Source organism: Alcanivorax sp. (assembly GCF_002726155.1).
Lineage (GTDB): Bacteria > Pseudomonadota > Gammaproteobacteria > Pseudomonadales > Alcanivoracaceae > Alcanivorax.
On sequence record NZ_PBSH01000047.1, the window covers coordinates 1 to 55,862 of the forward strand.

Here is a 55,862-nt window from a genome sequence, read left to right on the forward strand (position 1 = left end):
AAACTTCGCCAGTGTCTCTCCCAGAATCTGGTGGAGAGGAGAAGTATTACAGCTTCGAGCGACGAAACCTGTCCAGTGTTGTGGCAACTGTTGCAGCAATTGCTGCCCCTGTTGCAATCCGGTCAGGCGAGAAAAACAGCAAGCGCCTGTGCCGGTCATACGAGCGTTACCCGTATGTTGCTTGAGCCAGTCCAGCGTTTTTCCGATTTCCGGAAAATGCCGGGTTGCTACCGCTTCACAGTCGTTGTGAAAGTCGCGGGTCAGCACCGCCTCAAGCGAGGCCGGTAATTTACTGATGGGTGTATCCCTTGTCAATTGCCGGTCGCCGAAAATTCGAGCAGTTGATACATGAATTCCGGGATGAACGACCAAAAAAGCATCATTTGGCAGTGTGACAGGGGAAATTCGTTCGCCGACCCCTTCTGCCCAGGCGCTGTGCCCCAGCACAAAGACGGGCACATCGGCGCCCAGCGCCAGGCCGATATCGGCCAGCTCAGGCAGTGTAAGGCCCAGTTCCCAGAGTTCATTCAGGCCCAGCAGGGCGGTGGCGGCGTCGGAGGACCCGCCACCGACGCCGCCACCCATTGGCAGGCGCTTGGTCAATGCGATCGCCGCGCCCTTGTTGCTACCGGTGTGCGCCTGTAGTGCTCTGGCGGCTTGCAGAATCAGGTTGCTGTCATCCGTCGGGAGAGCGTCCGGGTTGCTTTCCGGATGGCATTGCAGCGACAGGGTGTCTGCCGGGGCGAATGACAGGGTGTCTCCATGGTCGAGCAGGGCGAACACGGTCTGCAGTTGATGGTAGCCATCCTCACGGCGACCAGTGATGTGCAGAAACAGATTGAGCTTCGCCGGGGCTGGCAGTGTCAGTGCCGGGGCGGGTGTTGGTCGGGTCACTGTGTGCGGCTGCCTGGCTGCCAGTCCTTGATCAGCAAGGTAAAGCGGTTGCTGTTCTGTTGGGCCTTGATCCGGTAGGGCAAGGTGATGCCGGCGATGGGTTCGTAGCGATCAAAGGTGAGTGACCAGCCCAGTTGTTCCAGTGAGATCAGGCGTTGCTGATCATCATACTCGGCGTCAGCCGGGGCGCCGGGCCAGGGCAGGCCACGGGCCCAGTACTGCAGGGCGGACACGGGTAGCCAAAAGCCGGTGAGGTGCCAGGCCAGTTCGCCGGGGCTGCGGGCCTGGTGGGTTTCCTTGGCGGTGATCAGTTCCGCGCGGCCACTATCCCAATGGAGGTCTGCGCTGCCAAAGCCCAGTGGCCCGGAAAAATGAATGTCGCCCCGTTGAGGTTGTTGGCGCCAGTCAAAGGTGGCGCTGCCGCCGTCGTTGGCGGTGCGGTAGCCCAGTTTGCCGCTCATCTGCCACTGCTGGATCTGGCCGGGGTGTTCGAATTGGGCGGTGGTGGTCGGGCGTAGCTGGCAGGCACTCAATGCCAGGGCAATCAGCGCCAGGCCAATAATGCGGGTAAGGCTCAGGGTCACAGGCGGGCTCCGAGTTTTTCCATGACTTCACGGATGTGGGGGGCGTCCGGGTCGCTTTCCAGTGCATCGCGCCAGACCTGGCGGGCCTGGTTCTGAGCGCCCAGAACCCACAGGACTTCGCCATAGTGAGCCGCGACTTCTGGGTCGGGGAATTTTTCATAGGCCCGCCGCAGGTAGTCCCGGGCGGCTTCCGGCTCGCCGCGCTGGTAGAGCACCCAGCCCATGGAATCGAGAATGGCCGGGTCGTCGGGGCGCAGTTCCAGTGCCCGGGATACGTATTGATAGGCTTCGTCCAGACGGTCGGTGCGGTTACCCAGGGTGTAGCCCAGGGCATTGAGAGCGCTGGCATCGTCCGGGTTCAGTGTGATGATGCGCTTGAGATCTTTTTCCAGGCGCGCCATGTCGCCTACCTTTTCAGCGGTCATGGCCCGGCTGTAGAGCAGCTCGGTATTGTCCGGCTGGTCGCGCAATGCATCGCTGATCAGGGCGATGGCGCCTTGCGGATCGCCGTTGTTGCTGCGCATTTCCGCTTCGGTGATGGTCAGGCTGTTCTGCAGTTCCGGTTGCTGCTGGGCCAGGTTGCGCATCAGGGCGTGGGCCTGGCTGGTGTTGCCTTGCTGGTAGAGCAGGCGTGCGGCTTGAACCCGCGCACGTATGGCCTGTGGGCCGCCGACTTTCAGGTAATGGTCGATGGCGCTGTCGGTGTCCATTTTCTGCTCGGCGGCCTGAGCCAGGTACAGATGAATATCGTCGGGGCGATAGTTCTGTGCGAGCAGGACGTTCAGTTGGGTCTGGGCGGCATCGCTGGCGCCGGCCTCCAGGGCAAGAAGGGCCAGCGAGAAGCGCAGGTCCAGATCCTGCGGGTTTTGCTCTGCCATGATGGCGAGTTGCTCGCCAGCTTCTTCCAGTTGACCGGTGGCCAGCAGCATGCGCACGTAGGCGATGCGGGGGCGGCGCGCTTGCGGGTATTTGCGGACCAGCTTTTTCAGGTGGCGAAGGGCTTTTTGGGGCTCGCCGGTTTCGTAGAGCAGCTGCGCCTTGAGGAGCAGGGCATCTTCATGGCGGGGCATTAATTTGAGCGTGCGCTCGGTGGCGTCCAGGGCTGGTTCGGGCTGTTTTTCGTGTTCAAGCCACAGGGCGCGGGCGTACCAGAGTGGTGCCTGATCCGGATAGCGATCGGTGAGCTGGGCCAGGGCCTCGACCAGTTGCAGGTTGCCTTGCTCGTCCAGGCCGCGAGCCTGGTTGACCAGACGGCCCAGGGCGTCTTCGCCATGGGCGCTCAGTAACTGGTCCAGATGCCGGGTGGCCGCCGAGGTGTTGCCCAGGCGAATCTCCGAGAGGATGGCCACTTGCAGGGCGTCTTCGCTGTCTGGTGTGGTTTCCAGCCAGAGTTCGCTCATGGCCAGGGCTTGCTGAGGATCTTCCAGATAGTGGGCCAGCTGGGCCGCCTGGCTAATGACAGCCGGGTCGCGAGTGCTTTCTGCCGCCTGACTGTAGTAGCCGAGGGTGACGCCCAGGGATTGACGCTGGGCTGCTACTTCTGCCACGAGCAGGTCGGACAGGGTCTCGCTGTCATAATTCGGGGCGCTGGCCACCGGCACCGAGGGTTCCGGGGTCGGCTCAGGAGCTGGGGTCTGGCTGGCGCAGCCGTGGATCAGGAGTGCGCTGCAGAGCGGCAGAATCGCGTAACGGATCATTAAGGTCGGTATGCCTGTTTTCTGTTTAGGCTATCATGGCACAGCGCTTGGCCATTGCCCAAACCGTGAAGTGGTGTGCGCCACCATACCGGTTTGCTTTCCGGGCCGACATTGTTTTGGCAGGCGCTTTCGCGCAAAATGCCACACCCTTGCGCCCGGGCATTTTCCGGGGTTTTGGGCTGGCCACGATCGCGCGCTGCCACTGGCGCGCACAGGAATGTATGAATCTAGTCGCTGTTGGCGTCAATCACACCACCGCGGATGTGGAGCTACGCGAACGTCTGGCGTTTTCAACGCAGCAGGCGGAAGCGGCGCTGGCCAGCTTGCGTGAGATGCCCGGTGTGCGGGAGGCTGCCTTGCTGTCTACCTGTAATCGCACCGAGCTGTATTGCCTCACCGACGACGTTTCCCCGAATTTTACCCAATGGCTGGCCTCGAGCCGTAACCTGTCCGCTGAGCGGCTGTCCACGGTGCTGTATCAGCACTCCGGGGAGCAGGCGCTGGAGCATATGATGCGGGTGGCGGGCGGCCTGGATTCGCTGGTGCTGGGCGAGCCCCAGATCCTGGGGCAGATGCGTGAGGCTTATGCCCGTGCCCACGAAGCGGGCCTGCTCAATGGCGAACTGTCGCGCCTGTTCCAGGAAGTTTTTTCGGTGGCCAAACGCATTCGCACGGAAACCGGCATTGGCGCCAACCCGGTATCGGTGGCCTACGCGGCCGTGTCGTTTGCCCGCCACATCTTTGCGGACCTGAAAAAAAGCCGGGCGTTATTGATCGGTGCCGGTGAAATGATTGAGCTGGTGGCGCGTCACCTGGGCGAGCAGCAGGTGCAGGAAATTACCATTGCCAACCGCACCCAGGAGCGCGCGGGCGAGCTGGCGGCGGCCGTGGGTGGCCGGGGCATTAGCCTGGAAGAATTGCCGGTGGCGCTGGAAAGTGCCGATATCCTGATTTCCTGTACTGCTGCACCGTTGCCGATTCTGGGCAAAGGCATGGTCGAGCGGGCCCTGAAAAAACGTCGCCACCGGCCCATGTTCATGGTGGATATTGCCGTGCCACGGGATATCGAACCGGAGGTGGGCGAGCTGGACGACGTTTACCTGTACACCGTGGATCACTTGCAGGAAGCCATTCAGGAAAACGTTCGTGCCCGTCAGCAGGCGGCCCAGGAAGCCTCGGAATTGATCCGTGATGCCATCGTGCGTCATCGCCGCCAGCGCCGTGAGCAGGATGCCGTCAAGGTGTTGCGCGACTACCGTGAGCAACGCACCAACATGGCGGAGAGCGAACTGGAAAAAGCCCTTCAGCAGTTACGCAATGGTGGAGATGCGGAACAGGTGCTGCGCAAGTTCCAGCATTCGCTGGTTAACAAGTGGCTGCATACGCCCAGTGTGACCTTGCGAAAAATGGCGGCAGATGGTCGCGCCGAAGCCCTGTTGCTGGCCCGCGAGTTGCTGCTCGAAAATCCGGGTTCCTCGTCCGAAGAAAACGAATAGCCCACCCGAATACACCCCTGAATAAAGCACGGTGCTTTAGAGGATTCTATGAAAGCGTCATTGCAAGGCAAGCTGGACAAGCTCGCAGACCGGTTCGAAGAGCTGGCGGGATTGCTGTCTGACCCGGATGTGATCGGCAATCAGAACCAGTTTCGTGATTTGTCCCGGGAGTACGCGGAAATCGATCCGGTGGTGAAATGCTATCAGGAGTATCAGCAGGCGGCGGACAATCTGGATGCGGCCAAGGCCATGCAGGACGATAGTGATCCGGATATGCGCGAAATGGGCGCGGAAGAAGCCCGTGATGCCCAGGCGCGCATGGAGGAGCTTGCTGAAGAGCTGCAGAAACTGATGCTGCCGAAAGACCCTCGCGACGGCGCCAACGTGTTCCTCGAAGTCCGCGCCGGCACCGGTGGCGACGAAGCGGCCATTTTTGCCGGCGACCTGTTCCGCATGTATTCCAAGTATGCGGATCAACGCGGCTGGAAAGTGGAAATGGTCAGCGCCAGTGAGGGCGAGCACGGTGGCTACAAGGAAGTGATTGCGCGGGTGATCGGTGAGGGCGTCTATTCGCGCATGAAATTTGAATCCGGTGCCCACCGGGTGCAACGTGTGCCGGCCACGGAATCCCAGGGGCGGATCCATACCTCTGCCTGCACGGTGGCGATCATGGCGGAAGCCGAGCAACTGGGGGATATCACCATTCGCAACGAAGACCTGCGTATCGATACCTATCGCTCCTCCGGCGCCGGTGGCCAGCACGTTAACACCACCGATTCTGCCGTGCGTATTACGCACCTGCCCACCGGCGTGGTGGTGGAGTGTCAGGATGAGCGCAGCCAGCACAAGAACAAGGCCCGTGCAATGAGCCTGCTCAGCGCCAAACTCTATGATGCCCAGCAGAACGCAGCCCACGCGGAGCAGGCGGCGGAGCGTAAATCCCTGGTGGGCTCTGGTGATCGCTCCGAGCGCATCCGTACCTACAACTACCCGCAGGGCCGGGTGTCCGACCACCGCATCAACCTGACCCTGTATCGCCTGGGCGAAATGATGGAGGGGGACATGGATGAACTGCTGGGTGCCTTGCTGGCGGAATATCAGGCCGATCAATTGGCCGCGTTGGGCGAGAACTGATCGCCATGCGCATTGACGCGGCCCTGCGCGATGCGCGTCGTCGGTTGAGCGACTCGCCCAGCGCTGCACTGGACGCGGATCTCCTGCTTTGTCATGTGCTGGGGAAAGCACGCAGCTACCTGTTCACTTGGCCGGAACGGGAGCTGGATGCCCGGCAGCAATCGCGTTTTTCTTCCTTGTTGGCTCGCCGTATTCAGGGTGAACCAGTGGCGCACTTAATCGGCGAGCGGGAGTTTTTTGGTCACGCTTTTCGGGTGACTGCCGATACCCTGATTCCTCGTCCGGATACGGAAATACTGGTGGAAAAAGCGTTATCGCTGAATTTGCCGGCACAGGCGCGCGTTGTGGATTTGGGTACGGGAACAGGGGCTATCGGGGTGTCTCTGGCGCTGGCGCAGCCGGATTGGCATGTCACGCTGGTGGACCTCAGCGAGGCGGCCTTACAGGTGGCGGGGGATAACGCGCGCCGGCTGGGCGCTGCGGTGACCTGCCTGCCGGGTAGCTGGTTGTCGCCCTGCTCAGGGCCGTTTGAGCTAATCGTTAGCAACCCCCCTTATATCGAAGAAAATGACCATCACCTGGATGAAGGCGATGTGCGTTTCGAGCCGCGCTCGGCGCTGGTCGCGCCCAATAACGGGCTGGCGGATCTGGCTGCAATTGTGCAGCAGGCAACAGGCAAATTGGTTGCTGGCGGCTGGCTGTTGCTGGAGCATGGGTTTGAGCAGGGAGAGGCCGTGCGTACCTTGTTGGCGCAGGCCGGCTTCGTGCAGGTCGGTACGGCACAGGATCTGGGTGGCAACGACCGGGTCACCTTTGGGCAGCACCCGGTGTAGGCGAAAGCCGGCTTGCGATCATTCCGGGTTCTGCCGCCACTTTTGTAGACCGGCTTTGCGTGTCAGCGTGAAGCGTGTTGTATGCAGCGAGTCTTTCCATGTTTAACGACGAGCAACTCAATCGCTACAGCCGCCAATTAATGGTGGATGAACTGGATCTGGACGGGCAGGAGGCGCTGGCAGCCGCCCGGGTATTGATCGTCGGTTGTGGTGGCCTGGCCAATCCGGCGGCGTTATATCTTGCGGGCGCTGGTGTCGGGCAGCTGGTGCTGGCGGATGACGACCGGGTGGAACTGAGCAACCTGCACCGGCAGGTGGCGTTTCGCGGTGACCAGGTCCGCCAACCCAAAGCCGAGGCGCTACGTGATCAGCTGCAACTATTGAACGCGGATGTGGACGTGCGCTCGGTGGTGGTGCGCGTGGATGATGCCTGGCTGGACGACGCCGTCGCAGAGGCGACTCTGGTGCTCGATTGCACTGATAACTTCGTCACTCGACAGGCCATCAACCGTGCCTGTGTGGCCCATGCCAGACCGCTGGTCAGTGGCGCGGCTATTCGTATGGATGGCCAGTTGGCGGTGTTTGATTTGCGCGCAGCGGACAGCCCCTGCTACGCCTGTGTGTACGGTGGCGGCACGGACGGTGACCTGGCCTGTAGTGAGGCGGGGATTCTCGGGCCGGTGGTCGGTGTGGTGGGAACCTTGCAGGCTCTGGCTGCCATAAGAACGCTGTCCGGTGCCGCGGTGGCATCGGTGCTGCATTTGTTTGACGGCCGGACGCTGGGTTGGCGTCAGGTGGCGATTCCCCGCGACCCTCAATGCCCGGTTTGCGCGGCGCGTCAGTTGCGGGACTGATTGTCCGTGGCAGCGGGCGTGTCCTGCATGCCTTCGGCCATGATCGGCGGGTCCTCCGCCATGACGCCAATCAGAACCAGAACAATGACCACAATCAGAAACGCCCATCCGATGAGATGTTTCATGGTGAGCCGCCCTCCCTGGGGGTTGCTGAGGTTGCGCTTTCGGGCCTGGAGGCGAACGTCGCCGGATTAGGCCGACAATTCCACCACCTGACCATTCAATGATTTTACCTGCCGGGCCATGTCTGTCAGCAGGCTGTGGATCATGCCCGGGTTGGTCCGGATCAGGTTCTTGAACTGGTGCTTGGGAACCTTGACCACCGAGCAGCGTGATTTTGCCCGCACCGTGGCGCTGCGTGGTGAATGCGTGAGCAGGGCGATGGCGCCGAGCACTTCCCCTTCGCTGACATGACCGACGACCACATTATCCACCAGCACATCCGCTTCACCTTCGAACAGGCTGAAGACATAGTCGGCGGGTTCGCCCTGGTGAATGATGATGTTGCCGGGCTCAAAATAGGCGAAGCCCGGTGTGGTGTGGTGCTCTTCGGGAACATGGGCAGCGAGAAGCCGTGTCAGCATGCCTTGCTGGGTGGTAAGAATCCGGGTCCACAGCCGTGCCATCTGGTCATCGGCGAGAACCGCATCCACCAGTTCGACAGTGGGGTAGGCCCCGAGCAGCACGGAGCTTTCCGCGTAGTAGGTAATTTCATCGTTGCCGGCGTCGGGCAGAATCAGATCGCCTTCGTCCCAAGTGAACAGCTTGCGGTCCTGACAACGCATGCCCAGCATGCCGCCTTTCACCACATAGGTGGTGTCGCGACACATGCCGAATTTCAAGGCATCGTCCGTGGGAGCCAGGGGCAGGGTTTGTGGCTGCAGCGGTAGCTGACCGATCAGTTCGTTGACGAGACGTTTGTACAGGCGGGTCAGGGCGGAAAAGCCGCCGCTGGCTTCGGCTACAGAAATCATGCGCTGCCTCAATAATGGTCGGTTTCTGCATTGAGTATGCCGCAAGATCCCGAGAGGAAACAGGACTCGCTTGGCAGATCGATGAGGAGGGAAAGACACCGGGGCAAGGCGCCCCGGTGCGTGCGAATCGGTTCAGTAATCCCGTTCGCGAGGGCCGAATGTTGGCGCTTCTTTTTTCATGTTGGCCTGCATGGCGCGGCGCTGGTTTTTGCTGCGCAGCATTTTGAATTGCAGTTTGCTTTCTACGTCGAAAGCCTGGGCTTCCGGCACGTTCCAGCTTTGCTGAAACAGGGCCTTGCTGGCGCTGATGGCATCCGGTGAGCGGGTCTTGATCGCCTGTGCCAGTTTTTCAGCTTCTTCCAGGGGATTGGTCGCCACGCGGGTGACCAGGTTCATGGTTTTGGCTTCGTCACCGGTGAACAAACGCCCGGTCATGGTCAGTTCCTTGGCCACGTCCATGGGTACCAGCTCACGCAGGGTCACGGTGCCTGTCATGTCGGGAATCATCCCCCACTTGATTTCCATGATGGACATTTCGCAGTCCGGAGTGGTGATGCGAAAATCCGCTGCCAGCGCAATCTGCATGCCGCCGCCGTAGCAGTAGCCGTGCAGCACGGCGATCACCGGGATGGGCAGTTCGCGCCAGCACCAGCACACTTCCTGAAAAAGATTGGTTTTCTTGATGCCGTATTTGGTGAAACTGCGCAGCAGTTTTACCGGCTGCTTCATGACGGTGCCGAAATCCAGCCCGGCACAGAATGCCTTGCCGTCGCCCTGAAGAATAACGGCGCGTAATTCACGGTCCTTGCGAATCAGGCGGGCGGTTTCCACCAGCCCTTCCATCATCGGGAAATCCAGGCCGTTATATTTATCGGGTCGGCTCAGGGTGACGTAGGCAATGCCGTCTTTCTTTTCCAATTTTACCCGGTCATGGATCAGGCTCATTGCAGTTTCTCCTGCAACAGTTTGTTCAGTTGTTGTGGGTTGGCTTTGCCCTGTGTGGCCTTCATGGCCTGGCCCACAAAGAAGCCGATTTTTTTCTTTTTCTTGGCGTCGTCAGAGTTACGGTAATCGTCCACTTGAGCGGCGTTGTTGGCGATGATGTCATCGACAATTTTTTCCAGTTCGCCGGTGTCGCTCATCTGTTTGAGGCCCTTGGCTTCAATGATGTCGTCCGGGTTGCCTTCGCCGGCCCAGCAGGCTTCGAATACCTGTTTGGCGATTTTCGAACTGATGGTGCCGTCTTTCAGTCGAGCAATCAGCTGGCCCAGCTGTTCGGCACTAACCGGGCTGCCGGCAATATCTTTTTCTTCGGCGTTCAGCTTGGCGGCGAGTTCACCCATGACCCAGTTGGCGGCCAGCTTGGCGTCACCGCCGGCTTTGGCGGCTGCTTCGAAGAACGCGGCAGTGGCGATGGAGCCGGACAACAGGTCTGCATCGTACTCTGACAGCTGATAGTCGTTGATGAAGCGTGCCTTGCGAGAATCCGGCAACTCGGGCATGGCAGCTTTCAGTTCTTCGATGTCGGCATCGGTAATCGCGACGGGCAACAGGTCCGGGCAGGGGAAGTAACGGTAGTCGTTGGCGTCTTCCTTGCTGCGCATGGAGCGGGCGGTGTGCGTGTCGCCATTGTACAGGCGGGTTTCCTGAACGATTTCGCCGCCATCTTCCAGAACGTCAATCTGCCGTTCTACTTCCAGCGCGATGGCCTTTTCCATGAAGCGGAAAGAGTTGAGGTTTTTGGTTTCGGTGCGGGTGCCCAGTGGCTCGCCGGGTTTGCGAACGGAAATGTTCACATCGAAGCGCATGTTGCCCTGGGACATGTCGCCATCGCAGATGCCGATGGAGGTGACGATGGCGTGCAACTTGCGGGCAAAGGTCACGGCTTCTTCGGCGTTGGCCATGTCTGGTTCACTGACCACTTCGATCAGCGGCGTGCCGGCCCGGTTCAGGTCGATGCCGGTCATGCCATGGAAGTCTTCGTGCAGGGATTTTCCTGCGTCTTCTTCCAGATGTGCGTGGTGGATGCGCACATTTTTCTTTTCACCGCTTTCCAGCTGAATTTCCACGACGCCAGCACCGACAATGGGCTCGGCTAGCTGAGTAGTTTGATACCCTTTCGGAAGATCTGGATAAAAATAGTTTTTCCGTTCAAAAACACTGTGACGGCAGATGTCGGCATTGATGGCCAGGCCGAACAAGGCAGCCTTGCGTACCGCTTCCCGGTTCACCACGGGCAAGGTGCCAGGCAAGCCCAGATCAACCAGTGATGCCTGGGTGTTCGGTTCTGCGCCGGTGGACAGCTTGCTGCCAGAGAACAGTTTGCTGGCGGTGTTGAGCTGGACGTGCACTTCCAGACCGATAACCACTTCCCAACTCATTGTGCACCTCCAAACGCTGGCGCTTGCTTGTGCCAGTCCGTGGCCTGCTGATATTTGTGGGCCACGTTGAGAATCTGCCCCTCACGGAAATAATTGCCGATGATCTGGGTGCCGGTGGGCAGGCCGTTGATAAAGCCGGTGGGCATGGACAGCGCGGGCAGGCCGGCCAGGTTGACGCCAATGGTGAAAACGTCGGCCATATACATGCTGACCGGATCGTCCTTTTTTGCGCCGAGCTTGAAAGCGGTTTCCGGGGCCGTGGGGCCCATCAGTACGTCCACTTTTTCAAAGGCGCGGGCGAAGTCGTCGCGGATCAGGCGACGCACTTGCTGGGCGCGGCGGTAGTAGGCGTCGTAGTAACCGGCGGACAAGGCGTAGGCGCCGACCAGGATGCGGCGTTTTACTTCGTCGCCAAATCCTTCGGAGCGGGAGCGCTTGTACAGGTCTTCCAGGTCTTGAGGGTCGTCACAGCGATGGCCGAAACGCACGCCGTCAAAGCGGCTGAGGTTGGCGCTGGCTTCTGCCGGGGCAATCACATAGTAGGCCGGCACCGACAGCTTGATGCTGGGCAGGGACACGGACACCACCTTGGCGCCGAGTTTTTCCAGTTCGCGAATGGCGTCACGGCTGTTATCGGCGATGGCACCATCCAGGGTATCCGGGAAAAATTCTTCCGGGATGCCGATGGTCAGGCCGCTGATGTCGTCTTTCAGGGCGCCCAGGTAATCGCCCACCTTTTCGTTGAGGCTGGTGGAGTCGCGATGATCGTGCCCTGCCATGGCTTGCAGCATGAGCGCGCAGTCTTCGGCGCTCTGGGCCATGGGGCCGGCCTGATCCAGGCTGGATGCAAAGGCAATCATGCCCCAGCGGGACACCCGCCCGTAGGTGGGCTTGAGGCCGGTAATGTTGTTCAGGGCAGCGGGCTGGCGGATAGAGCCGCCGGTGTCGGTGCCGGTGGCGCCAGGGGCCAGGCGGGCACCCAGGCAGGCAGCGGCGCCGCCGGATGAGCCGCCGGGAACCCGTTCCAGGTCCCACGGATTCTTCACCGGGCCGTAGTAGCTGGTTTCATTGGAGGAGCCCATGGCGAACTCGTCCATGTTGGTCTTGCCCAGCATGACAGCGCCTTCGGCGGCCATTTTTTCCACCACGGTGGCAGTGTAGGGGGCAATAAAGTTGTCCAGCATTTTTGAGCCGCAGCTGGTGCGCACGCCCTCGGTGCAGAAAATGTCCTTGTGGGCGATGGGCAGGCCAGTGAGCAAGCCGGCTTTGCCGGCGGCAATGGCGGCGTCGGCGGCATCGGCCTGGGCCAGCGCCTGGGTGTCGGTGACGGTGACAAAGCTGTTGAGGTCGCCGTCGTATTGCTGGATACGGGCCAGGAAGTGCTCGGTCAACTCCCGGGAGGAGAAGTCCCGGTTGGCCAGGCCAGCCTTGAGTTCGGTCAGGGTCTTGGTATGCATGGTCAGTCAGTCGCCTTTATGCGGTCGTCGTTATTCGATGACCCGGGGAACCAGGAAGCAGCCATCTTCGGCTGCCGGGGCTATTTCCAGTGCCTTGTCGCGGATATTGGGCTCGGTGACCACGTCGTCGCGCAGGGGCTGGGTGACGTCCAGCGGGTGGGCCAGGGGGGCCACGCCGTCCACGTCGGCCTGTTGCAGCTGGTCCACCATCGCGAGGATGTCATTCAGGCGGTTGGACAGGGCGTCGCTGTCCTGGGGGTCCACTTTCAGGCGCGCCAGATGGGCTACCTGGGCAACCACCTTGGAATCAATGGCCATGGTTCTCTCCGGGGTTCTTTCCGTAGGCACCCTGCGCCGAAGGCTGGCGGAGGGGAGGTAAGGGACTTGAAAGGCGCAAAAAGTACCATAGACCGCCCGTCCGGGGCCACTGTCCGCAGAGCACGCCAGCTTGCCCAATGCCCCTGCCGTTGCTAGAGTTGCGCCATCTTATGAGATGCCCGGCTTTTTCCCGCCAGGCATCGTTTTTTCGCGAAAAGTTCAGGAAACTGGCTAGGATGTCCATGATCAAGCGTATTCGGGGGATGTTCTCCACCGATTTGTCCATCGATTTGGGGACCGCAAACACCCTTATTTACGTACGCGGCCGCGGCATCGTGCTGGATGAGCCCTCCGTGGTTGCCATTCGTCACCATGGTGCCCAGAAAAGTGTGGCGGCCGTTGGTGCGGATGCCAAACGCATGCTGGGCCGTACCCCCGGCAACATTACCGCTATCCGGCCCATGAAAGACGGCGTGATCGCCGATTTCGATGTGACCGAGAAGATGCTGCAGTACTTCATCAAGAAAGTGCACGACACCGGGTTTTTCCCGCCTGCACCCCGGGTGCTGGTGTGTGTGCCGTGCAAGTCAACCCAGGTGGAGCGCCGCGCCATTCAGGATTCCGCCTATGGGGCCGGAGCCCGTGATGTGTATCTGATTGAAGAGCCGATGGCAGCGGCCATCGGTGCCGGCCTGCCGGTGGAAGAAGCCCGCGGTTCCATGGTGGTGGATATCGGTGGTGGTACCACGGAAATCGCCCTGATTTCCCTGAATGGCGTGGTGTATTCCGAATCTGTACGTATTGGCGGCGACCGCTTCGACGAAGCGATCGTGGCGTTTGTGCGCAAGGAATATGGCTCGCTGATCGGTGAATCCACCGCTGAACGTATCAAGCACGAAATCGGTACTGCCTACCCGGGTGCTGAAATCCGTGAAATTGATGTGCGTGGCCGGAACCTGGCCGAAGGGGTGCCGCGCAGCTTTACCCTGAATTCCGAAGAAATTCTGGAAGCGCTGAAAGAACCGCTGGCGGCCATCGTCAATGCGGTGAAAAATGCTTTGGAAGCCTCCCCGCCGGAACTGGCCTCGGATATTGCCGAGCGCGGCCTGGTGATCACGGGTGGTGGCGCCCTGTTGCGCGATATCGACCGTTTGCTGTCGGAAGAAACCGGCCTGCCGGTGATTGTTGCCGATGATCCGTTGACCTGTGTGGCCCGAGGTGGCGGCAAGGCGCTGGAGCTGATGGACAGCCAGGGCTTTGACATGCTGGCCATGGGTTAACTCCCATGGTGGCCCCGGCCAAACCCTCCTACCGGCTCATTATAGCGTTGGTCCTGGCTGTCATCATGATGGTGCTGGACCAGCGTACTCCTTGGGCTGCGCCCGTGCGCCATGCACTGGGCTACCTGACGGCACCCATTCATTACCTTGCCCACTTGCCGGTGGACAGCGGTGAGTGGCTGTCCGAACAGACGCAAAGTCGCGGTACCCTGCTTGACGAAAACCGCCGCTTGCAACGCCAGGCGTTGATTCTGGAGCAGAAAGTGCAGCGTTTAGCCGTGCTGGAAGCCGAGAATGTGCGCTTGCGTGAGCTACTCAATTCCTCGGCGGATCTGGATGCCAATGTGCTGGTGGCGGAAATCATCGGTGTGGATCCTGATCCCAACCGCCAGGAAATCGTTATCAACAAAGGGGCGGGAGACAATGTTTCCCGGGGGCAGGCGGTGCTCGATTCCCAGGGCCTGATTGGCCAAGTGGTGGACGCCGGTCCGCTCAGTTCCCGTGTGTTGCTGATCACCGATGCCAGCCATGCCATGAGCGTGCAGGTAAACCGTAATGGGGTGCGCGCCGTATTGGCCGGGGTGGGGCAATCCAGCGGTTTGAAACTGTTGTATGTGCCCGACACGGCAGATATCCAGGAAGGTGATCTGCTGGTCAGCACGGGGCTTGGCCAGCTATACCCCCGCGGCTATCCGGTGGCCAGCGTTACTTCGGTGAATCATCAGGCGGGCACGCCGTTCGCGCATATTGCTGCCCGCCCTACTGCGCAGCTGGATCGTGCCAGTCATGTGTTGTTGGTGCAGCCTACGCAAACGCCGGTACGTGCGCCTACCCCTGCGGAGGCCGACAATGATCAGTGATCGTCCCGCCGGCACCGGCGTTATCATCGTCACCCTGTTGCTGGCGGCACTGCTGGAAGTGGTCCCGCTGCCTGCGAGCATTGATTGGGTGCGCCCGGAATGGATGTTGTTGGTGCTGGTGTACTGGGTGCTTTCGCTGCCGCATCGCATTGGCGTGTTGTGGGGCTTTTTTGTGGGGCTCTATCACGACGTGCTGGTGGGAACCACGCTTGGGCAGTGGGGGTTGGCCACGGCGCTGGGCGCCTTCGTGATGCTGGCGGCTTACAAGCGTATGCGCGTATTTACGGCGCTGCAGCAGTGTGCGGTGGTCTTCCTGCTGGTGGGTACGGTGAGTCTGCTGGCGTTTCTGGTACAGGAATCCGTGGGCCGAACCCTGTACCCGCCTTACACCATTCTCTACTCTTCTGTGACCAGCGCGCTGTTGTGGCGTCCGGTATGTGCGGCGTTACGCTGGGTCCAGTTGCGATTTCTAGTACGATAAAAGCGTCGTTCGCAGTGGATAATTGATCGTTGACAGCGAAAACCCCGGATTACTTTGGGCGCGGCTTCAATTTTTCAGTTCTCGGCATCACTGGGTCGCGCAGCTATCAATTATCCATTATCAACTAGCCACTAATTCTATGATTCTTTACCTTGCCTCCGGCTCTCCCCGCCGGGCGGAATTGCTCCAGCAGATTGCCGTTCCCTTTACGGTGTTGCCCGCTCCGGCCATTGATGAAACGCCCCGTCCCGGTGAGGTACCGCTGGACTATGTGCAGCGTATGGCCAGCGAAAAGGCGGCCGTGGGCCTGACCCGGATGCCGTCGCCGGGTGCTGTGCTGGGTGCAGATACGGCGGTGGTGTTGGGGGAGCGTATTCTGGGCAAGCCTGCCGATGATGCCGATGCCCTGGCGATGCTGGCGCAGCTGAGCGGGCAGTCCCATCAGGTCATTTCGGCGGTTTGTCTTTGCCTTGAGGGTCGGCAAGCCGTGCGCCATTCGGTGACTACCGTGCACTTCCGACCACTGGATGCCGCGCGCCTGCAGGCCTATGTGGCCACAGGTGAAGGGCGCGACAAGGCGGGCAGTTACGGCATTCAGGGGCTGGGCGGTGCACTGGTGGCATCGTTGTCTGGCAGTTACAGTGGAGTGGTTGGCCTGCCCCTGGAGCAAACGGTGGCGTTGCTTGAATGGGCCGACATTCCTTACTGGCAAGTCGACTGACTTATGGCATCGACCCACACTTCACGCTGGCGCCGACTGTTTCCTTCCCTGTGGTGGGCAGCCGCGATCATTTTATTGCTGATGGCCGCCTATGTGGTGGTAGGTCGTCAGCTGATGCTGCTGGTGCCGGATTACCGTGAGCGCCTTGAGCATCTCTTCGAAGAACGCATTCAGACCCCGCTGACCATCGCCGAACTGAACGGCACCATGTCCGGGCTGGTGCCCCAGTTCGTCGCCCGCCAGATTCGTCTGCCTGCCCCGGAAGGGGAGGCGCCATTGGTGCTGGATGAAGTGGTGCTCAGCATTGATGTGTTTCGCTCCCTGTGGCACCGGGATCTGGTGCTTGAGGAATTCAGTGTGCGCGGGGTGGATTTGAATCTGGTGCGCGGTGAAGATGGCAAGATTCGTCTGCGTGGCCTGGATGTGCTCGGGCAGAGTGATCCTGAATCCCGGCCGCCGCTGGAACGTATCCTCAAGTTGTTTTACCGCCAGCAATTGTTGTCGATCAGCGATGCCCGTTTGTCCCTGGAATGGCCGGGCATGCCACCGCTGGCGGCATCGCAGCTGGATGCCACCATGACCAACGAGGGCGGTGAGCACCGGTTGGCAGTGCGCGTGGAGGCCCGGGACCGACCTCTCTCCCTGCTGGCAAAAATACACCTGCACGATGATGCCTACGCACTGGACGAGGTGGATGCGGATATCTATACCCGCTTCGAGGGCAAGCGCCTGCACGAATGGTTGCCCGATATAGAAAAAATGCCGTTGGATCTGGGCTCGCTGGATGCATCCGTGGCGTTGTGGGGCACCCTGGAAGGCGGTGAGCCGATCAGCGGCCAGCTGCAGGTTGATGTGCCCACGTTGACGCTTACCCAGGCTGATGACACCCGCTGGCCGTTGACCGGGCTGTCCCTGAGGGCATCGCTGCTGCGCGAAGATGATACCGCAACCTTGTCGTTCTCCAACCTGTCCGGCAAATCGCCTTCTGGCCCTCTGACCCTGGGCGATATGGCGTTGCGCTGGGAGACCCGGGGTGAACGGCGCCAGTGGCAGCTGCGCGCCAATGAACTGCCAGTGCACGCCATCAGCCAGCAATTCCAGAGCTGGCCATTCAGCCTGCCGGAGCCCGCTGACAAGGTGCGTCAGCAGTTGTCGGTATTGTCCCCGCGCGGTGTAGTGGAGGGGGTGTATCTGAGTGGCCACGCGCGGGATCTGGAACAGTTTCAGGCGCGCTTTGCCGGCCTGGCCAGCCAGGCGGATGACCGGATTCCCGGCGTCAAAGGCCTGAATGGGTGGGTTGCAGGGTCGCCGGGTGCTGGGCTTGCGCATCTGTACAGCGATGATCTGGCGCTGCGCCTGCCGCGCCTGTATGACCACGAGCTGGGTGGCCAGATGGCCGGGGTGTTTGGCTGGCAGCGCCAGGGCGATGCACTCACGGTGCGCTCCAGCCGCCTGCGCGTGGTGAACCCGGATGCCCACGGTGAGGCCATGGTTGCGGTGACCATGCGCCCGGAGCAGGTGCCTGAACTACGTTTGACAGCAGAGATTTACGATGGCAACGGTGCCCGTGCCAACCACTACATTCCGCTGAAACGGTTGCCTGATGGCCTGTCCGGTTGGCTGGGGCAGGCCATCGGCGATGGCCATTTGCAGCGGGGCCAGCTGCTCTATCAAGGGCCGGTGAAAATCGATAAAAGCCGGCAGCAGGACCGGACTTTCCAGATGCGTTATCAGGGCGAGGACGTGCGCCTGTCGTTTCTGCCTGACTGGCCACAGGCCACTGGGGTGAACGCGGATGTGTGGATTAATGGCCGGGAAGTGCGAGGGGTGGCCAGCCGGGGAAATCTGCTCAATAGCCAGGTGGCGGATGTGCACGTGGACGTGCCGGCGTTTGATGATGAGACCGGACCCCGCGTGATCGTCACCGGTAAAGTTCACGGCCCGCTCAGCGACCTGGATACAGTTTTTCAGGACACCCCGCTAACAGAACAGTTACCCGACGAGGTGAAAGACTGGCGCTATCAGTCCGGCACCATGGGGGGGCAGCTAACGCTGAATATCCCGCTCAAGAAAGGGGAAGGCGCGCCCATGGTGATCGTGGATGCGTCAGTGGCCGACGGCCGGGTGGAAAATACGGAGAGAAATCTGCTGCTGACTGAGGTGCAGGCACCGGTGTATTTCCATCTGCGCGACGGGTTGCAGATGTCGAAGCTTAGCGCCTCCACGCTGGGTGGCAAGGTGACCGGCAAATGGGCCACCGACGCGGGCAAGAGCACCCTCGCCCTGGAGGGGGAGGTGCCAGTGAAGTCTGTGCGCGAGTGGCTGGGTTTCAACTGGCTGGCCCCGGCCAGTGGTTCGTTGCCGTTGGCGCTGACCATTCAGGTGCCCTGGCAGGGCTCGCCCTTTGCCCTGCACGCGACCTCCTCGCTCAAGGGCGTCACAGTGAAGGCGCCTGCGCCTCTGGGGAAAAGTGCGGCGCAGACCCGGGCGCTGACGCTGGACCTTACCGGCAATGGCCAGCGATTGAGGCTGCAGTATGGCGATGTCGTGCGCGGCGCCTTTGCGCTGGGTAAAACGGTGCGGGGCGACCTTCGATTGGGGGCCGGGACACCGCGCCCCCCCGCTTCCGGCATCGATGTGCATGGGCGCCTGGCCCGCGCCAGCGTGGAACCCTGGATCGATTTTGTCAGCGACCAGCTGGTGCCGGCCATGGAGGGCAATACGTCGGATAGTGGCGGTAATGGCGGCCAGCAAGGCGGTTTGAACAAGGTCAATGTGCAGGTGGGCACGCTGGATTTGTTCGGCGTGGATGTGCCCGGAGCGAGCCTGTCGGTGCTGCCCAGCGGCAAAGGCTGGGACCTGGCCCTGAGCAGCCCGTCCGTGGCCGGTTCCATGACCATTCCGGAAGGGTTTTCGGCCCGGGGAGACAAGCCCCTGAATGTATCCGTATCGCGGATGAATCTGACTTTGCCGGAAAGTGCTGACCCGAAATCCAGGGCGCCGCTGTCGCCGATGAATCTGCCTGCCGTGAATGCCCGCCTGGCTAACCTGCGTATCAACGGTGAAGACTTCGGTGAATGGCAGGCAGACCTGCGCCCCACGGCGCAAGGAGTGCGCATCAATAATCTACAGGGCCGCTGGCGGGCCAGCCGGATACAGGGCACGGTGGACTGGACAGAAGACAGCGGCAATCAGTACACCCGTTTCAATGGATCGCTGGCGTCCGATAATCTGGGCCGTTCCCTGAGTGCCTGGGGGCTGCCGGAAATGATTGAATCCGATGACGCCAGTGCCAAGGTTTCGCTGGGCTGGCCGCAGTGGCCACTGGCGCCGGATTACCTTGCTCTGGATGGTCAGGCGCGGGTGGATATCGGTGAGTGCCGGATTCCCGATACCGACACCAAGACCTCGTTTTTGCGGCTTTTGGGTATCCTCAATCTGGGCACCATTCAGCGCCGACTGCGGCTGGATTTCTCCGATCTGTACAAGAAGGGGCTAAGCTGTGACAGCATCAGCGGGGACTTCGCCATCGACGGCCCTCAAGTGTCCACCAGCAATCTGGCCATCGATTCGCCCTCGGCTGCTATTCGTGTGAAAGGCGCCATCGATCTTGAAAAAGAAACCCTGAACCATCAAATGGAAGTCACACTGCCCCTGTCCAGCAACCTGTATGCCGGGTGTCTGGCCGGGCCTGCCGCCTGTGCCGGTATCTTTGTGGTGGAGCGCATCTGGGGCGATAAACTGGACAAGACCGCGACCATGGAATACCGCGTGAGCGGCAGTTGGTCGAACCCGAAAGTGTCTGAAACCGAAGGGATTTTCGAATGACGGTGCCTAACGCAGCGGCACAGGTGGCCGCAATACAGATGACCAGTGGCAAAGCGCTGCAGGCCAACCTGGCGCAGGCTGCCGAACTGTTGCAGGCGGCCCGGGACAAGGGCGCCTGCCTGGCGGTATTACCGGAAAATTTTGCGGGCTACGGCGGCGATTACCGCGCGTTGGCGGCAGAATATACCCTGCTGGAGCAGTGGCTCTGTGAGCAGGCTTCCCGGCTGGGCATGGCCATTATTGGTGGCAGCGTGCCGTCGTTGCATCGCCCGGACGGTGAGCCTGTGCCCGCTCCACGGGTGCGTACGCGCTCACTGGCGGTCACCGCGGATGGCGAGATCGTTGGCCGTTACGACAAGTTGCATTTATTTGACGCTCAGGTGCAGGACGCCCAGGGCCAATACAGGGAATCGGATCTTTTTGAGCCTGGCGAAACCATCGTCACTGTGCCCCTGGCGGATGTGCAGGTGGGCATGGCTATCTGCTATGACCTGCGCTTTCCGGCCCTTGCCCAGCGCCTGGTGAGTGCCGGTGCCCAGTTGTTGGTCTATCCCTCGGCGTTTACCGCCGTGACCGGTGCCGCCCATTGGGAGCTGCTGCTGCGTGCTACCGCGGTGCAGACCGGTTGTTATGTGCTGGGTGCCAACCAATGCGGGCAACACGGCCCGCGTCGTGCCAGTTACGGCCATTCCATGCTGGTGTCCCCCTGGGGGGACGTGGTGGCAAGTCTGGAGAATGCGCCCGGCGCGCTTGTGGCGCCGCTGGACCTTGCTACCATGGACGAGCTTCGCCAGCGAATGCCTGTACAGCAGCATCAACGATTACGTATTGAAGGTCCTTATGACGCAAACTGATGACGCTCTTTCTATTGCCGAATCCGTGCTGTTGGCTCCGGCCAATCTGCACACCCTGCAACTGGCGTCACTGCTGAATGGCAAACTGACCGGGCAGGCGGATTACGCCGATATCTATTTTCAGCACAGCCGCCATGAGGCCTGGGTGCTGGAGGATGGCATTGTTCGTGATGCCAGTTTCAATACCGAGCGCGGCGCCGGTGTGCGTATCGTGCAGGGCGACAAGACAGGCTTTGCTTACAGCGACGACATCACCCTGGCGGCATTGCAGCAGGCCAGCGGCGCCGCGCGGGCGATTACCCGGCAAGGCCAGGATCGGCAGATCCAACTGGCCAGCCGCGCCGCCACCGCCCGTTACACCGCCATTGATCCCCTGCTGGGCTGGCCCGCCCAGGAAAAAGTCGCACTGTTGCAGCGTATTGATGCCATGGCCCGCTCCCTGGACCCGGCCATTGTGGAAGTCACCGCCAGCCTCAGTGCCGAACAGGATGTGGTGATGGTGGTGGCCAGTGACGGCACCCTGGCGGCGGATGTGCGCCCGTTGATTCGCTGCAATGTGAGTGTAATTGCCGAGCGTGCCGGTCGCCGGGAGCGTGGCAGTGCAGGCGGTGGTGGCCGCGTGGCCTATGACTGGCTGCTGCAGGAAGAGCGCATCGAAACCTGGACCCGCGAAGCGGTTCGCGGTGCCTTGCTGAATCTGGAGGCCGAAGCGGCGCCGGCAGGGAGCATGCCGGTGGTACTGGGTCCCGGCTGGCCCGGCGTGCTGTTGCATGAAGCGGTCGGCCACGGGCTGGAAGGCGACTTTAATCGCAAGGGCACCTCCATGTTCGCCAAAAAAATGGGTGAGATGGTGGCGTCGCCACTGTGCTCGGTGGTGGACGACGGCACGCTGATGGATCGCCGGGGGTCCCTGAGTGTGGACGATGAAGGTACGCCTTCTGCCTGCAATACCCTGATCGAGAACGGCAAGCTGGTGGGTTACATGCAGGACAAGACCAATGCCCGTCTGATGGGGGTTGCCCCCACCGGCAATGGTCGCCGTGAATCCTATGCGCACTTGCCCATGCCACGCATGACCAATACCTACATGCTGCCGGGAGAAAGTGATCCGCAGGATATAATTGCCAGCCTGGATCGTGGCATCTATGCGGTGAACTTTGCCGGCGGCCAAGTCGACATCACGTCTGGCCGTTTTGTCTTTTCTACCAGCGAAGCGTACCTGGTGGAGAAAGGCAAGATTGTCTGTCCGGTAAAAGGCGCCACCCTGATTGGCAGCGGTGCGGAAGTCATGCGTGGCATTTCCATGGTGGGTAACGACCTGGCACTGGATTCGGGTATCGGCGTGTGTGGCAAGGATGGCCAATCCGTGCCGGTGGGCGTGGGTCAGCCAACCCTGCGCGTGGATGCGCTCACCGTGGGAGGCACCGCCTGATGTCCCAGGTTCTGGATATTCTCTCTCGCATGCGGCTGTTTGCCGGCCTCAGTGATGAGGAGCTGGCGGTGCTGGAAAAACTGGTATTTGTGAACCGGGTGCCGGTGGGCGACGTGGTCTGCCGGGAAGGTGACCGCAGTGATTTCGTCTGCTTTGTAGTTCGCGGCTGCCTGGATATCGTCAAGGATAATGACGGTGGTGGTGAGGTAGTGATTGCCCACCTGCGCCCGGGTGATTCCATGGGCGAGATGGCGCTGGTGGACCATGAACCCCGCTCGGCCACCGTGCGTGCGGCGGAAGATGCCACCCTGATTGTGCTGACCCGTAAGGGTATCGAGCAGTTGCGAAAACGTAGCCCCCATGCGGTGAGTCTGGTGATGGAGAATATTGCCCGCCTGTTATGCACTCACCTGCGCCGTACCTCGTCCCAGCTGGCTCAGTTCAAGCTGCCAGTGGGCTAATGAAAGCCTGTCGCTTATGAGAAACCTGTGTCTTTTGGTATTGCTGGGGCTGCTGTCTGGCTGTGAGCCGGTGCAATTGCCGGCGGATGTGCGCATGCCCGATGGTGCTGTGTATGACGGCGACACAGAAGATAACCTGTTTCATGGTCAGGGTAGCCTGACATGGCCGGACGGTCGGTATTACGAGGGAGAATTCCAGCAAGGCTTGATGACCGGTGAGGGGCGCCTGGAAGGTCGGGACGGTTGTGTGCAGGAAGGCCACTTTGTGAATGGCGTCCTCAATGGTGAAGGGAGTTACACCTGCCCGGATGCGTCCTATCAAGGGCAGTTCACCAATGGGGAGCTGACCAAAGGCTCGGTGGCGTATCTGGACGATAATTCCTATCAGGGGGAGTTCCGTGATTTTCAACCGCACGGGCAAGGGCTCTGGGTCACCGCATCAGCAGAACAGTTTGAAGGCACCTTTGCCGAGGGTTATATGGTGAAGGGGACTTACCGCAACGAGGAAGGTTACCACTATCAGGGCGAGTTCGATTTCTTCACCTTTGAAGGCAAGGGGGAGCTGACCCGTCCGGACGGCGTGGTGATCCGCGCCACGTTTGAAAACGGCCACGCGGAAGGCCCGGGGACGCGCACGCGGCCCCGTGATGAGGGCGAGCCGGTGGTGGAAAAGGGCTTTTTTGTACGCGGCGATTACTACCCCAGTGAAAAAGCCTGGCGACAGCGCAAGCAGCAGCAGGCGGCGGCCATGGAAGCGCGGCTGTATACCGAATCCAGCCGGTTGCAGTCGGTATTGTCCTCGTTGGCGCCCCAGCGACCTGGTGTGCGCGATGTCTATTTACTGGTGGTGGGCGGCGATGGCACCGAGGCGGTGTTTGCCCGTGAGGTGGACTGGGTGGCTGAACGGTTGGGCTCGGTGTTTGATTTGAAGCGCCGCCATGTACGTCTGATTAATGGCGGCAGCGATGAGTTGCCGCTGGCCACCCGTACCAGTGTGCAGGAAAGTCTCAAGGCACTGGATGCCTTGCTGGACCCTGACGAAGATTTATTGCTGGTGCATTTTGTCAGCCACGGTTCTCCCGACGGTGATCTGCTGCTGGATGACAAAAGCCTGAAACTCAACAACCTCACCGTGGCTGATGGCAAGCAATGGTTGAATGGATTGTCTGCCCGGCATCAGTGGGTGATCGTGTCGGCCTGTTATTCGGGCAAGTGGGTGGAAGGCCTGGCGACGCCGGAGCGAGTGGTGTTTTCCTCTGCGGCAGCCGATCGCACTTCGTTCGGTTGTGGTGATGATTCCGAGCGGACCTGGTTCAGCAAGGCGCTGTACGGCGAAGCGATGGCTGCCGGGGTCAATGATCCGCAGGCCTGGTTCGACGCGGCGAACGAAAAAGTGGCGCTGATGGAAAAGGAACAGGGCATCGAGGGTGAGGCCCATTCGCAACCGCAGAAATCTGTGGGCGGGCGTTTTTTAAGCTGGTGGCAGGCGGATAAAGCCGCCCTGGTGGTTCCGGGACGGCCTTGATATGGCTTGGGCAACGCGCCGATGTCAGTACAGCGGCGCCGTCTTGTCCAGCTGGTTCAGGTAATTGATTAGCTTGCGGCGCTCGCGTTTGAATTTTTCCTTTTCCGCGGGGGGCGCGTCGGCGGGATCTTTCACCCGGGCCTTCAGTGCATTGCGCGTCAGGTTGCGCAGTTGCTGGCGGTCACCGTGGGGAAAGAATTCCAGAATTTGTTGCACGGTGCTTTCCGCATCTTTGGGTTGCTCGCAGACCACAATCTGCTCCACCCAGTTGCTGAGGCGCTGCTGGCGAAACGGATCATTGAGCCGCTCCAGCGCCTGAATGATCTGTTCGCTGTTGGTTTCGCGAATGAGCCGGCCGATGTATTGGGCATGGCGGCGGCGTGCCTCGTGGCTGGTGATGCGTGTGGCTTCAACCAGCGCGTATTGCAGATCGTCACGCAGGGGCAGGCGCTCGCGCTCCACCTGTTTCATGTCCATCAGTAACAGACCCAGCTCTTGCAAGGCATTGTCTTCGCGCTTTTGCTGGCCCTTGCTGGTGATCTGGTCGTCGCTATACTCGGTCATAACTGTTTAATACCCATCAATGGAACCGCTATTTTATGTCTGATTCCTCCCCAACGACAGCCGAACTCGACAATACGCAGTTACAACAGGCCAAAGATACGGCTGCCTGGCTGATAGAAGAGGCCAAGCGGCAGGGCGCTGATGCGGCGGAAGTGGGAGTAAGCCTGTCTCAGGGCTATTCGGTCAATGTGCGGCAGGGCGAAGTGGAAACAGTGGAATTCCACCGCGACCGGGGTATGTCGGTGACCGTGTACAAGGGGCAGCGCAAAGGTCACGCCAGTAGTTCCGATGATAACCGTGATAGTTTGCGCGCCACCCTGGCCGCTGCCACGGCTATTGCCGGTTACACCGAGGAAGACCGTTATGCGGGGTTGGCGCCAGCGGCCGACTTGGCCAGGGAGGTGACAGACCTGGATCTGTATCACCCCTGGGCCATGGATACCCAATCTGCCATTGAGCAGGCGCTGCGTTGTGAAACCGTGGCCCGTGACGATGCGCGCATCGTTAATTCCGAGGGTGCCTCCGTCAACAGTGGGGCCAGCCTGCGGGTGTATGCCACCTCGGAAGGTTTTTTGCACGGCTACCGTGGTACCCACCACAGCCGTGTGTGCAGTGTGGTGGCGGAAGATGAGGCCGGCATGCAGCGCGATTACTGGTATGACGGTGGGCGTGTGGGGGATCGCCTGGCGTCTGCCGAAGCGGTGGGTGAGCAGGCCCGTGAGCGTGCCCTGGCCCGGTTGGGTGCCGAGGTGCCGGAAACCGGTGAACTGCCGGTGATCTTCGCCCCGGAAGTGGCGTCGGGTCTGTTGGGACATCTGGTTTCTGCGATCAGCGGCGGAGCACTGTATCGCCGTAGCTCTTTTCTGCAGGACTGCCTGGGCAAGGCGGTGTTACCGGCCGGGTTTCAGCTCACGGAAAATCCGCACCTGGCGGCGGGCAACGCGTCGGCGCCTTTCGATGGTGACGGCTTGCCCACCCGGGCGCAGGCGTTTGTGGAAGACGGTGTGCTCAAACAGTATGCGTTGGGTCTGTATGCCAGCCGGCGTTTGGACATGGCGCCCACCGGCAATGGTGGCGGCGTGCGCAATGTGCGCATTACCGATACCGGTGATTCGCTGGCGGAGCTGATGGCCAAGGTGCCTAAGGGGATTCTGATCACTGAGGTCATGGGGCAGGGCATCAATTTGGTCACCGGAGATTACTCCCGGGGAGCAAGCGGTTTCTGGTTTGAGAACGGTGTCATACAAGGTGCCTTGCAAGAGTTTACTATTGCCGGCCACCTGGGGGAGATGCTGCTGGGGATTCAAGGTAGTGGCACGGATGTGGATTACCGCGGGAATATTGCCTGTGGATCCTTGCTGTTGTCGCCCATCAAGATTGCCGGCCGGTAATGGCCTCCGGTGTAATTCGATTTTTTTGACTTGGGAAAGGGAAGGAACCAACGAATGAGTGATATGAATCCGTATCAACAGCCGCAATCGGATGTGGCCAATGCGGCGCCGGCCAGCGCCAATGAGTTCACCATCATTGCGCCACGCAAAATTAGCGTGGGTGATGCCATGGGCTGGATTGGCAAAGGCCATGGCATGCTCAGCGGGCATTGGGGTGTGGTACTGGGCGCGCTGGTAGTGACTGTGTTGATCACTTCTGCCTTGCAGATCATTCCGCTTCTGGGTGCGATTGCCCAGATACTGCTGACTCCGCTGCTGTACGCGGGCATTGTGAAAATCTTTCATCGTATCGATACGGAAAACCGTTCTGATTTCTCGGATCTGTTCGCCGGGTTTTCTGACCGTACCAGTCCACTGATCATGACCGCGGTGGCGCAGTTGGTGGTGCTGCTGGTGGCGGGCGTCGTATTGGGTGGCCTGTTTTTCCTGCTCGGCCGTGACGGCGGTACTGCGGCCATTGTGGTGCTTGGCCTGTTGGCCACGGTAGCCATGTTTGTCTTCATGTTCTTGTTTTACTTCGCCGTGCCGCTGATCTTTTTGGGGCAAAAAGGGGTGGTCGACGCCATGAAGCTGAGCCTGGATGCCTGCCTGAAAAACATCATCCCTTTCATCGTTTATACCCTGGTGATCTCCCTGATCCTGGTGGTGGCGGCGATTCCGCTCCTGTTGGGGTGGTTGTTCGTGATGCCGATTCTGGCCGGTGCGTACTACGTATCGTTCAAGCAGCTGTTTGTGGAATAAGTTCTGCGACAGAGCGTGATGCACAAAAAAGGCGCCGCGTTCGGCGCCTTTTTTGTTGTTGTGGGGCCAATGAAGGCCGGTGTCTTGTTACGTTAGCAGGTGAGCATAGAGCACCGTGGCCAGGCCGAGGAAGGCAAAGAAGCCGACAATATCGGTAATGGTGGTCAACACCACGGACCCGGCCAGGGCTGGATCAATGCCGAGGCGCTTCATGGTGATGGGTAGCAGGGCGCCGGCGCTGGCGGCCATCACCAGATTGATCACCATGGCGGCGGCTATCACCATGCCCAGATTCGGGTCGTTGAACCACAGCCCGGCGGTAATGCCGATCACGGTTGCCCAGAGCAGGCCATTGATGGCGCCCACGGATAGTTCCTTGAACAGCAGGTAGCGGGTGTTGTTGGACTGGATCTGGCCCAGTGCCATGGCGCGGATTACCAGGGTCAGTGTCTGGCTGCCGGCGATGCCGCCCATGCTGGCCACGATGGGCATCAGGATGGCCAGCGCCACGACTTTCTCCAGGGTGGCTTCAAACAGGCCGATGACGGCTGAGGCGGCGAGCGCGGTCAACAGGTTGATGCCCAGCCACAGGGCCCGGCGGCGGGCGGTTTGCCACACGGAGCCGAAGGTGTCTTCGTCTTCATCCAGACCGGCCATGCTCATCAGTGAGTGATCCGCTTCTTCGCGGATTACGTCAACCACGTCGTCAATGGTGATCCGGCCCACCAGCATGCCGTCTTCATCCACCACTGGGGCGGTTACCAAGTCGTGGCGTTCGAAGATCTTTGCCACTTCATGGGCGGGCAGGGTGGCGGTAATGGATTCCGTGTCGGTGATCATGGCTTCGCGCACGGTGGTGCCCGGGTCGCTGATCAGTACCTTGGTCAGCGGCAGCAGGCCGATGAACTGGTTTTTCCGGTTCACTACGGCCAGGTTATCCGTGGTGCGAGGAATCTCGCCGCGGCGACGCAGGTAGCGCTGGACAACCTCGAAGGTGATCTCGGGACGCACGGTGATCACGTCCGTGTTCATCAGGCCACCGGCGGTATCTTCCGGGTAGCTGAGTACATGCTCCAGTCGTTCGCGGTTCTGTTCGTCCAGGCTGGCCATCACCTGGGAGGTGACATGGTCCGGCAGCTCTTGCAGCAAATCCGCCAGGTCATCCGTGTCCAGTTCTTCAACCAGCGATACCAGCTCGTCGGTGGACAGGTTTCGCAGTAGTTCGACCCGGACCTCTTCGCCCAGGTATTGCAGGACTTCGGATTCCTGATCTTTATGCAGCAGCTGCCAGAGAATTTCCCGTTCCCGTGGCGGGGAGGATTCCAGTAAATGCGCCGCTTCCGCGCCGGGCAAATTGTTGATCAGCTGACGTACCTGGGTATAGGTACCGCTGGCCAGGGCGCGGTTAATGGCTTTTAAATGCTGTTGGCTACGGCTGCTATCGGCGGGCATGGCTCCTCCTTGCTGGAAGAGAGTTTACACGAGGCGGTGTGAAGGCCGAAGCGTCGCCGGTGAGATGGCGGTAAAGAGTGGTAAATTTCCCGGTGATTCCAGGGTTATTCGCCTTCGTCGAAACAGCGGGCGAACAGGTCTTCCAGTTCGTCCATGGCGTGTTGTTCGTCTTCCCCTTCCACCTGAAAAGTGACGCTGCTGCCTTTCGCTGCGCCAAGCATGAGCAGCCCCATGATGCTTTTTGCGTCGATGGTCTGGCTCTTGTGCAGTACCAGAATGCGGCTGTCGTAGCGGGAGGCCACGCTGACCACTTTGGCGGCAGCGCGGGCATGCAGGCCGAGTTTGTTGATTACGTCGAGTTTTTTTTCAATCATCGGGCGTCTTGTGGTCAGAAGTCATCTGAAAGGGTAAAGGCCGGGTGTCAGGTCATGGCCGGGCTACGGCTCTCTGGGCAGTTCCCGGTGACGAACCTGAAGGGCAATGCCTTTGGCGCGCAGATTCCATGCCAGCTGTTCGGTGATAAAGACTGAGCGATGGCGCCCGCCGGTACAGCCGATGGCGACGGTCACGTAGCTACGATCGCTATGGGCAAACGCCGGTAACCAGCGCGCCACGAAATCGCCGATGTCCTTGAGCATATCGTGACTGGCTTGATGCTGGCTGAGGAAATCGATGATGCAGTCATCCTTGCCGGTAAAGGGGCGCAGGTCTGCATGCCAGTGCGGGTTGGGCAATACCCGTACATCGAACACCAGGTCCGCGTCGGTGGGCAGGCCATTCTTGAAGCCGAAGGATTCCAGCTGTAGCGACAGGGCGGCTTCACGGCGGGCCACCCGCTCGCGCATCAGGTTGCGCAGGGTGTGAACGTCGTGGTTGCTACTGTCGATGACCAGGTCGGCGCGCTGGCGGATGTTGGCCAGCAGTTCCCGTTCATGGCCGATGGCATCGGCCAGTGAGCGCTCGCCGGTGCCCAGCGGGTGGCGGCGACGGGTGGCGCTGAAGCGGGTCTGCAGGGTGTGGTCATCTGCGTCCAGGTAGATGATTTCACTGCCCACCTGCTGTTCGTTCAAGGCTTCAAGGATGTTGTCGAAAGCCAGTAGCTGGGCGGGGAGGTTGCGGGCATCAATGCCCACAGCGACCCGCTCAATCGGCGGTTCGCCCTCGCTGAGCTGTTTCGCCAGTGTCGGCAGCATGCCGGCGGGCAGGTTGTCGACACAATAAAAACCCTGGTCCTCCAGCGCTTGCAGCGCGGTGGTTTTCCCGGACCCGGAGCGGCCACTGATAATGGTGAGTTTCATGGTTTCACCGCTGGCACGCCACACGCAGCACGCTGGCACGCAAAATCGATAGACAAGGGGGCGTTTAGGGCGTGTTGCATGATGCGTGAAAGCTTGTTGCGTTCCTTCATGATGCCAGTCGCAACTCCGCTTCGGACTCTACGGCTGTTTGATAGAGGTGTTGGTTATCTGTGCTGTGGCGCAGTTCCGCACGGTAGCTGTCGTCGTTGAACAGGGATGCCAGGTGGCTGAGTGTCTTGAGATGCTGTTCCGGGTTGTCCTGGGGGACCAGCAACACAAACACCAGGTCCACGGGGTGTCCGTCAACGGCGTCGAAATCGATGGGGTTTTCCAGTTTCAATAACAGGCCGACCGCTTGCTGGCAGTGTCCGAGCCGGCAGTGGGGAATGGCAATGCCTTCGCCAATGCCGGTGGAACCGAGTTTTTCCCGGGCCACCAGCGCATCGAAGACCTCCTGTTCATTGAGGCTGTCACAGCTGGCCGCGGCCAGCTGTGCAACCTGATCCAGCAGTTGTTTCTTGCTGCTGGCCTGCACGCCATGATGGGTGCGGGCCAGAGTCAGTAGTTCGCGAACTCGCATAATTGTCGCTTTGGGTTAGTGACCGTGCTTGTGGCTGACGGCCTTTTCCTTGTGTTTGAGAATCTGGCGGTCCAGCTTGTCCGTCAGCTTGTCGATCGCTGCATACATGTCTCCGGCCTCAGCGGTGGCGAAGACATCGGCTCCGGAAATATGAATCGTGGATTCGGCTTTATGGGTTTTCGGTTCCGGAGAGAGAATCACCTGGACGCTGGTGATTTGATCGAAATGGCGCTCCAGGCGGGAAAATTTGTCACCCACATAGGCACGCAAGGCATCGGTAATATCCAGGTGATGACCGCTGATATTAATTTGCATGGCTGGCTCCTTTACCTGTTTGGGATCCGTCCTGGCGCCCTACACCAAACGCTTGCGGGCGCTGGAAGACGGTATTCGCATCGCCTCTCTGTATTTGGCGACGGTCCGGCGCGCTACATTGATTCCCTGCTCATTCAGCAAGCTGGCCAGCTTGTTATCGCTGAGCGGCTTGCGGGGATTCTCGGCAGCGACCAGCTTCTTAATAATGGCACGAATAGCGGTGGAGGAACACTCACCGCCGCCGTCGGTTCCCACGTGACTGGAAAAGAAATATTTCAGCTCAAAGACACCGCGGGGTGTCATCATGTATTTCTGGTTGGTGACCCGACTGATGGTCGATTCATGCATCTCAACGGCGTCGGCGATATCCGCCAGAACCAGGGGTTTCATGGCTTCATCGCCATAATCGAAGAACCCTTGTTGCACATCGACGATGCGGGTGGCCACCTTGAGCAGGGTGTCATGGCGGCTCTGCAGGCTCTTGATGAACCATTTGGCTTCCTGAACACAATTGCGCAGATATTGCCCGTCTTCACCGCTGGTGGTGCGGGCGATGTTGGCGTATTGCTGTTGCAGATTGACCCGGGGAAGGACGTCGTCGTTGAGGCTGACCTGCCAGCGGCCTTGATGCTGACGCACGATCACGTCGGGAACCGCGTAGTCCACCTGGGGCTCGCCGATCTGCTCGCCGGGGGCCGGGTCCAGGGTGCGTAGCAGGGACAGGGCCTCCAGCAGGACGTCTTCGCTGGTCTGCAGGGTGCGACGCAGGGCGGCGTAGTCGTGTTTTTCCAGCAGGTCCAGGTGAGCCAGCAGGGCACAGGCTTCGTCGCGCAGGGCGGTATCGGCGGGCAATTGGCGTAGTTGCACGCCCAGGCAGTCCGCCAGATCGATGCTGGCGACGCCGACGGGGTCGAACTGTTGCAGACGGTGCTGCACGGCAAGCACTTCGTCGCGCTCCAGTTCATCGCCTTCGGTGAGCAGCTCCGGCTGGGCGTTCACCATGTCGACGATGTCGTCCAGGGGCACGGTGATATAACCGCGGTCGTCCAGGGATTCAATGATTGTCATGGCGATAATGCGGTCCACATCGCTCATGGGGGTCAAGTTCAGTTGCCAGAGCAGGTGGTCCTGAAGATTGCCGGAGACCGCGTGGCGTTGCTGCCATTCGTCTGCATCGTCGGGGAGGGAGGCGGTGGCGCTGCTGGTCTGGCCGGAATAGACATCGTCCCACTCGGTTTCTGCGCCGGGTTCGTCCTGCACCAGCTCTTCCAGGGCGTCGTCACGCTCGGTGTCCAGCTCCTCGTCCTGACGTTCTTCGTCATGTTCGGGCAGGCTGTCGTCACCGAAATCGTCGGCCAGCTCCAGTAGGGGGTTGCTCTCCACGGCCTGCTGGATTTCCTGGCGCAGATCCAGCGTGGACAGTTGCAAGAGGCGGATGGCCTGCTGCAGCTGCGGCGTCATGGTGAGCTGCTGGCCAATTTGTAGTTGTAGTGTGGGTTTCATACTGCTCGGTATTCTGCGGATCCCCAAAACACGAGAATACCAAGCTAATCATGCAACTAGCAAGAATTGTGCCATTGGCCTTTGTGTGCTAGGTGAATGGCGTTGGCAGGTGGTGGTGGGCCGTTGGTGGCGAGGCGAGCAGCAATGTGGGTTGTGGGTGTGCCAGCAAGCAGCCGCGTCCAGGCATTGGGCACGGCTGCTTTGCTTTCAGGCTGGTTCGTGCTTTCACTGCGTCGCTGGCAATCTGTTTAGAGCCTGAAATCGGCGCCCAGGTACACATCCCGCACCTGCTGGTTGGCGAGGATGATGTCCGCATCGCCGGAGGCAATAATGTGGCCGGCGCTGACGATATAGGCGGTGTCGCAGATATCCAGCGTTTCACGCACATTGTGGTCAGTGATCAGGACGCCAATACCACGGTCTTTCAGGTGGCGAATGATGCCCTTGATGTCGTTGACCGAGATCGGATCCACCCCGGCAAAAGGTTCGTCCAGCAGGATAAAGTCCGGGTCAGTGGCCAGGCCGCGGGCAATCTCCGCCCGGCGACGCTCGCCGCCGGACAGGCTCATCCCCAGCGAATCGCGAATGTGGCCGATGTGGAATTCCTTGAGCAGGCTCTCCATGCGCTCGTGGCGCTCTGCCTTGCTCAGCTCCTTGCGGGTTTCCAGAATCGCCATGATGTTTTCTTCCACCGTCAGGCGACGGAAGATGCTGGCCTCCTGGGGCAGGTAGCCGATCCCGCGCTGGGCGCGACCGTGCATGGGCAGGTGGGTGATGTCGCTGTCATTGATCTCAATGCGGCCGGCATCGGCTTCCACCAGCCCGACAATCATGTAGAAGCAGGTGGTTTTGCCGGCGCCGTTGGGGCCCAGCAGCCCGACAATCTGGCCGGCTTCCACGTCCAGGGAGACATCCTCGATGACCCGGCGGCCCTTGTAGCTTTTTGCCAGGTGGTGGGCGCGTAAGTGGCTCATGGTGTGCTGGGCTCCGCGTCGGGTGAGTCGGTGTCGTTGCCGTCACCGGGGGTGTCGTTTGAACTGCTGGTGTCTTCGTCACCGGCTGCATCGTCGTCGTTGCGGGTGGCGTTGGTCTGATTCTCGGCCGGGATCACCAGTCGAACACGTTGGTCACCTTCACTGCTGGCGTCCACGCGTTTGGAGTCCAGGCTGTATTCCACCTTGGCGCCTTCAAACGTATTGCCCTGATGCTCGATGTAAGCGTCGCCGGTGAGGACCAGGGTGCGCGCGTTAATGTCGTATACCAGGTTTTCGGCGTGGGCATTCAGCCCCTCGCCTTCTTCCATGCGCACGGGGGAGCCGGTGGCTTCCACCCGGACCAGGTCGCCATTTCTGGTGAATAGGCGCATTTCGTCAGCAAACAGTTTGCGCTTGCCCTGAATCAGTTCCACGTTGCCTCGGTACAGGCCGCTGCCAGCGTCCTGTTCGAAGCGGCCACTGTCTGCCGTGACTTGGATGGGGCCGTCCATGGGGGCGGCCTGAACGCCCAGGGGCAATGTCGCCAGCAAGGCCAGTGCGGCGAGGCGGCGGGTGCTATGAAGCCGGTGCTTCAAACTCACTCTTTACTCCTTGTTTCAGGTTCAGAATGCCCTTGTCGAGATCGGCTTCCAGGGCGCCGGCACGAGTCTGGCCGGAGTCGAATGTCATTTCCACATCGCCTGGGGTGGTGGCAATGTTGGTTTCGCTATCGAAGCGCAATTCGTCGGTATCCAGGTTCACTTTCTGGGTGGGGTTGTCCACATTGACCTTGCCGAAAAAAGTAATCAGGTTGCCGTCGCCTTCCACGGTGCCTTGCTCGCTGGTGATGGTCCAGCTGCCCTTGTCGTTGGCCATGACCAGCACCGGCGCTTCCATTTCGGTAAGCGGGTTGTGATCAAACTGCACCAGGTTGTTGGCGGTCAGGTGGTATTGCAGGGTGCCGTCCTTTTCACTGAAAGCCCGGGCGGTCACGTCGTCGGCAATGATCGCCGGCGCCTGCATTACAGCGTTATCCTGACCGGGCAGGGTACTGTCCCACTCGTGGAGCGTCATCAGCATGACCAGCCCCAGCAGCAAGATGCCGGTTGCGCTTAATAGTCCCTGACGTTTCATGCCTGGCTCCGCAGGGCGAGAATGGCGTCGCAGATTTCCCGGACGGCGCCTTCACCACCACGTCGTTCGGTAACGTGATCGGCGGCGGTTTTGGCGCAGTCGTGGGCATTGGCCGGGGCAAAGCTCAGGCGGGCCCAGAGCAGGGCGCTCACATCGGGTTCGTCGTCGCCGGCATAGCCGGTTTCGTGGGCTGCGATGCTCAGTGATTCAGCCAGCGCTTCCAGTGCCGCTCCTTTGTCTTCGCGACCCTGAATCACGTGTTCAATACCCAGATCTGCCGCGCGTTTGGCCACCATGGGGGAGTTGCGCCCGGTGATGATGGCCAGGGCCACGCCGCTGGCGGCCAGCTTTTTCAGGCCGTGGCCGTCCAGGGTGTTGAAGACTTTCAGTTCTTCGCCTTGGGGGCCGAACAGTAGGCGGCCGTCGGTCATTACGCCGTCCACGTCGAACGCCATCAGGCGCAGGTTCTGGGCATCAACGGAGGAAAATTGCATGGGCATTTATACCACCCCCGCGCGTAGCAGGTCCTGCATGTTGAAGGCGCCAAGGGGTCTGCCTGCATTATCGCAAACCATCAGGCCGTTGATTTTGCGGCTTTCCATGATTTGCAGCGCTTCTGCCGCCAGATGGCCCTGGGCGATGGTGATCGGGTCGGTGACCATGACCTCGGCAATGGTGGCTTTGCGAATATCAATGTCCCGGTCGAATATGCGGCGCAGATCCCCATCCGTAAAGATGCCCGCCAGGGTGCCGTCGTCCTGAGTGACGGCGGTCATGCCCAAGCCCTTATGGGTCATTTCCAGCAGGGCTTCGCTGAGCGACGTGTCTGCGCTGACCACGGGAAGCTGTTCGCCGGCATGCATGATGTCATCCACTTTCAGCAGCAGGCGCCGGCCCAGGCTGCCACCGGGGTGGCTGAGGGCGAAGTCTTCCGGGGTGAAGCCGCGGGCTTCCAGCAGGGCGATGGCCAGAGCGTCGCCCATGGCCAGAGCGGCCGTGGTGGAGGAGGTCGGCGCCAGGTTATGGGGACAGGCCTCTTCTGCGACCGCGACGGTCAGGTGTACATCGGAAAGTTGTGCCAGCGCAGATTGTGGGCGGCCGGTCATCCCGACCAGGCCGGTGCCCTTGCGTTTGATTACCGGCAGAATGGCCAGCACTTCGGCGGTTTCGCCGGAATTGGAGAGCGCCAGTACCACGTCATCCGGAGTGATCATGCCCAGATCCCCGTGGGACGCTTCGCCGGGATGGACAAAGAAAGAGGGGGTGCCGGTGCTGGCCAGGGTCGCGGCCAGTTTGCTGCCCACATGACCGCTCTTGCCCATGCCGGTGACGATCACGCGGCCTTTGGCATTCAGCATCAGATCGCAGGCAGCAGAAAAGCTGGTGTCCAGGCTGTCTTTCAGGGCATCCACGGCCCGGGCTTCGATATCCAGCACCCGTTGACCGACGCTGATATGGTCGTGACTCATGCGTTCTCCTTGGCGTTGGCGGCGATTATACACCGGTTGCCCCCTTCACGTTGACCCGTAATCGGTACCCTGGCCTTCTGCGCGGGAACCGTATCGAACTCTGTGACTCCAATAAAACAATCAAGGTTCACGATGTTGCCGCTGTTGATGACTGGACAGGGGGTAAAGAACACCGTAAAACCGCCGGAGACTAACAGGGAGTAATCTATGCATTTGCAACGGTATATTCGAACGTGGCTGCACGCCGGTCTGGTGGTTCTGCTGGCAGGCATGGCTACATTGGCTCATGCCGAGAGCGACCCGCGCCAAGTGGTGTCGGACGCCGTGGAACGCATGACATCCCGCATCGAGGCGGAGCGCGAGGCGCTCAAGGCGGATCCGGACAAAGCCAAGGCGCTGGTCCGTGAAGAGCTGGCTGACCTGGTGGATTTCAAGCGCATCACCCGCATGGTTATGGGGGACTACTTTGGTCCGTCCAGCAAGGAGCAGAAATACCGTTTTCTGGATGTGTTCAAAAACAGCCTGATTAACACCTATGCATCCGGCATTACCCTGTATGACGGCCAGAAAATCGAAACTCTGCCCATGCAGGACGGTGATCGTAAAGGCGACTATGCACGGGTGCGCATGGAGGTGAAAACCAACTCCGGACAGGTGGTGCCGATCTACTACACCCTGTTCCTGCGTGATGATCAGTGGAAAGTGATCAACGTGTATGTGAATGGCCTGGATTTGCGCGATACCTTCAAGAGCCAGTTCGCCCAAGGCATGCAGCAGTACAACGATATCGACAAGGTGATCGATAACTGGTCTGCGGATGCCAAGATTGATGCCGGGATCGACGAGGCCAAACAGGGCGAGTGAACCCGCCTGCCGTGGTAAGGGGCAGCGTGCTCGCGTATTATTACGCCCTTGATGACGATTTGATGGAGCGGCTGCAGGCCGCTCCAGTGCTGTTTGGGCCTGACCAAGGCCCTGATGAGGAGCAAAGATGAATCCGGAAGAAGTTCAGGCATTGGTTGATGCCGGTTTTAACAATGCCGATGTGGCAGTGGAAGGCGGTGGTGACCGGTTCCAGATTCGTGTGGTGTCAGAGGCCTTTGCCGGCCTGATGCCGGTGAAACGCCAGCAGCTGGTATACGCCACCATCGACGAGCAGATCAAAAGTAACACCATCCATGCCGTGCAGATTATTGCCTTTACTCCGGCGGAGTGGGAAAAAGCCCAGAATCAGGGCCTGTCCTGACCCCGGCCCCAGGCCGAAAACGGGTTGGAAGAACGCAACCATCTAGAGACAGTTCATGGATAAATTGATCATCACCGGCGGCCAGCGGCTGGACGGCGACATTCGTATTTCCGGGGCCAAGAATGCGGCGCTGCCGATTCTGGCCGCCACGTTGCTGGCCGATGAGCCAGTGACGGTGGGGAATTTGCCGCACCTGCAGGACGTGACCACCCTGATCGAATTGCTCGGCAGGATGGGAGTCCATGTGGTGATTGATGACCGCATGAATGTGGAGGTGAATGCCACCACCATCAAGGAGCTGACCGCTCCCTACGAGCTGGTGAAAACCATGCGTGCGTCGATCCTGGTGCTGGGCCCCATGGTCGCGCATTTCGGCAAGGCGTCGGTCTCCTTGCCTGGCGGTTGTGCCATTGGTTCGCGCCCGGTGGATATTCACCTGCGCGGCCTGGAGGCCATGGGTGCGGATATCGAAGTGGCCAATGGCTACGTGAATGCCAGTGTGGACGGCCGCTTGAAGGGGGCCCGCATCGTCATGGATGTGGTCACCGTGACCGGTACCGAAAACCTGATGATGGCGGCGGCGCTGGCGGAAGGCACCACCTACCTGGAAAACGCGGCCCGTGAACCGGAAGTGGTGGATCTGGCCAACTTCATCAACGCCATGGGTGGCAAGATCAGCGGGGCTGGCACCGACACCATTACCATTGAAGGGGTCGAGCGTCTTACCGGCTGTCACCATCAGGTGATTGCCGATCGCATCGAAACCGGTACCTATCTGATTGCCGCTGCCATCACCGGTGGCCGTATCAAGACCAAGGACACCGTGCCAGGCATTCTCGATGCGGTGCTACAAAAGCTGGAAGAAGCCGGCGCGAAAATCACCACCGGCGATGACTGGATTGAGCTGGACATGGAAGGGCGCCGTCCCAAAGCCGTGTCCCTGCGTACCGCGCCTTACCCGGCCATGCCCACCGATATGCAGGCCCAGTTCATGGCTCTGAATCTGGTGGCTGAAGGCACGGGCACCATCGTCGAAACCATTTTCGAAAACCGTTTCATGCACGTGCAGGAAATGAACCGCATGGGCGCGGACATTGAAGTGCAGGGAAACACCGCCATTTGCCGGGGAGTGGAACAGCTTACCGGTGCGCCGGTGATGGCCACGGACCTGCGCGCCTCGGCCTCACTGGTGATCGCGGCGCTGGCGGCATCCGGTGAAACCACGGTGGACCGCATCTACCATATTGATCGCGGCTACGAGTGCATCGAAGAGAAACTGCAATCGCTGGGCGCGGTTATCCGTCGCGTACCACGCTGATCGGATCGGGACCTGTGATGAGCAAGCCATTGACCATCGCCCTCTCCAAAGGGCGCATTCTCAAGGAAACCCTGCCTCTGCTGAAAGCGGCGGGTATTGAGCTGCTGGAAGACCCGGCGGCCTCACGCAAGCTGATTTTCGATACCACCCGTGAGGATGTGAAAATCATCATCATCCGCGCCACAGACGTGCCGCCCTATGTGCAGCATGGCGCGGCGGATATCGGTGTGGCCGGCAAAGACGTGCTCATGGAGCACGGCGGTGACGGGGTCTTTGAGCCAGTGGACCTGGATATCGCCCGCTGCAAATTGATGGTGGCGGCCATGAAGGACGCCCCGGAAACCGGAAGCCGCCTGCGCGTGGCCACCAAGTTTGTGAATGTGGCCAAAGCCTATTACGCCCAGCAGGGCAAACAGGCAGAAGTGATCAAGCTGTATGGCGCCATGGAATTGGCCCCGTTGGTGGGGCTGGCGGACCGCATCGTGGATATCGTCGATACCGGCAATACCCTGCGCGCCAATGGCTTGGAGCCCACGGAACTGATTGCGCATATTTCCACCCGTGTGATCGTCAACCGGGCCAGCATGAAGACCCGTCACAGTGATATCCAGACGATCCTGGACAAGTTGGCCGAGGCGGTGGATGCCCGCAAGGCCGGTTAGTGTTTTTTATCACCGAGGTCACGGCACTCCCAGGGTAAACCGCTAACACCGGTTGATGTGGTGTTGAGCGAGAGTCGCCGTTGATCTGTGTGATAGAAAAAAGCCTGGTCTTTTCCTCAGTGAATCCTGTGCCCTCTGTGGTAAAAATAGATTGTGACTTTTAAAACGGTGCCAACCATGGAAACCACCTGGCTTAATGCCCAAGACGCGGACTTCGATGCCAAGCTGGCTGCGCTCACCGCCTGGTCGGAAGAGCGCGACGAAGAAGTGGCCGATCGCGTGCGCGGCATTCTCAAGGATGTGGCCCGGCGCGGCGACGCGGCACTGGTGGAATACACCAATCGCTTTGATCGTCGTGACGTGGCCAGCATGGATGAACTGGTGGTGGATCACGCCCAGCTGCAAGCCGCGCTGTCGCGTATTCCTGCCGAGCAGCGTGAGGCTCTGGAAGCCGCCGCCGAGCGCGTACGTCGCTACCATGAAAAGCAGAAACAGGATTCCTGGCACTACCGCGAAGCCGATGGCACCTTGCTGGGCCAGCAGGTGACGCCACTGGATCGGGCCGGGATCTATGTGCCCGGTGGCAAGGCGGCGTATCCCAGTTCCGTGTTGATGAATGCGCTGCCGGCAAAGGTGGCCGGTGTGGGCGAAATCGTTATGGTTTCGCCCGCCCCGGACGGCATTATCAATGACATGGTGCTGGCGGCGGCGGCCATCGCCGGGGTCGACAAGCTCTTTACTCTGGGCGGCGGGCAAGCGGTGGCCGCGTTGGCCTACGGCACAGAAACGGTGCCTGCAGTGGACAAGATTGTCGGCCCCGGCAACATCTATGTGGCCGAAGCCAAGCGGCAGGTGTTTGGCAAAGTGGGCATCGACATGATTGCCGGTCCCTCGGAAATTCTGGTGGTTTGTGACGGCAAGACCGACCCGGACTGGATTGCCATGGACCTGTTTTCTCAGGCGGAGCACGATGAGGAAGCCCAGGCGATTCTGGTGTCCCCGGATGCGGCGTTCCTGAATCAGGTGGCCGAATCCATGGAAAGCCTGGCGACGACCCTGGAGCGCGAGACCATTATTCGTACCTCCATGAAGCATCGCGGTGCACTGATTCAGGTGAAAGACCTGGATCAGGCCATCGAGATCGCCAACCGCATTGCCTCGGAACACCTGGAATTATCCATTGATGACGCGGAGCAGTGGGCAAAAAAAATTCGCCATGCCGGTGCGATTTTTCTGGGCCGTCACACGCCGGAAGCGCTGGGTGATTACTGTGCCGGGCCAAATCACGTCCTGCCTACCAGCGCTACCGCGCGCTTTTCGTCGCCGCTGGGCGTGTACGATTTCCAGAAACGCAGCTCGTTGATTGGCTGCTCCCCGGAAGGGGCCAGCACCCTGGCAAAAATCGCCTCCCCGCTGGCGCGCGGCGAAAGCCTCACGGCCCACGCTCGCAGTGCGGAATATAGAATCAAGAAACGCTAACACGCCTCACGCACCACGCTTTCACGCGTGTTGCGTGTTGCCTGATGCATGCAGGCGGAACCACTATGAGTAAATACTGGAGCGACTTCGTTCATGGGCTGGAGCCTTATGTGCCCGGTGAGCAGCCCAAGATGGACAAGCTGGTAAAGCTGAACACCAATGAGCACCCGCTCGGCCCGTCGCCGAAAGTGATTGAGGTGATCCGCGCTGAAGCGGACGACCGGCTGCGGCTGTATCCGGACCCGGACAGCAGCCAGCTCAAGCAGGCCATCGCCGATTACTATTCCAATCAAGGCTACGGGATCAAGCGCTCCCAGGTGTTTGTTGGCAATGGCTCCGACGAAGTGCTGGCGCACCTGTTTATGGCGTTTTTCAAACAGGAGCAGCCGCTGTTGTTCCCGGATATTACCTACAGCTTCTACAAGGTCTACTGCGGCCTGTATCAAATCGACTATCAGCCGGTGCCGCTCGATGATGCGCTGGGCATTGCGGTGGACGATTATCTTGAGGGCGACAAGCCGCGCGCCAACGGCGGTATCATTTTTCCTAATCCCAATGCGCCCACTGGCAAGCTGTTGCCGTTGAGTGAGATTGAACGCCTGTTACAGATCAATACGGAAACCCTGGTGGTGATCGATGAAGCGTACATCGATTTTGCCGGTAGCCCGGGGCAGGGCCGTGACACTGCCATTGCGCTGGTCAATCGCTATCCAAATCTGCTGGTCACCCAGACCTTGTCAAAATCCCGCTCCCTGGCCGGTTTGCGTATCGGGCTGGCTGTGGGTGATGAAGCGTTGATTGATGGATTGAACCGGATCAAGGACAGCTTTAATTCCTACCCGCTGGACCGTCTGGCTATTGCCGCCGGCGTGGCTGCTTTTGAGGATCAGGCGTGGTTTGAAAAAGGCTGCGAGCAGGTGGTCGGACAGCGCGAGTGGCTCAATGAACAGCTGGCGCAGCGCGGCTTTGAGAGCCTGCCGTCGGCGGCGAATTTTCTCTTTACCCGCCATGGGCAGTACAGCGGTGCATCTCTTGCCCGGGGGCTGCGCGAGCAGGGTGTGATCGTGCGTCACTTTGGTAAGCCTGAACGTATTGCAGACTACCTGCGTATCACCGTTGGCACGCCAGAACAGAACCAGGCGCTGATTACGGCTCTGGATGGCTTGAGTGAAAAGTTCAAAGTATAAAGTTGAAAAGCGCGAGCTAAGTGTTGCCACATTGAGACAAAGAGGCCGCGGCCAGAATGCATGTGGGCGCGGCCTCTTTGCGTTCACAGCTACAGCCGATGCTTTTCTGCGTTTCAACTTTATACTTTCAACTTTGAGCTCACCGCCCCTCCTGTGCCGACCCCTGGCCCGGAATGTGACCTCACGGGCTTGAACCTTTGCCCATCGCCGAGGTACTAACAGGCATTAGTCCAACGGAAAGGACCCGATAATGAAACGTTCGTTACTGCTTGCCTGTGCCCTGATCCCTGTTCCCCTTTTTGCCGCTGACTTTGCTGTTACCGCTCCGGTGAGCAAGGCGGTGTTGTTTCCCGCCCAGGCCCATCTCAGCCGTACTTTCTCTCAGGCCTTGCCCACCGGTGAGCACCAGCTGGTGGTGAAAGGGCTGCCGGAGCTGGATCTGGATAGTCTGCAGGTGGCAGTGAAAGGTGCCGATTTGCTGGGGATGCGACAAGGATTCGCCATTGCCGAGGACGATGTGTCGGCCCGTCGTGCCGAGCTGGATGCAGCGATTCTCGAACTGGAGCAGGCCATGGCCGCCGCCCGGGCAGCAGACAGCCTGGACCAGCAGCAGATTAATCATCTGCAATCCCTGATGGGGCAGGCGCCACAAGGTGAAGCCGTGTTTGCCCAGGTGCCGGTGGAAAAATGGGCCAGTGCCTGGGAGTTCATTGGCAAGGCGGTGGCGCAACGACAGGCGGCGATTAATCAGCGTGTGGTGACCCGAGAAGAACAGCAACGCAAGCTGGAGGCGCTGCGGCAGGAGCGGCAGCAGCTGGGACAGGGGCAGACTCGCAGCCGCGAACTGGTACTCACTGTCGGTGCCGAAACGCCGTCCACCGCGCAGGTTGAATTGCAATATTTCACCGGCCAGGCCGGCTGGCAGAATCAACTGCGGGTCGATCTGGATAGCGGCAGTGAAACGGTAGCCGTTACCGGTATTGCTCTGATTCATAACCGCACCGGGGAGGACTGGCAGAATGTCAGTGCCACCCTGGGGTTGGTGCCGGCCGGTTATCGTCACCTGCCGGATCCGCAGCCCTGGATTGTGCGTCTGGCGACGCCGCAACCGGAAATGCGCAAACAGTCCTTGCGCAGCGTGATGGCGGAACCGGCCGCTTTTGAAGCCGATATGGCAGAGCACGTGGAGGCGATGCCGGTGGCCGCTCCGGTGGCTCACGGTTTTGATATGCGCGTGCCGCTTTCGTCTCCGCTGTCGCTGGCCAGTGGTAACGCCAGTGCCCGGGTGCCCTATCAGCAGGCTGAACTGCCGGTGACGCTCAGCCGCGAAAGTTATCTCTGGCAGCAGCCGGCGGTGTTGTTGGTGGGGGAATGGACGAATACCAGCGCGCTGCCCTGGCTGGCGGGGCGCGTCACGCTGTTACGTGACGGTCAGCGTTTGGCCCGTTATCACCGCGGCGACAGCATCAAGCAGGGCGAGCAGGTGAAGATGAGTTTCGGTGATGACCCACGCTTGCAGATTGCGGTGGTTCGCGAACCATCACAGCAAGGGGAGGTCGGCCTGATCAGCAAGGAGAGCACCCTGTCTGCCTTGAAGAACATCACTCTGACGTCACATTACGACAAGGCGGTGACGGTGGATCTGCTGGATCGTCTGCCGGTGGCCGGCAACGAGGATATTACCGTCACGGCCAAGGGCAAGGCCGCAGATGCCCGCGATGTGGATGATGTGAAAGGGCTGCAACGCTGGCAGTTCACCTTGCCCGCCGGGGGCGAGGAAAGGTTCAAACAAGGTTTCGAAATTCGTTACCCGGAAGAGACTACCCTGAGCGGTGTAGAGGGATTGTGAGCGGAGTTGAAAGTTGAAAGTTGAAAGTTTAAACGTGTAGCTATGCCGTGTTGTTTTTAACCGAAGAGGCCGCGCCCAAGCGTTGGGCGCGGCCTCTTGCTATCGGCTCAAAGACAGGCATTGTCCGCGTTGTTGCGTGAAGCCTGTCACGTGTTGCGTCTCTTAATCGGTTTCCGCTGGCGGGCGGGTGCCGATGACCACGTCCACGGACAGGGGCTGACGGTTGCGGATGACTTCCAGCGTCACGTTATCGTCCGGTTTCATACCGGCAATCCGATTCATGGCTTCGTAGCCATCGGCCATCACATCGCCGTTAATGCCTACCAGGACGTCGCCGGGCTGCAGGCCGCCTTTATGGGCCGGGCTGTCGACCACCACTTCGGTGACCACGCCCCCGCGCACCTCTTCCATGCCAAAGGTGTCGGCCAGTGACGGGGTCATATCCTGCACGGTGACGCCCAGGTATCCACGAATCACCCGGCCATGCTCGATCAGGTCGCTCATCACTTCCTTGGCAATCGAGGCGGGAGTGGCGAAGCCGATGCCCTGCCAGCTGCCGTCCGCAGAAAGGATGGCAGTGTTAATGCCGATCAGGTGGCCACGGGTATCAATCAGTGCGCCGCCGGAGTTGCCCCGATTGATCGCCGCATCGGTCTGGATAAAGTTTTCGAAGGTGGCGATACCCAGGTGGCTGCGGCCGGTGGCGCTGACAATGCCCATGGACACGGTCTGCCCGACGCCCAGCGGGTTGCCGATGGCCAGTACCACGTCGCCCACCTGCACCGGGCCATTGCCGTTCAGTTCCACTTCGGGCAAGTTTTCCAGGGCAATATGCAGTAGCGCCAGGTCAGTTTCCGGGTCCGTGCCCACCACCCGGGCGGGCGCATCACGGCCATCGCGCAAGGCCACCAGAATTTCATCCGCATCGCGGATGACGTGGTAACTGGTCAGCACATAGCCGCCGTCGTCGACGATCACTCCTGAACCCAGGCTGCTCAGGGCGCGTTCACGGCGGGGTTGCTCCATGAAGCGGTTGAACAGCGGGTCTTCAGCCACTTCTTCATTGGTGATGATCTGGGTGGTGTAGATGTTCACCACCGCCGGAGCCGCATGGTTCACCGCACCGGCATAGCTGGCTACGCCGGTGTCGTGCTGTGCGGGTTCGGCGTTGGGTCCCCACTGGTACCACCACAGGGCGACAAGGCCGACGGCCAGGCCGGTAATCACCGGGCCGGCCAGAAAACGAAGCAGTTTGATCACCGGTAATGCCCCCGTTAATGCTGTTCCCCGGTCTCGTCAGGGCCTGGTGAAGGGCGCCCGGCGAGACAAGTGCGGGGTCAGATAGGTAAACTGCGCGCAATAGTAGAACCTGTGAATACTGATTGCTACTGCCGCCCGGCTGTGGGCCATGGCCACATTGCAAGGCTTGGCGCGGCTCTCTCCTGCGGTTTGCGTGGGAAACAGGATACACCGAACTCTCCCCGAGCGGATTGGCGCGGTGATCCGGGTTCACGGGTTTCGTGACCAAATGGATCACTTTTTATTGTTCCGACCTTTATCCGGTAGGTGTCATGCTCAAGCGCGATTACATGTTGTCTTTGCTCGATCAGGAACTGGCCGCGGACCGTTTCCAGGATTTCTGCCCCAATGGACTTCAGGTGGAAGGCCGGGAGCAGATCCACCGGGTGGTGTCCGGCGTGACGGCCTGTCAGGCCTTGATCGACGCGGCCATCGTGGAAGAGGCAGATGCGATTCTGGTCCACCACGGCTATTTCTGGAAAGGCGAAAGCCAGCAGGTCCGGGGGATGAAGAAGCAGCGCTTGCAGACCCTGTTGCGCCATGACATCAACCTGTTTGCCTATCACCTGCCGCTGGATGCCCACCCCACGCTGGGTAACAATGCCCAGTTGGCGCTCCGTCTGGGGCTGACCACCGAAGGCGGGCTGGATGATTCGCCCCGGCCTATCGGCAATGTGGGTCGGCTGGACAGCCCCATGAGTGCGTCAGAATTTGCTGCCCATGTAGAAGCGGTATTGGGCCGAACGCCCTTGCATATCGGCGATCCCGGCGACGAAATTGAAACCGTCGGCTGGTGTACCGGCGGAGCCCAGGGCTTTATCGAAAAGGCCCAGAGCAAGGGCGTGGATGCCTACCTGAGCGGCGAAATTTCTGAACCGACCACCCATTTTGCCCGGGAAACCGGCATGCATTATTTCGCCTGTGGCCATCATGCCACTGAACGTTACGGTGCCATGGCGCTGGGGCAGTGGCTCAGCGACCATTACGGCATTGAGCATACCTTTATTGATATCGATAACCCGGCCTAAACCGGGAGCAGTACGAGGGTTTCCTGTCTGATGAAAGTCACTGTGATTTATAACCCGACTGCCGGTGGCGGTCGGGAGGCGTTGCTTTGCCGTTTTGTGGCCGAGCTGGAGCGCCAGGGGGCCAGCGTGCGCCTGTATTACACCAAAGGCCCCAACGACGCCACGGACTACCTCAATGGGCTTTCTGACCAGGGTGATTGCGTGGTGGCCGTAGGGGGTGATGGCACCACCAACGAAGTGCTCAACGGGTTGGCTGCCGGGGTGGCGCTGGGCGTGTTTGCCACCGGCACGGCCAATGTACTGGCCAAAGAGCTGGGGTTGCCGAAAAAGCCGGAGCAGGCCGCGCAGGTGGTAGTGAAGGGCAAAAGCGTATCCGTGACGCCGGCCCGTCTGAACGGCCGGCGGTTTATCATGATGTGCGGCATCGGCTATGACGCCTGGGTGGTCAATGGGGTTAATCTGGGCATCAAGGAGCGCTTCGGCAAACTGGCCTATGTGCAGTCCATGCTCGGCCAGATTGGCCGTTATGGGCAACGTCACTATCGAGTGGAAGTGGATGGCCGGCCACTGGATTGTTTTTCTGCCATTATCACCAATGGCCGCCATTACGGTGGCAGCTTCGTGTTGAGTAACGAGGCCAATATCCTGCGCCCACAGGTGCAAGTGCTGTTATTCCAGAAGCCGGGCGTGCGGTTTTTGCTGCGCTGCCTGATTGCCTTGCTATTTGGGCGTATGGAGCGGGTGGATGGCGTGGCCAGCCTGCGAGCCCAGTGGGTCCATATTCGTTGTGAGAACGGCGATGAGCCGATTCAGGCGGACGGCGACCCGGCCGGCAACCTGCCTGCGGAGATTGAAGTGGAAGACGCGCCGGTACCCATGCGGGTAGCGCTCCTGTTTGATTCATAAGGCTTTGCCATAAGCCTTGAAAGACCTCCCGGGCTATGGGGTTTTACGTCAGGCATCCGGGGTCGAGCGTTTGGCAAAGCGCGGAGCAGTAACGATAAGCCAGTCAAATGGCGGGAAGCGTGTTGCGTGTCATTCAATCCAATACGTGATGAACACAAAAAAGCCCGCTGGTGCGGGCTTTTTTGTCGTTGCTTACGGTGAGGGCTGCAATCAGCGGGGTTTCTTGTCATCCGCCGTGTCGTCATTTCCCTCGGCATAATCCCGGGGTGGTTCGACCACGGTGTCAGGAATCGGGTTATCCGCCACGTCCACCGGCGCAAAAGGGCCGGTGGGTTTTTGCTGCAGGCCAAAGTCTTCCGAGAGCGTGCCCTTGGCGCTGGGGGCATAATCCAGCGGTGGCGCCATGGGTTCGCTACTCTCCTTGTCCGGTGCGGAATCCAGAGATTTGGCCACGGCCCGTTTGCGGCCCACTTCAGAGCAGAGTACCTGGGCGCCCTTGGACAAATGCTCATGCACGGAGCGGTACGCCTGGGTCATATCGTTGACCAGGTCGGCGGTCTGCAGAAAATGATCGTCCACCTTGTCCCGATAATGATTCAGCGCCTGACGGGCTTCGTCACGGTCACGAATCAGTTGGCCGGCTTGCCGCCGTGCCGGTAACAACCAGAAAAGCAGTCCTGCACCTACTACCACGCCGGCAGCAAAGCACAGCACCCCAGTTGTCAGCATATCCATGGCATACTCCTGTAAGGTATCGCCAAGACGCTGGCGATAACGCTGAGGCTATTGCAGCACAGAGCTGCGCGGCCGCCAAGGGTGAAAGGCGTAACAGGATGCGATAGGAGTAGAAAATGGCAGTACAACGGCAAACCTTATCCGGTCCAGCTGGGCAACTGGAGGTCGTCGTGGAACAGGGCAGTGACACGCCACCGTTCGTGGCCATTGTCTGTCATCCGCATCCGCTGTTTGGTGGCACCATGGACAACAAGGTGGTGACCACACTGACTCGCCTGGCCCGGGATGAAGGGGCTGTGGTGGTGCGTTTCAACTTCCGTGGTGTCGGTGAGAGCCAGGGGGCCTATAGCGACGGTATCGGTGAAACCGAAGATCTGTTGGCTATCCACAGCTGGCTGACTCACCAATTTCCGCAATTGCCGCTGTGGCTGTCGGGCTTTTCCTTTGGCAGTTTTGTGGCGGCCCGCGGAGCAGAAATTCTCAAGGCCAACGGCATGCCCGCCCGGGAGCTGCTGCTGGTGGCGCCGCCGGTGCACCATTACCCGTTTGACGACATTGAAAATACCGGCTGCCCGGTGACGGTGGTGCAGGGTGAAGACGACGAGGTGGTGCCGGCGGAGCAAGTGTTTCGTTGGGCAGAGCAAACCCCCCTGGTCCCCGATCTGGTCCGCTTCCCCGATTGTGGCCATTTTTTCCACGGCAAGCTGGTGGAGCTGAAGGAGGTAGCGGCCAGCCACCTGCCGCGTTAGCTTTGCACTGCGAGTGGATTTTCCCCGGACGGTTGTCAGCTGGCGACCCCGGCGCTACATTGGCCCGCCCTTGCCGGGCCTGTTTCAGGCCCTGAGCCGGTTTCAACTACACAGTGGCAGGTCCGCGACCCATGACCCCTCTTGAGCAATATAAGGCCGATCTTCAGCGCGATAATTTTTTCCAGGACCCGGCCCAGGAGCGAGCTGTCGCCGCGCTGGACGACCTGTACCATCGTTTGTTGGCGGAACCCTCATCGGGCGGCTTGTTTGGGCGCTTTCGCAAACCCCGTCCCCTGACGGGGTTGTATATGTGGGGCGGCGTGGGGCGTGGCAAAACCTACCTCATGGATGTGTTTTTCAAGGCGCTGCCGTTCAAGGAAAAGCGCCGCATGCACTTTCACCGTTTCATGCAGAAAGTGCATCGGGAAATGCGTGAGCGCCAGGGGGAAAAGAATCCGTTGATCAGTATTGCCCGCAGATTCGCCAGCCAGGCGAGGGTGCTGTGTTTCGACGAATTCTTTGTTACCGACATCACCGACGCCATGATTCTGGCCGGGCTGATGCAGGAGCTGTTTGCCAATGGCGTTACCCTGGTGGCCACGTCCAATATCGAGCCAGATGGTTTGTACAAGGATGGCCTGCAACGGGCCCGTTTTCTCCCTGCCATTGAGCTGCTGAAAGAGCACACTCAGGTAATGAATGTGGACGGGGGGAATGACTATCGCCTGCGCTTGCTGGAACAGGCCGAGCTTTATCACTGCCCGCTGGGAAAAGGGGCGGATGCCTTTCTGAAGGAACGGTTTCAGACCCTGGAGCCGGACCATTCCCGCCACCGGGATCGTGGCAATGTGCTTATTGAAGGCCGCAAGATTGCCACCGTCATCTGTGCGGATGATGTGGTCTGGTTTGAGTTCAAGGAGCTGTGTGATGGCCCGCGCAGCCAGACCGATTACATTGAGATCGCCCGGGAGTTCCACACGGTGCTGCTGGCCAATGTGGAGCAGATGGGGGCTGGCAAGGACGATATGGCCCGGCGCTTTATCAACCTGGTGGATGAATTCTACGACCGTGCCGTGAAGCTGGTGGTTGCCGCCGAGGTGCCCATCGAGGACATCTACGCCGGTGGACGGCTGGATTTCGAATTCGAGCGTACCCGCTCGCGACTGCAGGAGATGCAGTCCTCCGAATATCTGGGCCGTGAGCACCGCGCCTGATCAGCTTCCGCCAACAGGGTCATTGGCTGGGTTTCCCAGCTGGGCAGGGGCCTGAGCGTTTCGGTCATTGCCCGATGGCGGCGACAGTGAACATCATGGGGCATTCTGTGCCCCTGCCAGTCCGGCGTTGGGGCCACTCCCGATAATCTGATGCCGGAGAGCATAATGATTCCCCGTACGCTGTTTAGTTCTGACCACGAAACCTTCCGCGATACCGTCCGTAAATTCCTGGAAAACGAAGCGGTTCCCTTCAATGAAGAGTGGGAACAACAAGGTGTGGTGCCCAAAGACGTATGGCGCAAGGCCGGCGAGCAGGGTTTCCTCTGCCCCATGGTAGGCGAAGAGTACGGCGGCATTGGTGCTGACTTCCTGTACAGCGTGGTGATCAACGAAGAAATTTCCAAGCTGGGCCTCACCGGTATCGGCTGGGGGCTGCACACGGAAATCGTCGCCCCCTACATTGAGCACAATGGTTCTGAAGTACTGAAGCAGAAATACCTGCCGAAAATGGTGACCGGTGAAATGATTGGCGCCATTGCCATGACCGAGCCTGGTGCCGGTTCTGACCTGCAGGGCGTGAAAACCACCGCCGTGAAAGACGGCGATCATTACGTGCTGAACGGCTCCAAGACCTTCATCACCAATGGCCAGAACGCGGACATCGTGATTGTGGTGGCAAAAACCGACCCGACCAAAGGCGCCAAGGGCATCAGCCTGTTTGTGGTGGAAACCGATTCCGAAGGGTTCGAGAAAGGCAAGAACCTGAAGAAAGTGGGCATGAAAGCCCAGGACACTTCTGAGCTTTTTTTCCAGGACGTGCGAGTACCCGCAGAAAACCTGTTGGGTGAAGAAGGCATGGGCTTTATTTACCTGATGAAAGAATTGCCCCAGGAGCGTCTTGGTATTTCCATTGGTGGCCTGGCCATGGCCGAGTCTGCACTGGCACACACCATTGAATACGTGAAGGAAAGAAAAGCCTTTGGTAAACCGATCGCCGGCTTCCAGAACACCCAGTTCAAGATTGCCGAGATGCACACCAAGCTTGAAGTGGCGCGCGCCTATGTGGACCGCTGTCTGGAACTGCACCTGAAGAAAGAGCTGGATATTCCTACCGCAGCGGCTGGCAAATACTACATTACCGACCTGCAGTGTGAAGTAATCGACGAGTGCCTGCAGTTGCACGGCGGTTACGGCTACATGTGGGAATACCCGATTGCCCGCATGTTTGCGGATTCGCGGGTTCAGCGGATTTATGGCGGCACCAATGAAATCATGAAGGGCATTGTTGCCAAGGCGGTGCTGGCCGATTAGAGGCATGCAGGTGCTTCACAAAAAGGGCTGCTTTGGCAGCCCTTTTTTTATGGCTGAAGATTTTACAAATACGGGAGCTAATGGAAAAGTATGAGCCTTTTTCTGGCCTTGCTGTTATTGGCCTAAGTTGTGTATAAGTGGAATCAGATCGAGGAATGATCTGGCGTCTACGCCCATAATTTTAGGACATTCAGGAAGAGGGAGAGCAACAATGAAAAAAACAGGTGCGCTACTTATCGGTTCCGCTCTGGGGCTGGCTGCCGGCCAGACTATGGCTAGTGGTTTTGGTGTGTCTTATCAGTCTGTCTCTGCGATGGGGACGGCCTATGCGGGTGCAGCGGTACTCAGCGAAAATGCCTCAAATCAATGGTACAACCCGGCTACGTTGGCTGGTCTGAAAAAGACGGAGTTGTCTCTAGCGTTGCACCAGGTATGGGTAGACACCAACTTTGAAGCTGATGGTGCGGCAGGCCCTGGCAACTTGGATGATATTGAACCTTTCATCGGGAGTGGTTTTCTTGCGGTCCCAATTGGCGAAACCATGACCTTTGGTCTGGCGATAACATCGCCTTTTGGCACGAAAGTGGAGTATGAGAACAATTGGGGTAATGCTCTGTCCCCGGTTGGCCCTTTCTCCGGTGATTTTTACTCCACCGAATCTGACCTTCAAACCATTAATATTAACCCGTCGTTGGGTATTCAGCTGACCGATAATCTGAATGTGGGGCTTGGTGTTAGTTACCAGACTCTCGACGCTGATATCGAGAATGCCGGTACCCGTCTTGAAGGTGATGATGACACCTATGGCTGGAATCTGGGCTTGACCTATAGCCCGGACGATAACAATCACTTTGGTGTCGCTTACCGTTCCAAAATGAAGTTTGAAGTGGATGGTGATATCACCTTTAAGCCTGCTGTAGCAGGGCCTTTAGCGGGCACCTATTCCGGTTCGGCTGATGTGGATCTGCCTGCTTCGTTGCAGTTGTCCTATGCGGGTGATCTCTCTGACCGCACACAGATCCTGTTGGGTGTGGAATGGATGGAGTGGAGTAGCCTGGATGAGCTCTCCATTGATCATGTTGCTCCTGCTCCTCTCCCCAATCCTGCAGTAGAAAACTTTGATTGGGAGAACACTGCGCGTTATTCCCTGGGCCTGCGCCATGGGGTAAGCGAGTCTACGGTGCTACGTTTCGGCGTGGCGATGGAAGAGTCCACTCAGGGAACCGACAATCGTTCTGCTATCTCCCCAGACTCTGAAAAGGTTTGGGCGACAATCGGTGCGGGCTTCGAGCCTATGGAAAATATGCTGATTGATGTGGCGTACGCTCATGTATTTGTAGATGACGCAGATATTAATCGTGTAGATAAAGGTGTGCCATTGCTTGGCACCTACGAGCTGGATGCTGATATCATCGGTGCTCAGCTGAGCTACCGCTTCTAAATCAAACGTAATAGTGAAAGCAGAAAAAGCGGGCCTTCGGGCTCGCTTTTTTTTGGCTTTCGTTTTGTTTCACAACAGAAGTAGTAGTTGAGCAATGGGGGCTTTCGTGGCCAGGTTCCGCGCGGCGATAAAGCCGTAATGCGATTCAAGCGGGATTCGTATTGATGGGCCAGCGTCTGCGTCATGCAAGCATGGCTTGCCTCCCGTAAACGCCTGGTGTTGGCGGGGCAAGGGTGGGGGATGGCGAGGTCGTGCCGATATACGCGAATCACTTTGGTGGTGGTATGCTGCTTGGGAAAAGCCAGATAGATCACAGGGGCGCGGGATGAAACGAGTTGTATGGATAGGCACGGCATGCCTGTTATCACTGCCGGCATTAGCGGAAATTCCCAATAGCTACCGGGCGGAGCGCTGGGAAGGCAGCTTTCGTGTGATTGGCCTTGAGGGGCAATCATTCACGGGGGATGGCGGGTCTCAAGCGAAGGTGGATGACGATATCGGGTTCGGGTTTGATTTTGCCTATAACCTGGATGAAAGACTGTCGCTGGGCTTTGCGCTGGAGTGGGTGGATACGGATTTCAGGACCACCACGCAGCCGGTGGCCGGGGGCACCGCCTTTGATGGCCGTGGTGACCTGGAAATGACCACCATGAACGTGAACGGCACTTACCACTTTTTTCGCAAGGCGTTAACGCCCTATGTGCATGGGGCCATGGGTGCCACTTACCTGGATACCAATGTGCCTACCGGGCCGTCCACGCCGGTGTGCTGGTGGGATCCTTGGTGGGGCTATTACTGCGGTCTGGATACGCCGACGTTGAACGATACGGTATTCAGTTATGAAGTGGGCGCGGGTGTGCGCCTGGATGTGAATGATCAATTTTTTATGCGTGGTGGTTACAGCCAGCAATGGCTGGACGTGGACCGCAGTGCGGGCACGGTCGACCAGGGCCTGTGGCGCGTTGGCTTTGGGATGCTCTTCCAGTAGTAATAGTCGTGTAGGTCGTGTTAGCCGTAGGCGTAACCCGACAGGTGTGCATTGCGGCCCTGCGTTTTGAAATAAGCCCGGTAAATCTGTCGGATTACGCCTACGGCTAATGCGACCTACGTTAGGAGTGTAGTGCCCAGTCTTTCCGGACGGTGCGCACTCTTGGCGCCTTTCCTGTCTCCCCCCTTGCCTGAGCCTCTTTCGAGGTCACGTTTCTTGTTTGCTGCGCAGTTGCTCTGCCAGTGCGAGCGCCATGGCGCGGTAACCGCTGGCGCTGGGGTGGTAGCCGTCTTCGGCGAGCAGGGTGGGGTCTTGCAGGGCGGGGTAGCCGAGATAGAGCAGGGTGTTATCGCCGGCGACCACATGGCGGTGTTGTTGATCCAGTTGCCTGGCGCGCCAGCCGAGCAGTTGTCTTAACGGGGTGGGCAGGGCGGTAAAGCGGTGCATGGGAGGGACGGCCAGCAGGGTGACGCGGGCAGCGGGGTGCTGCTTGCGCAGTGCTTGAACCAGGTGAAGTAGCCTTGTCCGATAGCGTCGCCGGGAGGTCAGCCCGGTGGTGTCATTGACGCCCATGCTAATGAAAACCTCATCCACCTCTGGCAGAGCGATGTCGGCAAGGTTGGCGAGCAGTGCGTCCAGCCGAATGCCATTAACGCCGAGGGTGTGCCAGGCGATGGCTTGCCCGGAGTGCTGGTGCAGCTGCAGGGCCAGCTGGCTGGCCAGCCCCTGGCGATGATGCAGGGTGCCAACACCGGCCGCCGTGGACTCGCCGACGACCAGCAGGCGTGTTGCCGGCGCCCCTTGCCCCCATTGCCCCCGGGGTTCGCCGCTGGCCTCCGGGAGCCGCACGGTAGTGCGGCGGGTGTAGAGTGCCAGTGGTATCACCACGGGGCTGAGCACGCCAACGCTGAGCCAGAACGGCAAATGCATGGCTTAGCCCACAAACATTTTCTTGGCCAGCGGCAGGCCTTTCAGGCCGCTGATCGCTACGGTGGTGAGCAGGCCGCCGACCATGGCACCGACCACGCCGCAGGTCATCACGTCCTGCCCGGTAAGGTATAGGCCGGGGATGCGTGTTTTCGGTTTCAGCCAATCCTGTTCGAACCGTTCGGGGTTGTGATCCAGGCCATAAATCTCACCGGTGCTGTAACGGCAGAAGTAGTCAGTGGAGAGCGGCGTGGACAATTCATAGTAGTCCACCTTGCCGCGCAGTTGCGGCATCTTCTCGTACAGCTTTTCCAGCAGACGCTGCGAGTACGCTTCCTTTTTGGCTTCGTAATCCTCACCGCGTTTGCCCCAGGGCTTGTCTGCCCAGTCGGCATACCACTCGAACGGACCGGGCGCGACAATTTCCACGGTGGCGCGGCCGGGGTAACGGGCCTCGAAGCTGGGATCCTTGGCAGAGGGAAAGGAAATATAGGTGAGCGGAATGTCGTGCTCATCCGGCGCCTTGAGGAAGTTGTCCACTTGTTTGGCGTGGTCGGTGCCCGGATAAATCCAGAAGTTGGTTTTCGGGAGCTGCAGGTTTTCCGCCGTATCCTGAATGCCGATGTACAGGCAGACGCTGGCCATGGAGCGCTGCACGTTGCCCAGTTTCATCTGGTAGAAGGCCTTGTGCGGTGCGTTATCGGCCAACAGTGGGCCGAAGGTGTTGTAGACCCCTGCGTTGCTGATTACTGCCGGGGCGCGGACGGTTTCTCCGTCGGCCATCAGCACGCCGACAGCGCGGCCTTTCTCGACAAGGATTTCTTTCACGTCTGCGTAGGTAAACACCTCGCCGCCGCTTTGCTGAATGACGGGGATGATGGTCTTGGCCATTTCCGAGGCGCCACCGACCGGGTAGTAGCCGCCATAAAGATAGTGGCGGGCAATCAGCGAGTGAATGATAAAGCTGGACTCGGTGGGCACCAGGCCGTTATCGCCCCATTGGCCGGTGAGGGCGGCGATCAGTTCCTGGTTGCCGGTGAGGCCTTCGAGCACTTCCTGGGTGGGACGATTCAGAAAGGCGGGCGCCTTGCGGTTGGCCAGGTGGCGGAAAGGGCCGGCCAGCAGATTGGGCAGCACCTTTGCCAGGGTCACACCGGGCAGGGCCTTGGCGACCTGGTTGAGATAACTCATGTAGGTATCGATGGCCTGATGTTCATCCGGGAAGTCGTTTTTTAGGCTGTCCACGAAGGCCTTGGGGCCGGCCATCAGGTCGATCTGGCGGTCGCCAATAAACAGACGGTCGTAGTTGGCGTCCATGGGGGCCCATTTCAGCTCACCGTCGGTGACGTGGTCGAACAGGCGTTTGGCCATGGTGTGGTCGGCGCCCATGTCGCCGATGTAGTGCACGCCCACATCCCATTCGTAGCCATTGCGGTCATAGCTGTGGGTAAAGCCCCCGGCGGTGTAGTGCTGCTCGAACACCACCACTTTCTTGCCCATTTTACTCAGGCAGGCGGCAGCGGTGAGGCCGCCAATGCCGGAACCGATGACGATGGCGTCATAGGGGCCGTTGAGTCGTTTGGCGCGGTAGCGACGGCCGACACGGAGGGTGCTGGGAGTTGGGCTGCTCATGGGTTGTCCTCGTTGTTATCAATATGGGGGTGAGTAGGGGTAATGGCACCTTCCAGCAACAGGCTGGTGATGCCTTCGGCGAGTTGGGGCTCGGCATCCGCATTGGGCAGATGGCCGTCGATCGTCAGTTGTGAAAGGCCGTGAACCAGCGACCAGGCGGTGGCGGTCATCAGCGGGAGCGGTGCGGGCTTCAGATAGCCGGCCCGTTGGCCTCGGGCGATGGTGTCCTGTAGTACGTTGAACGCGTCGAGTCCGGCCTGATCGAGCCGTGGGTGAGCGCCTTTGGGAAGCACCCGGCCGCCAAACATCAGCCGGTACAGGTTGGGCTCGGATTGGGCAAACGCCA

The 55,862-nt window shown here is 59.8% G+C and carries 55 protein-coding genes (1 of these 55 running past the window's edge); 29 read left to right on the top strand and 26 right to left on the bottom strand.

What is annotated here, in order from left to right; all coding sequences use genetic code 11:
* From ispE to CL546_RS14440, 3 genes are all read right to left on the bottom strand, one after another.
* A partial coding sequence (ispE, locus tag CL546_RS14430; RefSeq protein ID WP_290496207.1) for a 4-(cytidine 5'-diphospho)-2-C-methyl-D-erythritol kinase occupies positions 1-894 on the bottom strand: 894 nt, incomplete at its 3' end.
* Positions 891-1,478, bottom strand: a complete 588-nt coding sequence (gene lolB, locus CL546_RS14435) for a lipoprotein insertase outer membrane protein LolB (protein ID WP_290496209.1) — start codon at positions 1,476-1,478, stop codon at positions 891-893. The genes lolB and ispE, both read right to left, overlap by 4 nt.
* Positions 1,475-3,175: a tetratricopeptide repeat protein gene (locus CL546_RS14440; protein ID WP_290496211.1), complete on the bottom strand. Its 1,701-nt coding sequence runs from the start codon at positions 3,173-3,175 to the stop codon at positions 1,475-1,477. Before CL546_RS14440 ends, lolB begins: the two co-directional genes overlap by 4 nt.
* 221 nt (positions 3,176-3,396) lie before the next feature.
* Between CL546_RS14440 and hemA the strand changes: the two genes are divergently transcribed.
* From hemA to CL546_RS14460, 4 genes are all read left to right on the top strand, one after another.
* Positions 3,397-4,671, top strand: coding sequence for a glutamyl-tRNA reductase (gene hemA / locus CL546_RS14445; protein WP_290496213.1), 1,275 nt, complete (start codon positions 3,397-3,399; stop codon positions 4,669-4,671).
* Between the two features lie 48 nt (positions 4,672-4,719).
* Positions 4,720-5,805, top strand: a complete 1,086-nt coding sequence (gene prfA / locus CL546_RS14450) for a peptide chain release factor 1 (RefSeq protein ID WP_290496215.1) — start codon at positions 4,720-4,722, stop codon at positions 5,803-5,805.
* A 5-nt stretch (positions 5,806-5,810) separates the two neighbouring features.
* Positions 5,811-6,638 (top strand): peptide chain release factor N(5)-glutamine methyltransferase, encoded by an 828-nt coding sequence (prmC, locus tag CL546_RS14455; protein ID WP_290496217.1) that lies wholly within the window; start codon positions 5,811-5,813, stop codon positions 6,636-6,638.
* Positions 6,639-6,736: 98 nt separating this feature from the next.
* Positions 6,737-7,492: a HesA/MoeB/ThiF family protein gene (locus CL546_RS14460; RefSeq protein WP_290496219.1), complete on the top strand. Its 756-nt coding sequence runs from the start codon at positions 6,737-6,739 to the stop codon at positions 7,490-7,492.
* Here the strand turns inward: CL546_RS14460 and CL546_RS14465 are convergent.
* The 6 genes from CL546_RS14465 to gatC form a co-directional block, all read right to left on the bottom strand.
* Positions 7,477-7,617, bottom strand: coding sequence for a hypothetical protein (locus CL546_RS14465; RefSeq protein WP_290496221.1), 141 nt, complete (start codon positions 7,615-7,617; stop codon positions 7,477-7,479). The genes CL546_RS14460 and CL546_RS14465 overlap by 16 nt on opposite strands.
* Before the next feature lie 66 nt (positions 7,618-7,683).
* The gene (locus CL546_RS14470) at positions 7,684-8,466 is read right to left on the bottom strand and encodes a cyclic nucleotide-binding domain-containing protein (protein WP_290496223.1); all 783 of its coding nucleotides are present in this window, start codon (positions 8,464-8,466) and stop codon (positions 7,684-7,686) included.
* Positions 8,467-8,598: 132 nt separating this feature from the next.
* Entirely contained in the window at positions 8,599-9,411 is an 813-nt protein-coding gene (locus CL546_RS14475; RefSeq protein ID WP_290496225.1) for a crotonase/enoyl-CoA hydratase family protein, read from the bottom strand.
* The gene (gatB, locus tag CL546_RS14480; RefSeq protein ID WP_290496227.1) at positions 9,408-10,847 is read right to left on the bottom strand and encodes an Asp-tRNA(Asn)/Glu-tRNA(Gln) amidotransferase subunit GatB; all 1,440 of its coding nucleotides are present in this window, start codon (positions 10,845-10,847) and stop codon (positions 9,408-9,410) included. Before gatB ends, CL546_RS14475 begins: the two co-directional genes overlap by 4 nt.
* Positions 10,844-12,304, bottom strand: a complete 1,461-nt coding sequence (gene gatA, locus CL546_RS14485; protein ID WP_290496230.1) for an Asp-tRNA(Asn)/Glu-tRNA(Gln) amidotransferase subunit GatA — start codon at positions 12,302-12,304, stop codon at positions 10,844-10,846. The genes gatB and gatA overlap by 4 nt, the downstream gene beginning before the upstream one ends.
* Positions 12,305-12,334: 30 nt before the next feature.
* A complete protein-coding gene (gatC, locus tag CL546_RS14490) occupies positions 12,335-12,622 on the bottom strand; it encodes an Asp-tRNA(Asn)/Glu-tRNA(Gln) amidotransferase subunit GatC (RefSeq protein WP_290496232.1) in 288 nt (95 codons plus the stop codon).
* Positions 12,623-12,864: 242 nt separating this feature from the next.
* Here gatC and CL546_RS14495 point away from each other — a divergent pair, with 242 nt between their 5' ends.
* The 9 genes from CL546_RS14495 to CL546_RS14535 all read left to right on the top strand — a co-directional run bounded on the left by CL546_RS14495 (position 12,865) and on the right by CL546_RS14535 (position 24,064).
* Positions 12,865-13,902 (top strand): rod shape-determining protein, encoded by a 1,038-nt coding sequence (locus tag CL546_RS14495; RefSeq protein ID WP_039927492.1) that lies wholly within the window; start codon positions 12,865-12,867, stop codon positions 13,900-13,902.
* A 5-nt stretch (positions 13,903-13,907) separates the two neighbouring features.
* Positions 13,908-14,762, top strand: a complete 855-nt coding sequence (gene mreC / locus CL546_RS14500; RefSeq protein WP_290496235.1) for a rod shape-determining protein MreC — start codon at positions 13,908-13,910, stop codon at positions 14,760-14,762.
* Positions 14,752-15,243 (top strand): rod shape-determining protein MreD, encoded by a 492-nt coding sequence (mreD, locus tag CL546_RS14505; RefSeq protein ID WP_290496237.1) that lies wholly within the window; start codon positions 14,752-14,754, stop codon positions 15,241-15,243. Before mreC ends, mreD begins: the two co-directional genes overlap by 11 nt.
* Positions 15,244-15,382: 139 nt before the next feature.
* Positions 15,383-15,964 carry a Maf family protein gene (locus CL546_RS14510; protein ID WP_290496239.1) on the top strand — a complete coding sequence of 194 codons (582 nt, stop codon included), beginning with the start codon at positions 15,383-15,385 and terminating at the stop codon, positions 15,962-15,964.
* A gap of 3 nt (positions 15,965-15,967) precedes the next feature.
* Positions 15,968-19,792 (top strand): YhdP family protein, encoded by a 3,825-nt coding sequence (locus CL546_RS14515; RefSeq protein WP_290496241.1) that lies wholly within the window; start codon positions 15,968-15,970, stop codon positions 19,790-19,792.
* Complete coding sequence (locus CL546_RS14520; RefSeq protein ID WP_290496243.1) at positions 19,789-20,646, top strand: carbon-nitrogen hydrolase family protein; 858 nt, start codon at positions 19,789-19,791, stop codon at positions 20,644-20,646. Before CL546_RS14515 ends, CL546_RS14520 begins: the two co-directional genes overlap by 4 nt.
* Complete coding sequence (tldD, locus tag CL546_RS14525; RefSeq protein WP_290496245.1) at positions 20,633-22,078, top strand: metalloprotease TldD; 1,446 nt, start codon at positions 20,633-20,635, stop codon at positions 22,076-22,078. Before CL546_RS14520 ends, tldD begins: the two co-directional genes overlap by 14 nt.
* Positions 22,078-22,539: a Crp/Fnr family transcriptional regulator gene (locus CL546_RS14530; protein ID WP_007151180.1), complete on the top strand. Its 462-nt coding sequence runs from the start codon at positions 22,078-22,080 to the stop codon at positions 22,537-22,539. Before tldD ends, CL546_RS14530 begins: the two co-directional genes overlap by 1 nt.
* 16 nt (positions 22,540-22,555) lie before the next feature.
* Positions 22,556-24,064 (top strand): C13 family peptidase, encoded by a 1,509-nt coding sequence (locus CL546_RS14535; protein WP_290496249.1) that lies wholly within the window; start codon positions 22,556-22,558, stop codon positions 24,062-24,064.
* 24 nt (positions 24,065-24,088) lie between these two features.
* On the opposite strand, the gene yjgA is transcribed toward CL546_RS14535, so the two are convergent.
* On the bottom strand, positions 24,089-24,628 hold the full coding sequence (yjgA, locus tag CL546_RS14540; protein WP_290496251.1) for a ribosome biogenesis factor YjgA: 540 nt from the start codon (positions 24,626-24,628) through the stop codon (positions 24,089-24,091).
* A 35-nt stretch (positions 24,629-24,663) separates the two neighbouring features.
* Here yjgA and pmbA point away from each other — a divergent pair, with 35 nt between their 5' ends.
* Positions 24,664-26,019: a metalloprotease PmbA gene (pmbA, locus tag CL546_RS14545; protein ID WP_290496253.1), complete on the top strand. Its 1,356-nt coding sequence runs from the start codon at positions 24,664-24,666 to the stop codon at positions 26,017-26,019.
* Between the two features lie 54 nt (positions 26,020-26,073).
* Positions 26,074-26,820 (top strand): BPSS1780 family membrane protein, encoded by a 747-nt coding sequence (locus CL546_RS14550; protein WP_290496254.1) that lies wholly within the window; start codon positions 26,074-26,076, stop codon positions 26,818-26,820.
* 87 nt (positions 26,821-26,907) lie between these two features.
* Here CL546_RS14550 and mgtE read toward each other — a convergent pair whose 3' ends face one another.
* From mgtE to CL546_RS14605, 11 genes are all read right to left on the bottom strand, one after another.
* Positions 26,908-28,272 (bottom strand): magnesium transporter, encoded by a 1,365-nt coding sequence (mgtE, locus tag CL546_RS14555; RefSeq protein ID WP_290496256.1) that lies wholly within the window; start codon positions 28,270-28,272, stop codon positions 26,908-26,910.
* A 104-nt stretch (positions 28,273-28,376) separates the two neighbouring features.
* Positions 28,377-28,646: an HPr family phosphocarrier protein gene (locus CL546_RS14560; RefSeq protein ID WP_007150503.1), complete on the bottom strand. Its 270-nt coding sequence runs from the start codon at positions 28,644-28,646 to the stop codon at positions 28,377-28,379.
* A 63-nt stretch (positions 28,647-28,709) separates the two neighbouring features.
* Positions 28,710-29,570: an RNase adapter RapZ gene (gene rapZ / locus CL546_RS14565; RefSeq protein WP_290496258.1), complete on the bottom strand. Its 861-nt coding sequence runs from the start codon at positions 29,568-29,570 to the stop codon at positions 28,710-28,712.
* A gap of 106 nt (positions 29,571-29,676) precedes the next feature.
* Positions 29,677-30,150: a PTS IIA-like nitrogen regulatory protein PtsN gene (gene ptsN / locus CL546_RS14570; RefSeq protein WP_290496260.1), complete on the bottom strand. Its 474-nt coding sequence runs from the start codon at positions 30,148-30,150 to the stop codon at positions 29,677-29,679.
* Between the two features lie 15 nt (positions 30,151-30,165).
* Positions 30,166-30,465, bottom strand: a complete 300-nt coding sequence (gene hpf, locus CL546_RS14575) for a ribosome hibernation-promoting factor, HPF/YfiA family (protein ID WP_007151194.1) — start codon at positions 30,463-30,465, stop codon at positions 30,166-30,168.
* A gap of 39 nt (positions 30,466-30,504) precedes the next feature.
* Complete coding sequence (locus CL546_RS14580; protein WP_290496262.1) at positions 30,505-31,968, bottom strand: RNA polymerase factor sigma-54; 1,464 nt, start codon at positions 31,966-31,968, stop codon at positions 30,505-30,507.
* A gap of 248 nt (positions 31,969-32,216) precedes the next feature.
* Entirely contained in the window at positions 32,217-32,942 is a 726-nt protein-coding gene (gene lptB, locus CL546_RS14585) for an LPS export ABC transporter ATP-binding protein (RefSeq protein ID WP_007151483.1), read from the bottom strand.
* Entirely contained in the window at positions 32,939-33,544 is a 606-nt protein-coding gene (gene lptA, locus CL546_RS14590) for a lipopolysaccharide transport periplasmic protein LptA (RefSeq protein ID WP_290496265.1), read from the bottom strand. Before lptA ends, lptB begins: the two co-directional genes overlap by 4 nt.
* Positions 33,519-34,076 carry an LPS export ABC transporter periplasmic protein LptC gene (gene lptC / locus CL546_RS14595; RefSeq protein WP_290496267.1) on the bottom strand — a complete coding sequence of 186 codons (558 nt, stop codon included), beginning with the start codon at positions 34,074-34,076 and terminating at the stop codon, positions 33,519-33,521. Before lptC ends, lptA begins: the two co-directional genes overlap by 26 nt.
* Positions 34,073-34,576, bottom strand: a complete 504-nt coding sequence (locus CL546_RS14600) for a KdsC family phosphatase (RefSeq protein WP_290496269.1) — start codon at positions 34,574-34,576, stop codon at positions 34,073-34,075. Before CL546_RS14600 ends, lptC begins: the two co-directional genes overlap by 4 nt.
* Positions 34,577-35,545: a KpsF/GutQ family sugar-phosphate isomerase gene (locus CL546_RS14605; protein ID WP_290496271.1), complete on the bottom strand. Its 969-nt coding sequence runs from the start codon at positions 35,543-35,545 to the stop codon at positions 34,577-34,579. It lies immediately after the preceding gene.
* A 207-nt stretch (positions 35,546-35,752) separates the two neighbouring features.
* On the opposite strand from CL546_RS14605, the gene CL546_RS14610 reads away from it, so the two are divergent.
* From CL546_RS14610 to CL546_RS14640, 7 genes are all read left to right on the top strand, one after another.
* Complete coding sequence (locus CL546_RS14610; protein WP_290496273.1) at positions 35,753-36,409, top strand: MlaC/ttg2D family ABC transporter substrate-binding protein; 657 nt, start codon at positions 35,753-35,755, stop codon at positions 36,407-36,409.
* A 127-nt stretch (positions 36,410-36,536) separates the two neighbouring features.
* On the top strand, positions 36,537-36,791 hold the full coding sequence (locus CL546_RS14615) for a BolA family protein (RefSeq protein ID WP_290496275.1): 255 nt from the start codon (positions 36,537-36,539) through the stop codon (positions 36,789-36,791).
* 55 nt (positions 36,792-36,846) lie between these two features.
* On the top strand, positions 36,847-38,109 hold the full coding sequence (gene murA, locus CL546_RS14620) for a UDP-N-acetylglucosamine 1-carboxyvinyltransferase (protein ID WP_290496278.1): 1,263 nt from the start codon (positions 36,847-36,849) through the stop codon (positions 38,107-38,109).
* A gap of 17 nt (positions 38,110-38,126) precedes the next feature.
* Positions 38,127-38,771 (top strand): ATP phosphoribosyltransferase, encoded by a 645-nt coding sequence (hisG, locus tag CL546_RS14625; RefSeq protein WP_290496280.1) that lies wholly within the window; start codon positions 38,127-38,129, stop codon positions 38,769-38,771.
* Positions 38,772-38,948: 177 nt separating this feature from the next.
* Positions 38,949-40,250: a histidinol dehydrogenase gene (gene hisD, locus CL546_RS14630; RefSeq protein WP_290496282.1), complete on the top strand. Its 1,302-nt coding sequence runs from the start codon at positions 38,949-38,951 to the stop codon at positions 40,248-40,250.
* Between the two features lie 65 nt (positions 40,251-40,315).
* Entirely contained in the window at positions 40,316-41,437 is a 1,122-nt protein-coding gene (gene hisC / locus CL546_RS14635; protein WP_290496284.1) for a histidinol-phosphate transaminase, read from the top strand.
* Between the two features lie 250 nt (positions 41,438-41,687).
* Positions 41,688-43,286, top strand: coding sequence for a DUF4139 domain-containing protein (locus tag CL546_RS14640; RefSeq protein ID WP_290496286.1), 1,599 nt, complete (start codon positions 41,688-41,690; stop codon positions 43,284-43,286).
* A gap of 162 nt (positions 43,287-43,448) precedes the next feature.
* Here the strand turns inward: CL546_RS14640 and CL546_RS14645 are convergent, their stop codons facing one another.
* Complete coding sequence (locus tag CL546_RS14645) at positions 43,449-44,546, bottom strand: trypsin-like peptidase domain-containing protein (RefSeq protein WP_290496288.1); 1,098 nt, start codon at positions 44,544-44,546, stop codon at positions 43,449-43,451.
* Between the two features lie 311 nt (positions 44,547-44,857).
* Between CL546_RS14645 and CL546_RS14650 the strand changes: the two genes are divergently transcribed.
* Together CL546_RS14650 and CL546_RS14655 are read left to right on the top strand one after the other, a co-directional pair.
* Positions 44,858-45,613 (top strand): Nif3-like dinuclear metal center hexameric protein, encoded by a 756-nt coding sequence (locus tag CL546_RS14650; protein WP_290496329.1) that lies wholly within the window; start codon positions 44,858-44,860, stop codon positions 45,611-45,613.
* Between the two features lie 30 nt (positions 45,614-45,643).
* A complete protein-coding gene (locus tag CL546_RS14655) occupies positions 45,644-46,519 on the top strand; it encodes a diacylglycerol/lipid kinase family protein (protein WP_290496290.1) in 876 nt (291 codons plus the stop codon).
* A 210-nt stretch (positions 46,520-46,729) separates the two neighbouring features.
* Here the strand turns inward: CL546_RS14655 and CL546_RS14660 are convergent, their stop codons facing one another.
* Positions 46,730-47,254, bottom strand: coding sequence for a Z-ring associated ZapG family protein (locus CL546_RS14660; RefSeq protein WP_290496292.1), 525 nt, complete (start codon positions 47,252-47,254; stop codon positions 46,730-46,732).
* Positions 47,255-47,370: 116 nt separating this feature from the next.
* Between CL546_RS14660 and CL546_RS14665 the strand changes: the two genes are divergently transcribed.
* From CL546_RS14665 to CL546_RS14685, 5 genes are all read left to right on the top strand, one after another.
* A complete protein-coding gene (locus tag CL546_RS14665) occupies positions 47,371-48,003 on the top strand; it encodes an alpha/beta hydrolase (protein WP_290496294.1) in 633 nt (210 codons plus the stop codon).
* 131 nt (positions 48,004-48,134) lie between these two features.
* Positions 48,135-49,217 (top strand): cell division protein ZapE, encoded by a 1,083-nt coding sequence (gene zapE, locus CL546_RS14670; RefSeq protein WP_290496296.1) that lies wholly within the window; start codon positions 48,135-48,137, stop codon positions 49,215-49,217.
* A 165-nt stretch (positions 49,218-49,382) separates the two neighbouring features.
* Positions 49,383-50,528 (top strand): acyl-CoA dehydrogenase family protein, encoded by a 1,146-nt coding sequence (locus CL546_RS14675; protein WP_290496297.1) that lies wholly within the window; start codon positions 49,383-49,385, stop codon positions 50,526-50,528.
* 211 nt (positions 50,529-50,739) lie between these two features.
* A complete protein-coding gene (locus tag CL546_RS14680) occupies positions 50,740-51,969 on the top strand; it encodes an OmpP1/FadL family transporter (protein WP_290496299.1) in 1,230 nt (409 codons plus the stop codon).
* 325 nt (positions 51,970-52,294) lie between these two features.
* Positions 52,295-52,957 carry an outer membrane protein gene (locus tag CL546_RS14685; RefSeq protein ID WP_290496301.1) on the top strand — a complete coding sequence of 221 codons (663 nt, stop codon included), beginning with the start codon at positions 52,295-52,297 and terminating at the stop codon, positions 52,955-52,957.
* A gap of 207 nt (positions 52,958-53,164) precedes the next feature.
* Here CL546_RS14685 and CL546_RS14690 read toward each other — a convergent pair whose 3' ends face one another.
* The 3 genes in view from CL546_RS14690 to CL546_RS14700 are tightly spaced (at most 3 nt apart) and all read right to left on the bottom strand, a layout consistent with a single transcriptional unit that may run on beyond the window.
* On the bottom strand, positions 53,165-53,887 hold the full coding sequence (locus CL546_RS14690; RefSeq protein ID WP_290496303.1) for an SGNH/GDSL hydrolase family protein: 723 nt from the start codon (positions 53,885-53,887) through the stop codon (positions 53,165-53,167).
* A gap of 3 nt (positions 53,888-53,890) precedes the next feature.
* A complete protein-coding gene (locus CL546_RS14695; protein ID WP_290496305.1) occupies positions 53,891-55,516 on the bottom strand; it encodes a phytoene desaturase family protein in 1,626 nt (541 codons plus the stop codon).
* Positions 55,513-55,862: the 3' portion of a TetR/AcrR family transcriptional regulator gene (locus tag CL546_RS14700; RefSeq protein WP_290496307.1), read on the bottom strand. Its footprint extends 277 nt past the window's final position; only the last 350 of its 627 coding nucleotides appear in the window; its start codon lies beyond the right edge, outside the window; it ends in the stop codon at positions 55,513-55,515. Before CL546_RS14700 ends, CL546_RS14695 begins: the two co-directional genes overlap by 4 nt.

What these genes read in the sequence shown, in the direction of transcription:
- CL546_RS14440 (WP_290496211.1), bottom strand. Translation starts at nt 3,175, where the DNA reads ATGATCCGTTACGCGATTCTGCCGCTCTGCAGCGCACTCCTGATCCAC.
- hemA (WP_290496213.1), top strand. Translation starts at nt 3,397, where the DNA reads ATGAATCTAGTCGCTGTTGGCGTCAATCACACCACCGCGGATGTGGAG.
- prfA (WP_290496215.1), top strand. Translation starts at nt 4,720, where the DNA reads ATGAAAGCGTCATTGCAAGGCAAGCTGGACAAGCTCGCAGACCGGTTC.
- prmC (WP_290496217.1), top strand. Translation starts at nt 5,811, where the DNA reads ATGCGCATTGACGCGGCCCTGCGCGATGCGCGTCGTCGGTTGAGCGAC.
- CL546_RS14460 (WP_290496219.1), top strand. Translation starts at nt 6,737, where the DNA reads ATGTTTAACGACGAGCAACTCAATCGCTACAGCCGCCAATTAATGGTG.
- CL546_RS14465 (WP_290496221.1), bottom strand. Translation starts at nt 7,617, where the DNA reads ATGAAACATCTCATCGGATGGGCGTTTCTGATTGTGGTCATTGTTCTG.
- CL546_RS14470 (WP_290496223.1), bottom strand. Translation starts at nt 8,466, where the DNA reads ATGATTTCTGTAGCCGAAGCCAGCGGCGGCTTTTCCGCCCTGACCCGC.
- CL546_RS14475 (WP_290496225.1), bottom strand. Translation starts at nt 9,411, where the DNA reads ATGAGCCTGATCCATGACCGGGTAAAATTGGAAAAGAAAGACGGCATT.
- gatB (WP_290496227.1), bottom strand. Translation starts at nt 10,847, where the DNA reads ATGAGTTGGGAAGTGGTTATCGGTCTGGAAGTGCACGTCCAGCTCAAC.
- gatA (WP_290496230.1), bottom strand. Translation starts at nt 12,304, where the DNA reads ATGCATACCAAGACCCTGACCGAACTCAAGGCTGGCCTGGCCAACCGG.
- gatC (WP_290496232.1), bottom strand. Translation starts at nt 12,622, where the DNA reads ATGGCCATTGATTCCAAGGTGGTTGCCCAGGTAGCCCATCTGGCGCGC.
- CL546_RS14495 (WP_039927492.1), top strand. Translation starts at nt 12,865, where the DNA reads ATGATCAAGCGTATTCGGGGGATGTTCTCCACCGATTTGTCCATCGAT.
- mreC (WP_290496235.1), top strand. Translation starts at nt 13,908, where the DNA reads ATGGTGGCCCCGGCCAAACCCTCCTACCGGCTCATTATAGCGTTGGTC.
- mreD (WP_290496237.1), top strand. Translation starts at nt 14,752, where the DNA reads ATGATCAGTGATCGTCCCGCCGGCACCGGCGTTATCATCGTCACCCTG.
- CL546_RS14510 (WP_290496239.1), top strand. Translation starts at nt 15,383, where the DNA reads ATGATTCTTTACCTTGCCTCCGGCTCTCCCCGCCGGGCGGAATTGCTC.
- CL546_RS14515 (WP_290496241.1), top strand. Translation starts at nt 15,968, where the DNA reads ATGGCATCGACCCACACTTCACGCTGGCGCCGACTGTTTCCTTCCCTG.
- CL546_RS14520 (WP_290496243.1), top strand. Translation starts at nt 19,789, where the DNA reads ATGACGGTGCCTAACGCAGCGGCACAGGTGGCCGCAATACAGATGACC.
- tldD (WP_290496245.1), top strand. Translation starts at nt 20,633, where the DNA reads ATGACGCAAACTGATGACGCTCTTTCTATTGCCGAATCCGTGCTGTTG.
- CL546_RS14530 (WP_007151180.1), top strand. Translation starts at nt 22,078, where the DNA reads ATGTCCCAGGTTCTGGATATTCTCTCTCGCATGCGGCTGTTTGCCGGC.
- CL546_RS14535 (WP_290496249.1), top strand. Translation starts at nt 22,556, where the DNA reads ATGAGAAACCTGTGTCTTTTGGTATTGCTGGGGCTGCTGTCTGGCTGT.
- yjgA (WP_290496251.1), bottom strand. Translation starts at nt 24,628, where the DNA reads ATGACCGAGTATAGCGACGACCAGATCACCAGCAAGGGCCAGCAAAAG.
- pmbA (WP_290496253.1), top strand. Translation starts at nt 24,664, where the DNA reads ATGTCTGATTCCTCCCCAACGACAGCCGAACTCGACAATACGCAGTTA.
- CL546_RS14550 (WP_290496254.1), top strand. Translation starts at nt 26,074, where the DNA reads ATGAGTGATATGAATCCGTATCAACAGCCGCAATCGGATGTGGCCAAT.
- mgtE (WP_290496256.1), bottom strand. Translation starts at nt 28,272, where the DNA reads ATGCCCGCCGATAGCAGCCGTAGCCAACAGCATTTAAAAGCCATTAAC.
- CL546_RS14560 (WP_007150503.1), bottom strand. Translation starts at nt 28,646, where the DNA reads ATGATTGAAAAAAAACTCGACGTAATCAACAAACTCGGCCTGCATGCC.
- rapZ (WP_290496258.1), bottom strand. Translation starts at nt 29,570, where the DNA reads ATGAAACTCACCATTATCAGTGGCCGCTCCGGGTCCGGGAAAACCACC.
- ptsN (WP_290496260.1), bottom strand. Translation starts at nt 30,150, where the DNA reads ATGCGAGTTCGCGAACTACTGACTCTGGCCCGCACCCATCATGGCGTG.
- hpf (WP_007151194.1), bottom strand. Translation starts at nt 30,465, where the DNA reads ATGCAAATTAATATCAGCGGTCATCACCTGGATATTACCGATGCCTTG.
- CL546_RS14580 (WP_290496262.1), bottom strand. Translation starts at nt 31,968, where the DNA reads ATGAAACCCACACTACAACTACAAATTGGCCAGCAGCTCACCATGACG.
- lptB (WP_007151483.1), bottom strand. Translation starts at nt 32,942, where the DNA reads ATGAGCCACTTACGCGCCCACCACCTGGCAAAAAGCTACAAGGGCCGC.
- lptC (WP_290496267.1), bottom strand. Translation starts at nt 34,076, where the DNA reads ATGAAACGTCAGGGACTATTAAGCGCAACCGGCATCTTGCTGCTGGGG.
- CL546_RS14600 (WP_290496269.1), bottom strand. Translation starts at nt 34,576, where the DNA reads ATGCCCATGCAATTTTCCTCCGTTGATGCCCAGAACCTGCGCCTGATG.
- CL546_RS14605 (WP_290496271.1), bottom strand. Translation starts at nt 35,545, where the DNA reads ATGAGTCACGACCATATCAGCGTCGGTCAACGGGTGCTGGATATCGAA.
- CL546_RS14610 (WP_290496273.1), top strand. Translation starts at nt 35,753, where the DNA reads ATGCATTTGCAACGGTATATTCGAACGTGGCTGCACGCCGGTCTGGTG.
- CL546_RS14615 (WP_290496275.1), top strand. Translation starts at nt 36,537, where the DNA reads ATGAATCCGGAAGAAGTTCAGGCATTGGTTGATGCCGGTTTTAACAAT.
- murA (WP_290496278.1), top strand. Translation starts at nt 36,847, where the DNA reads ATGGATAAATTGATCATCACCGGCGGCCAGCGGCTGGACGGCGACATT.
- hisG (WP_290496280.1), top strand. Translation starts at nt 38,127, where the DNA reads ATGAGCAAGCCATTGACCATCGCCCTCTCCAAAGGGCGCATTCTCAAG.
- hisD (WP_290496282.1), top strand. Translation starts at nt 38,949, where the DNA reads ATGGAAACCACCTGGCTTAATGCCCAAGACGCGGACTTCGATGCCAAG.
- hisC (WP_290496284.1), top strand. Translation starts at nt 40,316, where the DNA reads ATGAGTAAATACTGGAGCGACTTCGTTCATGGGCTGGAGCCTTATGTG.
- CL546_RS14640 (WP_290496286.1), top strand. Translation starts at nt 41,688, where the DNA reads ATGAAACGTTCGTTACTGCTTGCCTGTGCCCTGATCCCTGTTCCCCTT.
- CL546_RS14650 (WP_290496329.1), top strand. Translation starts at nt 44,858, where the DNA reads ATGCTCAAGCGCGATTACATGTTGTCTTTGCTCGATCAGGAACTGGCC.
- CL546_RS14655 (WP_290496290.1), top strand. Translation starts at nt 45,644, where the DNA reads ATGAAAGTCACTGTGATTTATAACCCGACTGCCGGTGGCGGTCGGGAG.
- CL546_RS14660 (WP_290496292.1), bottom strand. Translation starts at nt 47,254, where the DNA reads ATGGATATGCTGACAACTGGGGTGCTGTGCTTTGCTGCCGGCGTGGTA.
- CL546_RS14665 (WP_290496294.1), top strand. Translation starts at nt 47,371, where the DNA reads ATGGCAGTACAACGGCAAACCTTATCCGGTCCAGCTGGGCAACTGGAG.
- zapE (WP_290496296.1), top strand. Translation starts at nt 48,135, where the DNA reads ATGACCCCTCTTGAGCAATATAAGGCCGATCTTCAGCGCGATAATTTT.
- CL546_RS14675 (WP_290496297.1), top strand. Translation starts at nt 49,383, where the DNA reads ATGATTCCCCGTACGCTGTTTAGTTCTGACCACGAAACCTTCCGCGAT.
- CL546_RS14680 (WP_290496299.1), top strand. Translation starts at nt 50,740, where the DNA reads ATGAAAAAAACAGGTGCGCTACTTATCGGTTCCGCTCTGGGGCTGGCT.
- CL546_RS14685 (WP_290496301.1), top strand. Translation starts at nt 52,295, where the DNA reads ATGAAACGAGTTGTATGGATAGGCACGGCATGCCTGTTATCACTGCCG.
- CL546_RS14690 (WP_290496303.1), bottom strand. Translation starts at nt 53,887, where the DNA reads ATGCATTTGCCGTTCTGGCTCAGCGTTGGCGTGCTCAGCCCCGTGGTG.
- CL546_RS14695 (WP_290496305.1), bottom strand. Translation starts at nt 55,516, where the DNA reads ATGAGCAGCCCAACTCCCAGCACCCTCCGTGTCGGCCGTCGCTACCGC.